This window comes from Mesorhizobium argentiipisi (SeqCode), assembly GCF_037179585.1.
GTDB lineage: Bacteria > Pseudomonadota > Alphaproteobacteria > Rhizobiales > Rhizobiaceae > Mesorhizobium > Mesorhizobium argentiipisi.
Genome location: NZ_JAPYKO010000037.1, coordinates 1 through 53,914, shown reverse-complemented (window position 1 = coordinate 53,914; position 53,914 = coordinate 1). Strand labels below are relative to the sequence as shown.

The window sequence follows — 53,914 nt, the reverse complement described above, 5'->3', positions numbered from 1 at the left end:
GGTGCGTCCAGCATCCGGCCTGAGGCCACACCGCCACCCTCAATTCCACCCCAAAGCCAAAACGGAGCGAGACCTCGCGACCAAATCGCTCCGCGAGCCTGTCCTCGCTAACTGCGCAACAGGCCCCTTGTGGGAGAAGGTGTCGCCGAAGGCGACGGATGAGGGGTGCTCCAGGGAAAGCCAACGTCTCGCTCCGCTGGAACACCCCTCATCCGTCTCGGCGCTCCGCGCCGATCCACCTTCCCCCACAAGGGGGGAAGGGAGACCTTGCGCCACTTCACATCCCGCTCACGAAACATTCAAAGCCGCTTAAATGTTCTTACACCGCTTTGGCGGATGCTTCGCCTCCGGATGGTAAACCAGCTTGCTGCCTGAGACGACGAAGGCCCTGAATGCCCAGTTTTGCCCGAAAGTTCCGCCCGGCCGCGCTTGCCGGGACGTTGAAGCAATTTCCCGCCCGCCGTGATGGCTCGATGATGCCGATGATGGTGCTCTTGACGATCCCGCTGGTGGCGGGGGTCGGCTTTTCGGTCGACTACACCTCGGCGGTGACGACGCGCAGCGACATGCAGAACGCGCTCGACGCCGCGATCATCGCGGTCACCACGCTGCCCACCACGACAAGCTTCTCCGATCGACAGACCGCGCTGCAGCAGGCCTATGCGGCCAACAGCGGTGAGGGCACCGCGACGCTGACCGGCGTCAATGTCGATGCAACCGGCACGGCCACCTTCACCGCAACGGCAAGCTACCCGATGCCCACCACTTTCATGCAGGTCGCCCGCATCGATGCGGTGCAGGTCGGCGTCGGCGCCTCGGTGCGCAAGACGCCGGCGCTGGTGCAGACCACCTTCAAGGTGACGAAGGTGTCAGGCTACTGGGCAAAGACGATGACGCTGTGGGGCACCAGGCTCGGCCAAACCACCCCTCAGAAGCTGATGACGATCAGCTACACCTATAATGGCTATGGCGATCCGAAGGGCTACGGCACCACGACCGTGAACACGGTCAACGGCTCGACCTCGACCACGGTGCAGAAGCAGGCCTGCACCACCGGCACGCTGAAGAACCTGCAGAAATCCGTGCCGGCCGGGACGACGATCCAGACTGACAATTACGGCACGAGCTATTATTGCGTCGATACGTTCTATCCGGCCAACGGTTCGGGCGCGGTGATCGACGTCAGCCAGATGGATCAGCTCTATCTCGAAATGGACGTGCCGTCCGGCAACCCGAAGGTGCTGAAGTCCAACGATCCGACCACCTCGAACCGGCTCTATATCGGGACCAGCTTGGCCGACATGCCGGAAGTGGCGACCGGGCAAAAGGTCGACATCTTCACCGCCGTGCCCTGCGGCCAGACCGGCTACCAGGCTTGGGAAGACGGCGGCAATGCCGTCCCGGCGCCGGTATCCAACGCCGACTTCTTCTACACTGTGCAAGGCAAATGCGACTATAACCAGCGCCCGTCCGCGACGGTGCTGACGCAGTAGAGTTGCCGCCTCTCCTTTCCCCTTGTGGGGAATTGGCCGGCAAGCAGAGAAGGGCGCTGTCCCGCCGGCGTTTCAATGCTTGGGTTCCTCGCCCTCGCCAGAGGCGGGGGAGAGGTGTCCGCGAAGCGGACGGAGAGGGGGCCTTCGTAAGGCGCTCCCCTCTCCGTCTCGGCTTCGTCGACCCACCTCTCCCCACTTTTGTGGGGCGAGGAACCTTGATCCTGCAGCGCCGCGATCCTTCACACCAACGTTCCCCACTGAAGCCGCACCCACATCACAAACCGGTGAAGCTGTAACGAACCTCTCCACCCCGGCGAAATGGGAGCATGACCCGCCGCAACGGAGACTGCTTCCCATGACCGGATCGAAGACAAGAACCGCCCTGCTCGCCGGCGCGATGCTTGCTGCCACGCTCGGCGCCGCTTCCGCGCAGCCGCTCACCGTGGTCGAGCTGTTCACCAGCCAGGGCTGCTCGTCCTGCCCGCCGGCCAATGCCAATCTGATCAAGGTCAAGGACCAGCCGGGCGTGCTGGCGCTGTCGTTCAACGTCACCTATTGGGACTATCTCGGCTGGAAGGACACGTTCGGCCGCAAGGAATTCACCGATCGCCAAGTGACCTACGAGCCATCGCTCGGCCATGACGGACCGTTCACGCCGCAAGTGGTGGTGAATGGCAGAAGCGACGGCGTGGGCGCCGCGCCGGGCGAGATCCAGAGCCTGATCGCCCAGAGTGAGATCGCCCAGAGTGAGATCAACAAGGGCCGCGCGCAGGGGCCTGAGCTTTCGCTCGGGCAGGGCAAGGTCAGCATCGGCGCCGGCAAGGCGCCGGGTGGCGGCGCCGACATCTGGCTGGTGCGCTACAATAGAGGCGTCGTCGAGGTGCCGGTGGCGCGCGGCGAGAACACCGGCCGCACGCTGCCGCACGCCAATGTCGTGCATGCGCTGACAAAGCTCGGCAGCTGGAACGGCGAGGCGACCACGCTGCCGCTGCCGGCGGCCTCGGGAGGCTTGAGCACCGCGGTGCTGGTGCAGGCGCCGGGCGGCGGACCGATCCTCGCCGCCGCCGCCAACTGATTTTTCCTTCTCTCCGCGCGGGGCCGCATGCAAGCGGCAACGCTTCACCAAGGCCCGCTTCCGCGCGCCACAACCCAAGGAGTACGACCCATGACCAAGTTCCTCACGCTGCCGGCGCTCGTCTTCGCGCTTTCCGCATCCGTCTTCGTCGCCGGCGCCCGCGCCGACGACGCGACCAATGCGATGAAGCCCGCCAACGCGATGGCGACCGACGCCATGAAGCCGGCGACGGACGCGATGAAGCCTGCCGATGCCATGAAGCCTGATGCGATGAGCACCGAGGCGATGAAGCCGGCGATGGATGCGATGAAGCCTGCGGATGCGATGAAGCCGGCGACGGATGCTATGAAGCCAGCGGACACCACCGCTCAGTAAGGGTGAGCTTGCGATCCGCTTGCGTCGCCGGCCTGCGAAGCAATCGCATAGGGCAGCGCAGCCCCCGCTCCGTCTCGGCGCTGCGCGCCGATACACCTCTCCCCCGCTTTGCGGGGGCGAGGAAACGCCAGTCGCCAAGGGCGCGGCCTTCGCAAGCCTGGGTTCCTCGCCCCCGCCAGAGGCGGGGGAGAGGTGGCTCGGCGAAGCCGAGACGGAGAGGGGGAGCGCCTCGGACATTGGCCGCACGGCAAAGTGAGAACCGCTTCGCGGCTGCGTTCGTATATAATGGAACAACAACAAGGAGACCCAACATGACCGGCATTGAAAAGAAAGCCGCGCAGCGGCCATTCCTTGCCAAAGGTGCGCTGGCGGCGCTGGTGCTCAGCGCGGCCGCGGCCCTCTTCTGGCAGAGCCCGGCGCGCTCGGCCGAGGACGCGGTGGTGATCCCGCCGCCGGCTTTGGACGAAAAGGCGACGAGCGGCACCGAAAAGGCGATCTTCGCCGGCGGCTGCTTCTGGGGCGTGCAGGGCGTGTTCCAGCACGTCAAGGGCGTGAGCAAGGCCGTCTCCGGCTATACCGGCGGCAGCGCCGAGAACGCCGTCTACGAAGTGGTCGGCAGCGGCCGCACGGGTCACGCCGAATCCGTCGAGATCACCTATGACCCGTCGAAGGTCACCTACGGCCAGCTCTTGCAGGTCTATTTCTCGGTCGCCCACAATCCGACGCAGTTGAACTACCAGGGGCCGGACCAGGGCACCCAGTACCGTTCGACGATCTTCGCCGAGAATGACGAGCAGAAAAAGGTCGCCGAGAGCTACATCGCCCAGCTCGACAAGGCCAAGGTGTTCGGCAAGCCAATCGTCACCACGCTCGAAACCGGTAAGACCTTCTACCCGGCCGAGGATTACCATCAGGACTTCCTGACGCTGAACCCGACCTATCCCTATATCGTCTACAACGACCTGCCCAAGATCGAGAATCTGAAGGCGCTGTTCCCCAAGCTCTACAGCGAGAAGCCGGTGCTGGTGCTGGCCTCCAGCAAGAGCTGAGGAGGTAGAGCCGGCCAGTTCCTGGCGCAGGGATTTGGACCGTTGGGTAAGTGTCTGCGTTGGCGGTGACCTGCCTTGGGGATTTGGTGGACGCCGCCCGAATCTCGTCATTCCAGGGCGGAGCAGCCGCGAAGCGGCGTCGCGGAGACCCTGGAATCCATTCCGTAACGATAAACAAGAGCGCAGTGGAGCAGAATTCTGCACCGCAGCAGCGCTCATACGTCACGGAATGGACTCGGGTTCTGCGCGCGTCGCTTCGCTCCTTGCTCCGCCCGTGGATGACGAGGTTCAGGCGGCTTCCGCCAATCTCCGGCGTCTGTGCTGATCGCCGGGTATGTCTGCCCGAAAACCGGGAGAAAGACGCGCCCACTGTCCAGAACTGTCAGCAGCGGCGTCGATTTCCAGTTGCGCCGCACGACATCCGACCTATATCAGGTCACCTTTTCCAGCCGGCCGTATTTCAGCATGTCATCCATCATCTCGATCTCCGGTGTCACGAAAACCTATGCCACCGGCTTCAAGGCGCTGAAGGAAATCAATCTCGACATCGAGCGCGGCGAGATCTTCGCGCTGCTGGGGCCTAACGGCGCCGGCAAGACGACGCTGATCTCGATCGTCTGCGGCATCGTCAACCGCTCGTCGGGCACCGTCACCGTGGACGGCCACGACATCGGCCGGGACTACCGCGCCGCACGCAGCCTGATCGGGCTGGTGCCGCAGGAACTCACCATCGATGCCTTCGAGACGGTCTGGGCGACCGTGAATTATAGCCGCGGCCTGTTCGGCAAGGCGCCTAACGCGGCCTTCGTCGAGAAAGTGCTGCGCGACCTCTCGCTGTGGGACAAGAAGGATTCCAAGGCGATCACGCTGTCGGGCGGCATGAAGCGCCGGCTGATGATCGCCAAGGCGCTGTCGCACGAACCGCGCGTGCTGTTCCTCGACGAGCCGACGGCCGGCGTCGACGTCGAGCTGCGCCAGGACATGTGGGCGATGGTCAGGCGCCTGCGCGAGGACGGCGTCACCATCATTCTCACCACGCACTACATCGAGGAAGCCGAGGCGATGGCCGACCGCGTCGGCGTCATCAACAAGGGCGAGATCATCCTGGTCGAGGGCAAGGCCGAGCTGATGCGCAAGCTCGGCCGCAAGCAGATGAAGCTGGAGCTGCGCGCGCCCCTTGCCGCCGTTCCGGACGGCCTGTCGCACTATTCATTGGAGCTGTCGGACGACGGCAGCCAGCTCACCTACACCTATGACAACCAGAGCGACCGTCCGGGCGTCGCCTCGCTGATCCGCGACCTCGATGCGGCCGGCGTCCAGTTCCGCGACCTCGACACCAAGAACAGCTCGCTCGAAGAGATCTTCGTCAATCTTCTGAGGCAAGAGCCATGAACCTGCGCGCGGTATGGGCGATCTACCGGGTGGAGATGGCGCGCGCCTTCCGCACGGTGCTGCAGAGCATCGTCTCGCCGGTCATCTCGACATCGCTCTATTTCGTCGTCTTCGGCTCGGCCATCGGCTCGCGCATCAACGAGATCGACGGCATCGCCTACGGCGCCTTCATTGTGCCCGGCCTGATGATGCTGTCGCTCTTGACGCAGTCGATCTCCAACGCCTCCTTCGCCATCTATTTCCCGAAATTCGTCGGCTCGATCTACGAGCTCCTGTCGGCGCCGGTGTCCTACCTGGAGATCATCATCGCCTATGTCGGGGGTGCGGCGACCAAATCGGTCATGCTCGGCCTGATCATCCTGGCCACCGCGGCGCTGTTCGTGCCGCTCAGGATCGAGCATCCGTTCTGGATGATCGCCTTCCTGGTGCTGACGGCGGTGACCTTCAGCCTGTTCGGCTTCATCATCGGCATCTGGGCAAAGACCTTCGAGCAGTTGCAGCTGGTGCCGCTCCTGATCGTCACGCCGCTCACGTTCCTTGGCGGCAGCTTCTATTCGATTCACATGCTGCCGGGCATCTGGAAGACGATTACGCTGTTCAATCCGGTCGTCTACCTGATCAGCGGATTCCGCTGGAGTTTCTATGGCAAGGCTGATGTCTCGGTCGGCGTCAGCCTCGGCATGACGGTGATGTTCCTGGCCATCTGCATCGCGATCGTCGCCTGGATATTCAGGACCGGATATCGGTTGAGGAACTGACGGAGTTCCTCGCCCCACGAAGTGGAGCGAGGTGGCCCGGCGAAGCCGGGACGGAGAGGGGAAGCCTGCTCTAAATCGCCTTCAGCAACCGCAGCAGGCCCAGCATTTCCACGAAAGTCCCTTTGCGGAACGCGATATAGGTCGGCTCCTCGACGCCGTGGAAGCGGCGCTTGAAGGCTGCCTGGCCCTGCAGGTTGAAGCGCGAGCGGTTGACCCAGGGCGAGTTGTAGGCGCGCTGGAACGCGCCGCGCCAGAAGCTCGATTCGGCAAAGCCGCTGGGTTCGATATCGAGCAGCGGCGAGAGCCCGAGCGTAACCTGCGAGATGCCTTCCTCGCGAAAACGGTCGACGGCGAATTTGGTCAGGCCGATCTCGGCATGCGGCGTGGCGTCGGTCTGCTTGCGCTTGAAGGATGTGGTGTAGCCGATGACCTTGCCGTCGCGGAACAGCGGGTCGAAATCGAGGATGGCGAGAAGCCGGCCTTCAGGGCTGTGCAGGAGGAAGCGGCGCATGTCGACGCCGAGCTCTTCGGAAAAGCGGCGGTTGAGGAAACCCATCTCCCAGCGCTTGATGATGCGCTCCTTGCGCCAGTCGGCGGAAAGCTGGACGATCTCCTCGTGCAGCCTGTCGCCCCTGTCCTCGGCGATGGTAAAGCCCTTCTTCGTCAGCCAGCGTTCGGAATAGCGTACGGTCTCGTTGCGCTTGCCGGAAAAATCATGCGCCGGCAAAAGCAGCCTGGTATCGATGCCGAGGCGATTCACCATGTAGCCGAGGCCGGCGAGCACCCTGGCCGTGTCGGCGCCGATCTGGACGAACCAGGGGCAGCCGGCGGCTTCGACGAAGCGCTTGATATAGGCCGCGCGATCCGCCGGATCGACCACCGGATCGCCCAGCGCGAAATGCCGGCCCATCTTGGTGCCGAAGGCGATGTAGCCGTCACCGTCGCTGAAATAGGACAGTTTCTGCTGCACGGCCGTCGAATAGGCGAGCGAGAAATCGCCGTGGCGGCGCACCAGCGCCAAGCGTTCGGCATCCGTCAAGTCGCGCCGCGGAACCTTGGGCGCCACGGCGTCGAGAAGCCTGTCGAAATAGATGCGCAGGGGCGCCATGAGCTCCGCGTGCCAAGAAGTGACGACCTGCCGCCCTCAGGTCGCGAATCGCTGGCGACCGCTGCCGGCCACGTCGCGTCAGCGCGATATAGGATGCAATTGGCCGCGAATGAAGGGCAAACGTCCGAAAGCGTCCGTATCGTCCACCGGCTGCCGCAACGGACATGCGAAAGATCGGTTGATATTTCCATGTCGTGTTATATATCAAGTTATCGATATGCGACGGGCTTATTATGGAAGACGTTCTCCGATCCCTCGGCTTTCTCTGCCTCGGCAGCCGGATGAAGCGCATAGGCGAGCAGTTGCAGGCCGACACGCAGCGCGTCCTCGACCGCCTGGACATGCGCATCCAGTCGAGCCAGTACCCGCTGCTCGCCGCGCTCGACAGGCTGGGTCCGCTGCCGGTCGGCGAGCTGGCGCAATCCTTGGGCATCGCGCAACCAGGCGTGACGCGCAGCGTGGCGCTGCTAGCCGAACTGGGGCTGGTCGAGGTCAACCCTTCGCAAGACGACCAGCGGCGCAGGATCGTTTCGCTGAGCCGCAACGGCCGGCGGCTGGTCGACCAGGCGAAGCGGGAGATCTGGCCGAGCATCGAGAATGCCGTGGCGGATTTGTGCGCCGATCTTTCCGGGCCGCTGCTCGGCCAACTCGCGGCAATCGAGGATCGCCTGGCCGCAACGCCACTCTATCGCCGCGCCGAAAACGCCAAGGTGGCCGCATCGTGAAACATGTTCTCGACCGCCCCATCTGGAGCGCGCTTGCAACGCGGCACCGGGCCTTCGCTGAAGGCGGCGACCTTGCCCGGCGATATCGCCCGTCGATCGTGCCCTTCGCTGCCACTGTCGCCGACGATGCGGACAGCCTGTGGGCGCTGGCCGGGCTTCTCCCGCCGGGCGAAACAGCCATCCTGGTCCAGGCGGATGAGATCGCGCTGCCGCCGGAAATCTCCGCGATCTCGGCAGCGCCGCTGGTGCAGATGATCGCCGAAGCGCTGATGCCATCGGCGTCCGATGAGCGCATCCGGCAGCTGGCAAAAGACGATGCCGAGGAAATGCTGGCGCTCGCCTCGCTCACCAGGCCCGGCCCCTTCACGCTGGAGGCGCTGAGCCTCGGCGATTTCTGGGGCATCAGGATCGATGGCAGGCTGGCGGCGATGGCCGGCGAGCGCATGAAGCAGCCCGGTTACAGCGAGCTCAGCGGCGTGTGCACGCATCCGGACTTTCGCGGCGGCGGCCTTGCCCGCCTGCTGTCGGTGTTCGTGGCCGGCCGGATCGCGGCACGCGGCGAGGTTCCATACCTGCACGCCTATGACAGCAACGCCGCGGCGATCAGCCTTTACGAGTCCATCGGCTTCCGCTTGAGAAGCAGGATGAACATGGTCATGGTTCAACGCGCGGAGTGACCGCCCGACAGTCGTGCTTCGCCCTGGAATGACGACGTTGGGGAGGCTTGCGCCCAATCCCAACTCGAGTTGTCGGTCTGCGCCACCCTCAGCGCATCAAACTGCGATCTTGCCGCCGCCCTGCTTCGTAATCGCAACGACGGACGGACGCACCGGCATGTCCGGCTTGAAGTCCGGCCAGCGGGTCGACGGATCCTCATAGTAGGAGGGACGGCCGAACCCTTCCCAGTCCTCGCCGCCGTCGCCCGGATGCTGCACGGCGACGAAAGCGGTCTGGTCGTCCGGCGCGAACAGCGGGCCGCACATTTCGGCGCCGATCGGCACGCGGAAGAACAGTTTCGACGTTGCCCGCGCGGCACCCTCGGTGTCGACGGCCCAGAGGCCGTCTGTGCGGCCGGTGGCCTTTGGGCCCTGGCCGTCGGTGGCGACCCACAGACGCCCTGCCGAATCGACGGCGCAATTGTCAGGCATGCCGAACCAGCCATGGGCGGTGGTCGCGGTCGAGAAGGTGGCGCCGACATCGGCCACGGAAGGATCGCCGCATTTCAACAGCACTTCCCACTTGCCTTTGGTGGCGGCGAAATCGCCGCCGTCTTCGACGATCTCGATGATATGGCCGAAAGCGTTCTCGGCGCGCGGATTTGCGGCGTCGACCTGCTCGGCCTTGCGCTTGGAATTGTTGGTCAGCATGACATAGACCTTGCCGATGCCGGCATTGGGCTGGATGTCCTCCGGCCGGTCCATCTTGGTGGCGCCGAGCAGGTCGGCGGCGCGACGCGTTTCGATGAGAACATCGGCCTGGGAAGCAAAGCCGTTCTCCGCCGTCAGCGGCGCTTTTCCAAACACGATGGGCATCCATTCCACCGAACCGTTCTCGGCGAATTTGGCGACATAGAGCGTGCCGTCGTCGAGCAGGTTCATGTTGGCGGCGCGGTCATTGGGGTTGAACGTGCCGGCGGTGACGAATTTGTAGACATAGTCGAAGCGTTCGTCGTCGCCGAGATAGAAGACGACGCGGCCGTCCTTGGCGACGATTGATTCGGCGCCCTCATGCTTGAAGCGGCCCATGGCGGTGCGCTTTCTAGGCACCGAGTTCGGATCGTTGACGTCGACCTCGACGATCCAGCCGAAGCGATTGGGCTCGTTCGGCTCCTTGGCAAGGTTGAAGCGGTCGTAGTGCGCGCCCCACTCATAAGCGCCTTCCGGAATGCCGAGGCGCTTGTAATTGGCGGCTTCCTTGTGGCCCTCCGGCAATTCGCCCGAGAAATAGCCGTGGATGTTCTCCTCGGCCATCACATAGGTGCCCCAGGGCGTGACACCGCCGGCGCAATTGTTGAGCGTGCCGAAGACCTTGGTGCCGGACGGGTCGGCATTGGTCTTGACGCGGTCGTGGCCGGCGACCGGGCCGGACAGCGCCATCTCGGTGGTCGACATGATGCGGCGGTTGAGCTTGCCGTCGCGCACGACCTGCCATTTGCCGTCCTGCTTGCGGATCTCGACGATGGTGCCGCCATGCGCGGCCATCTCGACATCGACCTGCTCCTTTGAGAGCGGCGCGACCTCGGCCTTCTTCTTTCCGTCCTTCTCGACGATCGAAACGATGCCGGGGAACATCAGGTGCGGGTTGGTGTATTCGTGGTTGACGACCAGAAGGCCATGCTCGGCCGAGCCGTCGATCGGGATATAGCCGACATAGTCGTTGTTGTAGCCGAACTGTTTCGCCTGGGCTTCGGCCGACTGCTTCAGCGGATCGAACTCGGGCGAATCGGCGAACAGCGGATCGCCCCAGCGCAACAGCACGTCGGCGTCGTAGCCGGGCGCGACATGGTGCTTGTCGTCGATCCCAGCCTCGAGCTCGTCGAACTTGAAGGCCGAACCTTCCGCGGCGCGTGCCTCGTCGGCCGCGATCAGCGCCAGCGGGCTTACGGTGGCGGCGATGGCCGAGACGGCCAGCGAACCCATGAGAAAGCCGCGACGCGAGAAACGCGCGGCGATGATCTCGCCCATGCTGCGGTTGTCGGTCAGGTTGACCGGCGGGCCGTCATTGTCCTCGAGCTGGCTGGTGCGGAAGCGGGTCTCAGGGGTCACGGTCATAGGCTGTTCCTCTGGCTTCTTGAGGTGGCTGGGATTTTGACCTTTCGACACCTAAAGCGCGCCGATCACATTTTCGTGACACAATCGTGATTGAACCGCAAAGGCTGTTTGCCGGCTGAGCAGCGCCGGCCGGCTTGGATCCTCGAAATAGGCGAACGATCGACCGCGATCGGCTTGACGGCCTCGCCCGCTTCGGGAAACAAGGGCTGCGGCCGGCGTGGTGACGGCGCTTGAAAGGGGACGGCGGGTGAGTTTCTGGGGACTGGCGCAGCTCGGCATTTCGACCGTGATGTTCGTGCTGGCGGCGATGGCGGCCAAGCAATGGGGGCTGGCGCCGAGCTTGGCCAAGCTGCTTTTGACGCTGGCGCTCTACTCGGCCGGCAATCTGATCATGCTCAGGCTGGTGCGCGAATTCGGCATGTCGGTGTCGTTCAGCCTGTCGGCGGTGATCCAGCTGGTCGCGGTCAATGTCGTGGCGCTCGTCTTTTTCGGCGAACGGCTCAATGCCTTGCAGGCGACCGGCATGGTGCTGGCGATAGCCGCCGTCGCGCTGATCACGCTCGGGCCCTATATTCAGCGGCTGTAGCTGGACCCGAGGGCCCGAATGAAATCGACCGCCAACGCGCTCCTCAACAGGTTGGAATTCCCGGTGCTGCTGGCCGGGCTGGTGATCGCCGGCGGGCTGTGGGGCCTGGTGGAACTCATGGAGCTGGCGCGCGCCACGACCCCGCACGCCTTCGACACGGAAATCCTGCTCGCCTTCCGTCATGCCGGGCAGCCGGATAGCCCGATCGGCCCGCCTTGGCTGGAGGGCGCGGTGCGCGACGTCACCGCGCTGGGCAGCACAGCCGTGTTGGTTCTGATCACGACGGCGACCATCCTCTATCTGCTCTTGATCCGCAGACCTTCGACAGCGCTCTTCATGTTCGCGGCGGTGGCGGGCGGCCAAGTGCTTTCGAGCTTGCTCAAGTTCGAGGTCGACCGGCCGCGACCCGATCTCGTCTCGCATCTCGTCAACGAGACATCGCTGTCCTTTCCGAGCGGCCACGCGATGCTGTCGGCGATAACCTATCTGACGCTCGGCTCGCTGGCGGCCCGCTTCCTGCCGGACCGCAGGACGAAGGTCTTTGTGCTTTGCCTCGCCGTGCTCACCACCGTGCTGGTCGGCGCCAGTCGCGTCTATCTCGGCGTGCACTGGCCGTCCGACGTGCTTGCCGGCTGGTGCGCGGGTTTTGCCTGGGCCATGCTGTGCTGGCTTGCGGCGCGGCTGCTGCAGCGACGCAAGGTCGTTAAGGACAGCGAATAACCAATGTCTCACCCACATTAAATGATGCTTGATACAGGCACAGGGCATCGCCAATATCGGCTCGGCGCTGTCCGGCGGGATCTGCGTGACTGGACTGATCGCGCGCACGGCGACCAACATCCGCGCTGGCGCGCATGGACCGTTGTCGGGAATATTCCATTCCGCCTTCCTGCTGCTGTTCATGCTGGTGGCTGCGCCGCTTGCCAGCTACGTCCCGCTGGCGGCACTTGCCGGGGTGCTGGCCACGGTGGCCTGGAACATGGTGGAGAAGCCCGCCTTCCTGGCGCTGATCCGATCGTCCTGGGGCGACGCCCTGGTGCTTCTGGTCACCTTCGGACTTGTCATCTTCCGCGACCTCGCCACCGGCATCGTGGTCGGCTTCGCGCTGGGCGCTCTGCTGTTCATCGGGCGGATGGCGCGTTCGGTCGAGGTGGAGGCGCATGTCCCGCCGGTGACGGAGGACCGCGCCGACGACGCAAATGGCGGACGCGTTGCCTATGACCTCGCCGCCGCCAGATCCGGATACCGTCATCTTCCGTATATCCGGGGCCTTCTTCTTCGGCGCTGCGGCAACGATCGCGACCGTGCTGGACCGTATCGCCGACCAGCACAGGAACTTCATCGTCGATTGCTCGGCTGTGCCCTTCCTCGATTCGACCGCGGCAAACGTCATCGAAAGCACGGCGAACAACGCAAGGCGCGCCGGAGGACGCTTCATCATCGCGGGCGCATCGTCGCAAGTCAGGCGCACCCTGATAAGCCATGGCGTCAAGCGGCCGCTGGTGACCTATGCAGCCTCGATCCGTGACGCGCGGGCGCAGCTGGACGGAAAAGCGGAGACGGCGTAGGCGCCCTGCTCAAACGGTCGCTTCGATCGGCTCGGCAAGCTTGGGGCTGGCTCGTGCGGCGATCAGGCAGCCGGCGACGATGAGACATGCGCCCGCCAGCGTGGTCCAGGCCACCTTCTCGCCGAAGAAGAACCAGCCAAGCGCGATCGCCCAGATGAAGGCCGAGTATTCTGTCGGGATGAGATATTGCGCTTCGGCGCGGGCGTAGGACCAACTCATCAGGAATTGGCCGGCGAGCGACAGCATCGTCACGCCTGCCAAGGGAAGCCAAAGTTCTCTCGGCAGCGCAACGGCAAGCCAGGGCGCCGCGCAACCAAGGATGATCCCGACGAAGACATTCTGGAACAGCATGATCTCGACCGGCTTGGCCAGAAGCGCCTGTCGCCGGGCGAGGATCAGATTGTAGCCGTAGAAGACCGTCGATACGAGCACGGCGACCGTGCCCAAAAGCGCATCCTGCGAATGGCCTGCCTGCCCGAACTGGCCGGCCAGTATGATCAAGACGCCCGCGATGCCAGCCAGCGACGCCCACACCGCCTGCCGCCTTATGCGCTCGCCCAGCAACAATGCGGCGAGGAAAAGCGCAAACAACGGCGCGACGAAGCTCAGGCCTATGGCCTCGGCGAGCGGCAGCCTGGCGAGACCCCAGAAGAACGAGACTAGGACGATGCCGACAATGACGGCGCGCAGCGCATGCAGACCGAGCACCGGGAGGCTCGGTTTCGAGCGCGGCCCCGTCGACCAGGCCGCGCCCGCGACCACGGTCGCGACCATGCTGCGCCATAGCACCGTATTGTAGACGCCGACCGCGATGACCAGCGACTTCATCGCCGCATCCATGCCCGACAGCAGCAAGATCGCCAGCGCGCAGACGAGCACCGGGATCTTCGGGGAAACGGCGCCGTTCAGGCTGGATGTCTTCACGGCTTCGCTCACATGACGGATTGCCGCCGAATAGTCCGGAGCGGGCGGCGAAACCAGATGGCAGCCGCCACCGACATGGCGGTCCAATGCCGAGCGGCGAGGCGAAAACTCGCCTCGCCGCTACAGTGCCGAGATGTGAAACGCTGTCCCGCCGGCGTTGCAATGCTTCTCCGCCGCGACATGCTTAATCGAGTGACAGCGCCGTGACCTCGCCCTCGCCCATCAACGGCACATAGATGGTCGCCTTGCCGTCCGTGCCGATATCGGCGCTGCCCGGCTTGAAGGTCGCTACCACCGTCGGCGCGCCGCCGGGCTTGTAGCTGTAGAGCGTGCCGGTCATGTAGGCGGTGGCGTAGATGGTGTCGCCAATGGCGATGACGCCGTCGAGATCGGCGAATTTTTGGGCGCCGGGCAGCGGCGTGACCTTCTTCGTGGCAAGGTCGACCGACAGCAGGCCGCCGGGCTCGGCGGTGCTGAAATCGGCCTTGTTGATGCCTTTGCCCCAGGAGGCGACGATCAGCCTGCCGCCATCGGCGAACACGCCGTTGGGCGAGGCGAGCAGCGCATCTTTGACGAACAGTTCCGGCGCGTTCCCGTCGATGCGGTAGATCGTGTCGGCCAGCATGTCGCTGACATAGACCTTGCCGGCGCTGTCCTGCGTCATGTCGTTGAGGAACACGGCGCCGGGCACATCGATGGTCTTGACCAGTCTGCCGCTGGCGAGATCGACGACGCGGACCTTGGTGATATCGGCGGCATAGAGCCTGCCGCCGGTGATCGCCATGCCCTTGGGCGCGTCCAAGCCCTCCACCCAGTGACGCGCGAGGACCTTACCGTCCATCGACAGCAGCGACAAATAGCCATTGCCGTCCACTGCGCCGGGGTTGCCGACGATGTTGGAAACGACGATGCGGTTGTGGGCGGCATCGACAAGCGCCGATTCCGGCTGCTCGAAGCCGGTGGCGCGCCAGAGCTCGCCGGCCTGCGCAGCGGATATGACGGAGATGGCGGTGAAGGCGGCCGAAGCGATGAGATTTTTCATGGATGCTCTCCTGTGATGACGGCCGAGAGCTAGGCTTTCCGATACTTTCCGGGAAGCCGGAACAGGACTAGTATCGCAATTCAATACGAATTCGCACGAATGAGGCGCAGTCCATGAACGGTCCGATCTTCGAGGCGCTGAAACGGACGCTGAAGGCCAAGGGCCTGACCTACCGGACGCTCGCCGAGCGCATGGGCGTTTCCGAGCCGACGGTGAAGCGTATCTTCCATGAGAAGAACTGCAAGCTCGACCGGCTGGTGGAGATCTGCGCCGCGGCCGATGTCGAGCTGGAGAACGTGCTCGGCGCGATGAACCGCGGGCCGGGTCCGGCCAACCGCGTCCCGCCGGAGATCGAGCGCCGGCTGGCGGCGCGGCCGGCCCTGCTCTTCGTCTTCGTCATGCTGTCGGAGAAGTTCACGCCCGAAGGCATCATGCGCTCGCAAGGCCTGAGCGAAGCCTCGATGTTCCTCTATCTGCGCGACCTCGAGGAGCTCGGGCTGGTGGCGCTGGGACGCGGGCTGTCGGCAAGGCTGCTGGTCGACGCGCCGATCCAGTGGGATTTCGAGGGGCCGCTGAAGCCGCATTTCGAGATGACCAACAAGAACTTCATCGGCTGGGCGATCGGCCATATGGAGCAGGCCGCAACCTTCATCAGCTTTTCCCGGCGGATGCGGCCCGAAACGGCGGAAATGCTGCGCCGCGAGGCCGACGAGCTCGCCGAACGTGCCAGGCTGCTTGCCCATCACGACCAGCACACCACGCCCGAGGACCAGCTCACCGGCTACAAATGGACCTTCGCCTTCGGCGCGACGCCGTTTCCGGCGATCATGCCGATCGGCCCGCATCCGAGGGATGCGGGCGCCAGGGCGGCGAAGGACAAACGGGCGTTGCCGGCGTAGCGGAGCGTCACGCCGCCTTCGCTTCTTCCTGGGGTCCGGCGAGATCGTCGCGCGCCTTGCGGGCAAGTCTCTTGGCCGAGCGTTTCGGGCTGTCGCCGAACAGGTCGGCGGCATCGGCAAGACAGGCTTTGATCAGGCTCTTTTCGGAGCGCTTCAACAGCTTGCGCAGAAGCCCGGTCTCGTCGGCGGGGCCGAGCGGCTCGCCTTCGGCATCGAGCAGCGCGCGCATGACGAAGACGTCGTGCAGCTCGCCGAGCTCTTCGCCGAGCTTGTCGACCGCCTTGCGGCGGCCCTTGATCGGCGTCGGCCATAGGCGGCCGAGCAGCGACAGATGCATGCTGTGCGTCTTGGCCGCCTTGCGCAGATCGTGGAAATCGTCGGCCTCGCCGCGCGAGCCGGCCTTGTCCAGCGCCTTCCTGGCGCGCCGCAAGGCGGCGCGGGCGCCCTCGGCCAGGATGTCGGCGGCCTGCTCGGGCTGATCGGGCAAGGCCAGCCTGTCGATGCGTTCGAGGCCTTCCCGGCAGGCAGCTATGGCCGCATTGATGGCGGCGTCGAGGCCGGGACCGGCATGGAGCTCGTGCTGGCGCAGCACCAGCCGTTCGCGCACGGGGTGGAGACCGCCCCTTGTGGATTGTTCCGGAAAGGCGTCGGCCAGACGGTCGATGGTTTCGATGAGAGCGGTCGCCTCGCGTGGACCGGCAAGCAGTGCCGACACCTGCTTATAGCATTCGTTCTCGGTCTGGCAGAACGGTTCGTCCCCGGAACGAACCAAGCGCAGCAAGGCGCGCACGTTCTTCAGCCGCTTGCGGCATTTGTGCAGCCCCTGCTCCGGCTTCTCGCGCGCCATTTCAAGATGGCCGAGCGCCTTGCCGATCTCGTCGGCCAATATGCGCCTGACCTCACCGCTCAGAGGCAAGCGCGGATCGATGCGGAAACTCATGCGGCGATCTCCGGAATCCCCCCGAGGGCCAGCGACGCGTTGTAGAACCTCGACTCGCCGGTGACCTCGCGACCGAGCCAGTCGGGCAGCATTTCGTCAGATACGTCCTCCGGCGTCTCCAGCTCCGCGATCACCAAACCCGCGAGCTTTCCGCCGAAAACATCGACTTCATAGAGATAGCCGCGGTGTCTAACATGGTGGCGTGTCTTCTCGATGACACGTCCGACGGCAAAGGCCATCAATTCCTCGGCCTCGGCAAGCGGGATGGAATATTCGAATTCGTCGCGCTCGCGCGCCCTGTCGCCGAACTTCAGCGTCAGCTTGGCGGAGCGCCCGTCGCTGATGCGCACACGCACCGTGCGACCGGGCTGTGCCGCCACATAGAACTGGCGAATGCGGATATCCGCCTCGACCTCATCGCGCCAGGCGGGATTGGAGACCAGGAACTTACGCTCGACTTCCTTGCCCATGGCCGCGCACTAAAGCCTGTGAGGGTCGCGAAGGCAAGCCGACTCAGCTGTCGATTTGACTTTAATCAATCGATTGATTAAATACGAACGTATGAACAAGCAGCCACACGCCAAGAAGCATCAGCGCGAAGCCACCACCGCCGACCAAACGCGCGCGGCGCTGGTGCATGCGGCGCTCAAGCTGTTCGGACGGCAGGGTTTCGATGGCACCTCGACGCGCGAGATCGCGGCCGAGGCCAAGGCCAATATCGGCTCGATCGCCTACCATTTCGGCGGCAAGGAAGGCCTGCGCGCCGCCGCCGCCGACTTCATCGTCGAAACCATCCAGGGCATAGCCGGCCAGGCGCTGGGCGCGACCCAGGCGGCCGCTCCGGCAAACCCGGACGCTGCGAGAGCACAGCTTTTCGCGGCACTTGAGCGGATGGTAGGCTTCGTCGTGGCCAGTCCGCAGGCCGGCGAGATCGTACAATTTGTACTTCGCGAACTCTCGCATCCGACTGCCGCGCTCGACCGTATATATGCCGGCGTGTTCGAGCCGACGCACCGGCGGCTGTGCCAGATCTGGGAGCAGGCGACCGGCGAACCGGCCGAGAGCGAAGCGACCAAGCTCACCGTTTTCACGTTGATCGGCCAGGCCATCTATTTCCGCATCGGCCGCGAGGCGGTGATGCGCCGGATGGGCTGGCGCGGAATCGGCAATGAAGAGGCCGCCAAGGTGGTGGCGGTCACGACCGACAATCTCAGGGCAATGCTGGCGGCGCGCGCTGCGCGCGCCGGCAAGAAGGGCAAATCATGAGCTTTCTCTGTTCGCTGCCGCTCGCCGCCCAGCTGTTCGGCGCCTGCGCGCCGGCAGCCCCGCTCGCGGTCGGCTATGTCGAAGGCGAATATGTGCTGATGGCGCCGATCGAAGTGGCGCAGGTGGCGACAGTGACGGTCAGGCGCGGCGACCGCGTCGAGATCGGCGCGGCTGTGGCGACGCTGGAAGATGCCGACGCCAAGATCGAGGTGGCGCAGGCGAAAGCTGCGCTTGCGCAGGCCCAGGCGCAGCTTGCCGACCTGCAGGTCGGCAAGCGTCCCGAAGAAATCGCCGTCCTCAAGGCCGAGGTCGACATGGCCAAGGCCCAGGCCGCCGACGCCAAGCGCAAATACGACCGCGCCAGCGACCTCTACAAGCGCGGCACCGGCACCCAGGCCGATTACGACACCGCCTCGGCCTCGCTCGAGACCGCCAACGCCCAGGTCGGCCAGGCGGAGGCCAATCTCGCCGTCGGCAATCTGCCGGCGCGGGCCGAGACCATCAAGGCCGCCGACAACCAGGTCAAGCAGGCGCAGTCGACCTTGCGGCAGGCCGAGTGGCGGCTGTCGAAGCGGGTTCTGACCGCGCCCTCGCCCGGCCGCGTCAACGACGTCATCCGCAATCCCGGCGACACGGCCGGGCCGACCGCGCCGGTGATCTCGATGCTGCCCGACGGCGCCGTGAAGCTTAGCGTCTATGTGCCCGAAAACGCTTTTTCGTCGGTCAAGCTCGGCACCGAGCTCAATGTCCATTGCGACGGCTGCGTAGCAGGGCTGAAGGCGCGCGTCAGCTACGTCTCGCCCGATCCCGAATTCACGCCGCCGGTGATCTATTCGCTCGAGAACCGGCAGAAGCTGGTCTATCTCGTCGAGGCCCGGCCGGAGGGCAATGCTGGACCCTTGCAGCCCGGCCAGATCGTCGATGTCGACTTGGCCGACATCGGGGCGGATCTCGGGCAATGAACGTCGTCGACGTTCGCGGCCTGGTCAAGCGCTTCGGCGACAAGACCGTCGTCGACCATGTGACGATGACGGTCGCCGAAGGCGAGATCGTCGGCTTCCTCGGGCCGAACGGCTCGGGCAAGACGACGACCATCCGCATCATGTGCGGACTTTTGACGCCGGACGAGGGAGACGGCACGGTGCTCGGCTTCGACATCCGCACCGACGCGCTCAGGATCAAGCGCGAAGTCGGCTACATGACGCAGAAATTCTCGTTCTACGAGGACCTGACGATCGGCGAGAACCTCGAATTCGTGGCGCGGCTCTACCGGCTGAAGCCGGTCGAGGAGTATGTCTCGCGCACGCTTCAGGATCTCGGCCTGACGAGCCGCCGCAACCAGCTCGCCGGCACGCTTTCCGGCGGCTGGAAGCAGCGGCTGGCGCTGGCTGCCTGCATCATGCACGAGCCGAAGCTGCTTCTGCTCGACGAGCCGACAGCGGGTGTCGATCCCAAGGCGCGGCGCGAGTTCTGGGACGAGATCCATCGCCTCGCCGGCGGCGGGCTGACCGTGCTCGTCTCCACCCATTACATGGACGAGGCCGAGCGCTGCCACCGCATCAGCTACATCTCTTACGGCAAGATGCTCACCACCGGCACGGTGGACGAGGTGGTGAAGAATGCCGGGCTGACCACTTTCGTGCTGCAGGGGCCGCGGCTCGATCAGGTGGCCCAAGCGCTGCAAGGCCGGCCCGGCGTCGACCAGGTGGCGCCGTTCGGCGCGACGCTGCACGTCGTCGGCTCCGACAAGGCGGCGCTCGAAAAGGCGCTCGCCGATGTCGAGAAGGAGCATAAGGGCGTCACTGTGAAGCCCGGCGAGACCAGCCTCGAGGACGTGTTCATCCAGTTCATGTCCGGATCGAAGGACAATATGGCATGAACGATGGCATGAACGCGGTCTTCTCCTTCGCCAGGCTGGGCGCGCTGCTGACCAAGGAATTCATCCAGATGCGGCGCGATCGCATCACCTTCGCCATGATGCTGGGCGTGCCGCTGATCCAGCTGGTGCTGTTCGGCTATGCGATCAACAACGACCCGAAGAGCCTGCCGGCCGCGCTCGTGGCGACCAGCAGCGATTCTTACACGCGGGCGATGGTCTCGGCGCTGCAGACAACGGGCTACTACCGCTTCGACCATGTCGCGCAAAGTGCCGAGGAAGCCGAATTCCTGATGGCGCGCGGCGACATCTCCTTCGTCGTCACCATCCCCGCCGATTTCGCGCGCCGCGTCGAGCGCGGCGACAACCCGCAGATACTGATCGAGGCCGACGCCACCGACCCGGCGGTGGCCAGCGGCGCCATCTCGACGCTCAGTACCGTCGCCGGCCAGGCGCTGCTCAGGGCGCAGGGCACGCAGGAAACGGCCAAGGAGGCGGCGCGCGGCCAGCTCGATGTCGTCGTGCACCGGCGCTACAACCCTGAAGGCATCTCGCAATACAACATCGTGCCCGGCCTGCTCGGCGTCATCCTGCAGATGACGATGGTGATGATGACCTCGATCGCGCTGACGCGCGAGACCGAACGCGGCACGATGGAAAACCTCCTGGCCATGCCGTCGAGCCCGCTGGAGATCATGCTGGGCAAGGTGCTGCCCTATCTGGTGGTGGGCGCGGTGCAGGTGGTGGTGGTGCTAGCCGCGGCGAAGCTGCTGTTTGCCATTCCCTTCATGGGCTCGCTGTCGCTGCTGCTCTCGACCGTGCTGGTGTTCGTGCTGTCGCTGGTGCTGCTCGGCTACACGATCTCGACGATCGCGCGCACGCAGATGCAGGCGCTGCAGCTCACCTTCTTCTTCTTCCTGCCTTCGATCATGCTGTCGGGCTTCATGTTCCCCTATCGCGGCATGCCGGGCTGGGCACAGACTTTCGGCGAGATTTTCCCGCTGACGCATTTTCTGCGCATCACCCGCGCGGTCATGCTGAAAGGGGCGGAGCTTCCGGCGGTGGCGACGGAAGTCGGCTGGCTGGTGGTGTTCGTGGCATTGTTTGCCGGCGTAGCGCTGGTGCGGTTCAGGCGCACGCTGGATTGATCAAAGCGCGGCGGAAAAGGTTTGACGCTGGAGGGACAGCACCTCCCTCTGGCCTGCCGGCCATCTCCCCCGCAAGGGGAGAGATTGGCAGCTCCGCCGACGGCACTTTTCTGCGACGTCGGCGATTGGCGAAAGCGAAGGCGACAGCTGATCTCCCCCCCCTTGCGGGGGAGATGGCCGGCAGGCCAGAAGGGGGTGTAGAGGATCGCGGCGATTACGACTTGCGGGCCACCGCACTCTTCCGCGAAAAATCTACGCCGCCATGATCTCCGAATAGGTGCGGAAATCGACATTGCCGCCGGACAGGATGACGGCCACGCATTTGCCGGCAAGGTCGATCTCGCCGGTAGATAGCGCGGCAAACGCGACGCAGCCGCCGGGCTCGACCACAAGCTTGAGATAAGCCATGGCGTCGCGCATCGCCTGGGCGGCCGCCTTGTCGGAGACGGCGATGGCGCCGGCGAGATTCCGGCGGTTGATCTCGAAGGTGATGGCGCCGGGCTCGGCGGTAAGCAGCGCATCGCAGATCGAGCTATGGCCGGGTTCGTTCGAGACCCGCTCGCCCTTGGCCAGCGAGCGGCGCGTGTCGTCGAAATGCTCGGGCTCGACCGCCCAGACTTGCGTGCGCGGCGAGGCGTCCTTGACGGCGACGGAGATGCCGCTCGACAGGCCGCCGCCGCCGCAAGGGACGACGACGGCGTCGAGGGTCACGCCGAGCGCTTTCGTCTGCTTCATCAGTTCCAGGCCGATCGTGCCCTGGCCGGCAATGATCGCCGGATCGTCGAAGGGCGGCACCAGCATCATGCCCTTCTCGATATAGGGGCGCACGACAGCCATGCGGTCGTCCTTGAAACGGTCGAACGGCACCACTTCGGCGCCCATCTTGCGGACATTGCCGACTTTCAGCGCCGGCGCGTCGGCCGGCATGGCGATGACCGCCTTAACGCCGAACATGGCGGCCGAAGCCGCCACGCCTTGCGCATGGTTGCCGGAAGAGAAGGCCACGACGCCACGGCCGCGCTCTTCCTCGCTGAGCGACGACAGCTTGTTGTAGGCGCCGCGGATCTTGAAGGAGCCCGTGCGCTGCAGCGTCTCGGGCTTGAACAGGATGCGGCCGCCATAGCGCTTGTTGAGCTCCGGTGATTCGATGAGCGGCGTTTCGACGATCAGGCCGGAAAGCCGCTCGGCGGCGGCGCGGATGTCGGAGATGCCGGGCAGGGTGGTCATGGGCGAGGGCCTTGCGAAGAACGGGATCGCCCATGGTGCACGCAAAAGGCCGCGGCGCGCCAACGAAAAAATGTCATGGTTACAAGGTTGGCGATGGTGGCGCCGTCCGCCTTCATCTTCGCCTATGGAGGGCGAAAGCGAAGACCTGGCCTTCCCTGGTGCTTGACCGGCTACTCGTCGCCCTCGACGACCCGCAGCCTGAGCTGACCCGTCTTTGAATCGGCCACCCGCGCGCCGGCTTCCGCCTTGGCTGAACCGCCGCGCGGCGCCTCGGCCTCGCCCTCGGCGAATTCCAGCGCCTCGATCTTCTGGCCGCGCTTGGTCACCTTCGACGTCGAGACCAGGATGTCGTCTATGTCCCGCGCCGCCTGGCCGAAATGCGTCTGCAGCCGGCGCACCCGCTCGTCGACCCGCGCCACATCCTCCATCAGCCGGATGACCTCGCCCTGGATCAGATGCGCCTGCTCGCGCATACGAGCATCCTTGAGGATCGCCTGGATCACCTGTATCGACAGCATCAGGAGCGAGGGCGAGACGATGATGACGCGGGCGCGATGCGCCTTCTGCACCACCGCCTCGAAATTCTCGTGGATCTCGGCGAACACCGATTCCGACGGCACGAACATGAAGGCGGTGTCCTGGGTCTCGCCCTGGATCAGATATTTTTCGGCGATATCGCGGATATGCACCTCGATGTCGCGCCGGAAAGCCTGCGCCGCCGCCTTCTGCATGTCGGCGCCTTCGGCCGCGCGGATGGCGTTCCACGCTTCCAACGGGAATTTTGCGTCGATGGCGAGCATCGGCGCGCCGTTCGGTATCCGCACCAGGCAATCGGGCCGGCTGCCATTGGAGAGGCTCGCCTGGAACTCATAGGCCCCGTGCGGCAGCCCGTCGGCGACGATCGCCTCCATGCGCGACTGGCCGAAGGCACCGCGCGTCTGCTTGTTGGAGAGGATCGCCTGCAGCTGCACGACCTGGCCGGCCAAGGACTGGATATTGCCCTGCGCGGTATCGATCACCGCCAGCCGCTCCTGCAGCTTGGCCAGGCTTTCATGCGTCGACTTGGTCTGCTCGGCCATGCTCTGGCCGAGACGCCCGGTCATGGCGTCGAGCCGTTGGCCCAGCGACTGGGTGAGCTCGGCCTGCCGCGCCCCGAACACCTCGGCGATGGCGCCCATGCGCCCCTGCATCTCGGCTTGCGCCTGCATAATATCGGCCATCCTCGCCTCGGCATCGCGGGCATGGTCGGCGGCTTCGGCGGCCGCCACCGCGCGCGCGCCGGCCGCATGCCACAAGGCGATGACGAGCGCCACGAACAGCACAAGCAGAAGGATTGCGCCGAAAGCCAGCGTCTGGCCAAGCGTGATGGTCGTGGCGCCAAGCCGCGCGATGGGCTCGGAAAGGATGGAGGTCATGTCGTTCATTTGGGCAGCATAACCGATTCGGCCGCGTGGCACAGATCAAAACGTGAACAGGCCAAAGGTGCCCCGGTTGACGCTTGTCAAGCGAGGTCTTAGGTGAGACGCCATGTCGATCAAGCCGCTCATCATCCTTCCCGATCCCGTCCTGCGCCAGGTTTCCAAGCCGGTGGAGCGCGTCGATGTCGATTTGCGCAAGCTTGCCGACGACATGCTGGAAACCATGTATGACGCGCCCGGCATCGGCCTTGCAGCGATCCAGGTCGGCGTGCCGAGGCGGCTGTTGGTCATCGATCTCGCCAAGGAGGGCGAGCCGCCGGAGCCGCATGTCTTCATCAATCCGGAAATCCTCGAAAGCGCCGACCAGCGCTCGGTCTATGAGGAAGGCTGCCTTTCGATCCCCGATTATTATGCCGAGGTCGAGCGCCCGGCTTCGGTGCGTGTGAAATATCTCGACCGCGACGGCAAATTGCAGGAGATGCAGGCGGAAGGCCTGATGGCCACCTGCCTGCAGCACGAGATCGACCATCTCAACGGCGTGCTGTTCATCGACCACATCTCGAAGCTGAAGCGCGACATGGTGATGAGGAAGTTCAAGAAGCTCGCCAAGGACAAGGCGCCGGGCAAGATGGTGGGGTAGAGGGGCATGCCCCTTCGCGTCATCTTCATGGGCACGCCGGATTTTTCCGTGCCGACCTTGCGCGCTATCGCCGAGGCCGGCCACGAGATCGTGGCCGTCTACACCCAGCCGCCGCGTGCCGGCGGACGGCGCGGGCTGGAGCTGACGCCCTCGCCGGTGCAGCACGAGACCGAACGGTTGGGGCTCGAGGTGCGCACGCCGACATCGCTGAAAAGCGAGGCCGAGCAACAGGCCTTCGCCGCCTTGCAGGCCGATGTCGCGGTCGTCGTGGCTTACGGCCTGCTGCTGCCGAAGCCCGTTTTGGACGCGCCGAGGCTGGGCTGCCTCAACGGCCATGCCTCGCTTTTGCCACGCTGGCGTGGTGCAGCTCCCATCCAGCGCGCCATCATGGCCGGCGATGCCGAAACCGGCATGATGATCATGAAGATGGAAGAGGGTTTGGACACCGGACCGGTGGCGATGGTTGAAAAATGCGCCATCGGACCCGATATGACGGCCGGCGAATTGCATGACCGCCTGATGGCGCAGGGCGCATCGCTGATGGTTGAGGCGCTCGCGCAGTTGGGGATAAATTGTCTGACATTTACCCCGCAGGCGGCGGAAGGGGTGACCTACGCCCGAAAGATCGATAAATCGGAGACACGCGTAGACTGGACGCGGCCTTCTGGCGAAGTCCACAATCACATTCGCGGCCTCTCGCCCTTCCCGGGCGCGTGGTGCGAGGTCGAAATTGGCGGTCGCATGGAGCGGCTGAAACTGCTTCGCTCGACGCTCTCGGATGGCGTCGGCGAGTCGGGAGGAATTCTCGATGACCGGCTGACGGTCGCCTGCGGATCGGGCGCGGTCAGGCTGGTCGAAGTTCAACGGGCGGGCGGAAGGCCTGCCGCCGTGCAGGAGTTTTTGCGCGGAGCCAAGATCGCAAAAGGAATGAAACTCACATGAGTATGATGTCGATACGCGCGGCGACGCCGCGGGATCGCGAGGCAATCCGTCTCGTCGAAGAGCATGCCTTTGGCCAGCAGGCGGAAGCCGGCCTGGTCGACGCGCTGGTCACCGGCGGCGACGCCGTCGTCGAGCTGGTTGCAGAGGAAGACAGCCAGGTCGTCGGCCACATCCTGTTTTCCAGGCTTTACGTAGACAATGGCGGCAAGCGTTTCGCGGCCGTCGCGCTGGCGCCGCTGGCGGTCGAACCCTCCTTCCACGGCACCGGCATCGGCGGCGCGCTGATCCGCGAGGCGCATGTGCGGCTCAAGGAAGCCGGCGAGACGCTTGCCGTGGTCCTGGGTGATCCGACCTATTACGGTCGTTTTGGCTACACCCACGATCGCGCCGGAAAGTTCGAAAGCGAGTATCAGGGCGAAGCGCTGCAGGCCCTGGCTTGGGGCGATGCGCCCGAGACCGGCAGGCTGTTCTACGCTTCGGCCTTCACCGCGCTCGCTGCTTAGAGCATGATCCCGAACCGAAGGTCCGCGTCCGCGAAAAGTGGGAACCGGTTTTCGGATAAGATCATGCTCAGACGAGAAGCCAGTGTCTCGTTTCGATCGCAGACAATTGTCTGAACATGCCGCGTTTTCGGCTCGATATTGAATATGACGGCAGCCAATTCGCCGGCTGGCAGCATCAGGCCGACCAGCCCTCGGTGCAGCAGGCGATCGAGCAGGCGATCGAGAAATTCTGCGGTGAAGATGTAAGAATACGGGCCGCCGGCCGCACCGATGCCGGCGTGCACGCCACCGCCCAGGTGGCTCATGTCGATCTGGCCAAGGCGTGGTCGGGCGACAAGGTGCGCGATGCAGTGAATGCCCATCTGCAGGCGGCCGGCGCGCGCGTCGCCATCCTCAAGGCGGCGGTCGTCGCCGACGGTTTCGACGCACGCTTTTCCGCCACCGGCCGCCACTATCTTTATCGCATCCTCAATCGCCGCGGGCCGGCGGCGCTGGAAAAGGGCAAGGTCTGGTGGGTGCCGAAGCGGCTCGACGCCGGGGCCATGCACGAAGCGGCCAAGGTGCTGCTCGGAAAGCATGACTTCACCACCTTCCGCTCCACCCAGTGCCAGGCCGAAAGCCCGGTCCGCACGCTTGACCGCCTCGATGTCGTCCGCAATGGCGACTTCATCGAGGTGCGCAGCTCGGCGCGCTCGTTCCTGCACAACCAGGTTCGCTCGATGGTCGGCTCGCTGAAGCGCGTCGGCGACGGCTCCTGGAGCGCCGCCGATCTCAAAGCGGCGCTCGAAGCGCGCGACCGCGCCGCCTGCGGCCAGGTAGCCCCGCCGGACGGGTTGTTTCTTGTCGGGGTGGACTATCCGGAGGACGCCTGACGGCGGCGTCGATCAGCCGGCGTCGACCCCGGCGAGTTCGTCCGACCAATTGGCTCCGCCATAGAACAGTCGCAGAATCACGACCCGCTCAGGTTCCACCACGAAGGCGACGGTGATCCGGCGTTCAAACCCGACGACACGAAGCCCCGGCCGCACATCGTCACGAAGCGTGCCGCGTTCGGAGCCATGTTCGAGACGCTCGCAGAACGCTCGTATGCGACTGTCATAGCGGTCCGCCGTGATGGGGCTGCTGGCTTCTGCAACGATAGTATAAATACGATCGAGATCGTCGCCGGCATCAAGCGAGTAGACGACGGCGCGGCGCTTCACGGTTTCTTCTGCGAGTGGGTCTCGTGGCGTTTGCGCGCCCGCTGGGCCATTTCCGCAGGCGAAATGACTTTGCCAGGGTTTGTCTTCAACGCATCATAGGTCGGTGCGACTTCCTCGCGGAGCCAGCGCTCCACAGCGGCGTCGCGCTCCTGAAGAGCGCGAAGCCCCGCGCGGATGACTTCGCTGCTGGTCGCATAGGCGCCCGAGCGGACGAGTTGATCGATGAAGGCGGCTTGCTCCGCCGGCAGGCTGAAGGTGCGTTTTTCGGTGGCGGACATAGATTCCCTCCACGAAGAGAATGGTATGAAATTATCATACCATTCTGCCTCGTAAATTGAAAGACCTTGTCAGTCGGGCAGGATCAACCCGTCGTGCCGTCCGGTATGTCGATGCCGAGCAGCGCCTGCAGGCCGAACAGGACGAGCAGCGAGGCAACGAACATGCCGATGAACACGGCCGTGCCTACGCCGGCGCCTTTGCCGATCGATGCATTGGTCATGCGCCAGGTCAGCACCATCGACAGGGCGAACAGAACCAGCGACAACAGGCTGGTGATCTCGCTGCTGGAGGGGAGGAAGAGCCTGAGCAGCGCCGAGGGCAGCATCAGCCAGGCTATGATCGCCGACGCCCAGTTGGACGCAACGACATAGTGGACGAAGCGGCCGCCTATGCCGGCGCGTGGCGCGACCAGCGCCAGCGCCACCAGTGGCAGCACCCAGGAGCCGAGATCGACGGTCGCCAGCCGGATCAGCATGCCGAGGCGTCCGGCGAAAGCCTCCGGATCGCCGATCTCGTTGGCGATCCCCACCCAGCCCACGATCAGCGCCGGGGCCGCCACGACGATGGCGAAGAAGGAATTCCAAAAACCGTCCGCCGAAAGGTCGAGAAGGCGCAACCCGTCGGCCTTGCCGAACATCAGCCGCCAGGCGCCGGCCAGCGAAGAATAGGTTTCGTCCGCCGAAAGCATGGTCACGAAAGGCCTTGTCCGAACCAGTCTTCGATAAAGCGTTCGTAGATTTGCGTCAGCGTCTCCAGATCGGCAAGGGCGACGCGCTCGTCCACCATATGCATGGTCTTGCCGACCAAGCCGAACTCGACCACCGGGCAGTAATCCTTGATGAAGCGCGCGTCCGAGGTGCCGCCGGAGGTGGAGAGCGCCGGCGTCTTGCCGACCACGGCCCTGACCGAGCTGCTCAGCGTATCGATCAGCCTGTCGTCGCGGGTCAGGAAGACATGGCTTGGCCGGTCGCGCCAGACGAGCTCGTAGTCGACCGGCGTCTTCTTGCCCGGCCGATATTTCCTGCGTCCGGCGGCCTGGTCGAGCCGGTTGTGGATCTCGGCCTGGATCGTCTCTGCGTCCCAGCTGTCGTTGAAGCGGATGTTGAAGGTCGCGGTCGCTTTGGCCGGGATGACGTTGGTCGCCGGATTGCCGACGTCGATCGACGTCACTTCGAGGTTGGTCGGTTGGAAATCCTTCGTTCCCTTGTCGAACACGGGATGGAGCAGCGCGTCGACCAGGCTCATCAGGCCGCGCACCGGATTGTCGGCAAGCTGCGGATAGGCGGCATGGCCCTGGCGTCCGTTGACGATGACGCTGCCGGAGAGAGAGCCGCGCCGGCCGATCTTGATCATGTCGCCGAGCGCATCCGGATTGGTCGGCTCGCCGACGATCGAAGCGTCCCACTTCTCGCCCTTGGCCGCCGCCCAGTCGAGCAGCTTGGTGGTGCCGTTGATGGCCGGTCCTTCCTCATCGCCGGTGACGAGCAGCGACACCGAGCCTTTCGGGCCGCCATTCTTCGCGACGTGGCGCGCAACCGCGGCGACGAAGCAGGCGATTCCGCCCTTCATGTCGACGGCGCCGCGGCCATACATTTCGCCATTGGCGATCTCGGCGGCGAAGGGCGGATGCGTCCAAGCCGCCTCGTCGCCCACCGGCACCACATCCGTATGGCCGGCAAACATCAGATGCGGGCCGTTGCCCGAGCGCCGCGCATAGAGGTTTTCGATGTCCGGCGTGCCGTCTTCCGAGAAGATTGGACGTTCGACCGAGAAGCCGAGTGGCTTGAGCATGTCTTGCAGCGCGGCAACCGCGCCGCCCTCGGCGGGCGTCACGGACGGGCAGCGGATCAGGGCGGCAAGATTCGCGGCGGGATCGGTCGGCAATGTCATGGGCAAAGCGATAGTCGAAAGCGTTTGTCGTGTCACGATGGCAGATGATCGCCGGTCATGCCGCCGACAATATGGTTTCATGGCGTGTAAATGCATGTCGCCCGGAAGTGTGCAGCGGTTCTGGGAGAACGATATGCATAATAGTAAGGTGCGGGCCACGCGAGGACGAGTGCATGGCCAGTGAAACGAGGACCATCGCGATAGCCGGTGCCGGCAGCATCGGCTGCTATATCGGCGGCTGCCTGGCGCTCGCCGGGCGCAAGGTCGTCTTCCTCGGCCGCGGCCGCGTCGTCGAGGCCATGCGCGAAAGCGGGCTGCGCGTCAGCGATCTCGACGGCCGCGACCGCCGCCTCGCAGCGCACGCAACTGCGGCCACCGACGATCCGGCGATCGCACTGCCGGACGCGGATGTCATCCTGGTGACGGTGAAGAGCGGCGCGACCGGGGAAATGGCCAGGCTGGCCGCAGACCATGGGCGCCCGGATGCCGTGGTGGTCAGCCTGCAGAACGGCGTCAACAATGCCGACAGGCTGCGCGCCGCACTCCCTGGACGGCGGGTGCTGACCGGCATGGTGATGTTCAACGTCGTCCAGTCGCCCGACAGCGAACTGCCGTTCCATGTGCATCGCGCCAGCCAGGGCGAGGTGATGATCGATACCGGCGTCGATGGTCTCGTCGATCTGCTCGATGTCGATGGGCTTGCCCTCGACGCGCGCGCCGACATGAAGGAGGTGCAGTGGGGCAAATTGCTGAGGAACCTCAACAATGCGCTGGTTGCGCTCTCCGACCTGCCGCTAGCGAGGCAACTGGCCGACCGCAACTGGCGCGCAATCCTCGCCGCCGAGATCGACGAGGCGCTCGCCGTGATGAGGGCCGCGGGCATCACGCCGGCGCGCATCACCGGCCTGCCGCCGGCGCTGCTGCCGAAAGTGCTGCGGCTCCCCGACTGGCTGTTCGGGCTTCTGGCCCGCCGCATGCTGGCGATCGACCCTCAGGCGCGCTCGTCGATGTGGGACGACCTGAAACGCGGCCGTCCGACCGAGATCGACGAATTGCAAGGCGCGGTCATCCGTCTGGCCAAGCACGCGGGCACCCCGACGCCGGTCAATGAACGCGTCATGGCGCTGGTGCGTCAGGCGGAAGCGGAAAAGCGCGGTCCGCCCGGCCTCAGGCCGGAAGCGGTCAGCGGCGGTCCTCGATCAGCGTGATCTTCTGCCAGATCTTGCGCGACAGGTTGGAGCTCAGGTTCTCGATGTCGTTGACGGCATTGACGACGACATCGTCATTGACCGACTGCGCGAACAGCGCCGCGATCTTGCCGGTGATCGACAGCATTTCCGAGCAATAGTCGAGATAGCGCGCCAGCTCGGCGGCGTTGGTGATGCGGGCGGGCGAGTGCGAGGTCGGCTTGAAATCGGCCGACAAGGTCGCCGGATCTTTCGTCAGCTGGTGCATGTCGATGACATGGATCAGCGAGCGCAGCCCGTGCAACTGCCGGAACACTTTCTTGCGCTTGATCCGCTCCTCGGTGCGGATCAGCGCCAGCAAGCCGAGCACCGCCAGGATGACCGTGTTGATCGTCGCCTCGATACCCTGCATCGACTGCACGGCATCGTCGGCGCCCGAAATGCGGTCGAGCGGCAGGATGGTGCCGACGAACAGGAACATCGCCACGCCGGCGATGAAGGCCGCGACGATGACGCCGCGCAGCCACCAGATCGGCGCCTCCAGGTCCCTGGCGGCCTTGGCGAGGTCCCGCGACAGCGACACCAGTTCGCTGGCAACGGCGCGCAGGCTCCTTTCCGGGAAGCGCTCGGCGACACGCTCCTCCAGCCTTTGGGCCGTATCGATGATACGCGCCGGGTGAGCGTGCGGTAGCGCATGGCGGTCAGCTATCCCCCGGCGCGTTGGTGCGCCTGCCGTAGCGATTCGGTCCGGGATCGCTGCGGAAACAGGAGAGGATGATAAGCAGGATGGGCCCGATTATGAGCGAGATCAGCGCAAAATAGGTCGGCTTGCCGAAATCATGGAAGCGCTTTGCCGTTACCGCGAAGGTGGCCCAGGCCGAGATCAGCAGCACCCCCCAGCAGATCATGGCCCAGTTCTGGCTGGCCGCCGTGTTCAGTTCAACCCGCGCGAACTGGTAGAACGGGAAAAACTGGACAAGCACCAGCAGGATCCCGGCCAGCGCATAGGCGACCGGGCTCAGCCGCCCCGAAAGGCTGAAGAACAGCCAGAGGAATTGCGATCTTTCAGACAATAGCGTCCGCTCCGTCGTGGAGGATCAATCGCGCAGCAATTCGTTGATCGAGGTCTTGGCCCGGGTCTTGGCGTCGACGCGCTTGACGATCACGGCGCAGTAGAGGCTCGGACCCGGCTCGCCATTGGGCAGCGGCTTGCCCGGCAGCGATCCGGCGACGACCACGGAGTTCGCCGGCACCTCGCCGTAAAAAACCTCGCCCGTGGCGCGGTCGACGATCTTGGTCGACTGGCCGATGAACACGCCCATGCCGAGCACGGAGCCTTCGCGCACGATGCAGCCCTCGACCACTTCGGAGCGTGCGCCGATGAAGCAATTGTCCTCGATGATGGTCGGGCCGGCCTGCATCGGCTCCAGCACGCCGCCGATGCCGACGCCGCCGGAAAGATGCACGTTCTTGCCGATCTGGGCGCAGGAGCCGACCGAGGCCCAGGTGTCGACCATGGTGCCGGTATCGACATAGGCGCCGACATTGACGAAGGACGGCATCAGCACGGCGCCCGGCGCGACATAAGCCGAGCGGCGCACGATCGAGGACGGCACGGCGCGGAAGCCGGCCTTCTCGAAGTCGACGGCGCTCCAGCCGTCGAATTTGGACGGCACCTTGTCCCACCACACGGCCTGGCCGGGACCGCCCTCGATGATCTCCATCGGGTTCAGCCGGAAGGAGAGCAGCACCGCTTTCTTCAGCCACTGATTGACATGCCACTTGCCGTCGTCCCGCCGTTCGGCGACGCGGGCGACGCCGCGATCGAGCAGGTCGAGCGCCGACTGGATGGCGTCGCGCGTCTCGCCGCGCGTCGCGGTCGAAATCGTGTCGCGCTCCTCGAAGGCCTTTTCGATGGTCGTTTCGAGGCTCGCCAGATCGGGCTTCGACATGATTTCGCTCCATTACCAAGCTGTTAAGGCGCTCAGCCTTAACCTGTTTAAAAGTCGCGCGGACCCTATGTTAAGGCTCAATGGGGGTCAATCGCGCCAGCGTCACGGGACGGCGCAAGTGAAGGAATTGGACGGGTGGATTCGATGACTCCCATGGAAAAGGCGGGGTGGACGCCGCTGCCGCATTCGGACGAGGACCTGGAACGCTCGAAAAGCGTGCCGGATACCCCGCAGACACGTGCCGAAACCTACCGGCTGGCCTGGAACGATCCTGACTTCATGACGCGGCGCGAATTGCGGGCCGTGCGGCTGCAGCTCGAGCTCTTGAAGCCGGAGATGATCCTGGCCGAACGCGGCATTCGCTCGACCGTCATCCTGTTCGGCGGCGCTCGCCTGCCCGAACCGGGCGGCGAGGCCTGGGCGGCAAAGAACGAGACGCAGAAGAAGAACCTCGAGGCGAACAGCAAATATTACGAGGAAGCGCGCAAATTCGCCCGTCTGTGCTCGCGGCAATCGGCAACCTCTTATTATCGGGAGTATGTCGTCGTCACCGGCGGCGGACCGGGCGTCATGGAGGCCGGCAACCGCGGCGCCGACGATGTCGGCGCGCCGTCGATCGGCTTGAACATCGTGCTCCCGCACGAGCAGGCACCCAACGCCTATGTCACGCCGGAGCTCTGCTTCAACTTCCACTACTTCGCCATCCGCAAGATGCATTTCGTCATGCGCGCCAAGGCGGTCGCGGTGTTCCCGGGCGGCTTCGGCACGATGGATGAGTTCTTCGAGACGCTGACGCTCATCCAGACGGGACGCATGGAGCGCGTGCCGGTCATTCTGTTCGGCAAGACGTTCTGGCAAAGGGCGATCGATCTCGACTTCCTCGCCGAACAGGGCACGATCTCGCCCGGAGATCAGGACATCATCGATTTCGTCGACACCGCCGACGAGGCCTGGGAGATCATCCGCCGGTTCTACAAGCTTTAAAGGCAACTGCCACGGCTTCGGCAAAGGCCACGCGTCCACGGCAGTGGCAACGGCAAGGCCGACCGGGAGGGCCGACTGGAGTTGGTCAGGCCGCCACGTCGACGATCGCGGTCAGGAAGCCGGCGAGGTCGTCAGTGACGAAATCGACGTCGTCCTCGTTTGCCGGGTCGCGTTCCCAGATCTCCGAGAAGGTCGGCTCGAAATTGCGCGGCACCACCAGCACGGTCGTCATGCCGAGCGTTTTCGGCACGGCCAGATTGCGCGCCAGGTCCTCGAACATCACCGCATTGTGGCCGGTCACCGAGTGCAATTCGGCAAAGCGCTCATAGGTCTGGCGCTCCGGCTTGGGGCTCAGCCCCGCCGCCACGATGTCGAAGATGGCGTCGAAATGCTCCAATATGCCGAGCTGGCGCGCGGTGCGCTCGGCATGCCTGCGGTCGCCATTGGTGAAGATGAATTTGCGCCCGGGAAGCTGGCGGATCGCCGCGCCCAGCACCGGGTCCGGCACGAGCCGCGAATAATCGATGTCGTGCACCTTCTCGAGAAAATCGTCGGGATCGATGCCGTGCCGCTTCATCAACCCGTTCAGCGTCGTGCCGTATTCCAGATAGAGCTCCTTCTGCAGCTTGCGCGCGTCATCGCGCGAAAGCGTCAGCAGCTCCCCGACATAGGCGGTCATCTTCACGTCGATCTGCGCAAAAAGGTTCGAGTGATGCGGATAGAGCGTGTTGTCGAGGTCGAACACCCAGTCCGTGACATGGGCGAAGCGGGCGGGATCGGGTGTCGTTGTCATGGATTTCTTATGGCATGCCGGCGCTGGATTTATCCACAACTTATGCGCGTCACGAAATGCGAAAATGGCGCCTCGCTTCAAATTTTAAAAGTCCTGGAAAGGTCGCCTTTAGCGCTTGCTGGCACACAAGCTGACCGTTGGGAGCAAGTGATGAGTCGCATATTTTTGAGGGCCGCTGCCGTGGCATTCGCTTCGGTCGCTGCCTCGCTGTTGTTGACGCTGATTGTGATGCCGGCAATGGGTTTTCCGATGAGCCGCACGGTCTGGCTGGCGTCGACGGTTTGCCCGCTCGTCCTCGCCTGGGCTGCCAGCGCCAGCAGCTTCTGGCAGAGCGATCGGTTGCAGAATGCTCATCGCGAGCTTGCTCGGGCTCACGCGCAGCTCGCGGCGGCCCACAGGCGCCTGTCGGAAAAGGCAAGCCGCGACGACATGACCGGCATGCTCAACCGCGAAACTTTCTTCGCTGCGCTCGACGGGTCGCGGCGCAAGAGCGATCGCGGCGCGCTCCTCATCATCGACGCCGATCACTTCAAGAGAATCAATGACAGCTATGGTCATCTGACGGGAGACGAAGCGCTGCTGCTGATCGCCGGCGCCATCGAGCGCGGCATCCGCCGCGGCGACGTGCTGGGCCGCATCGGTGGCGAGGAGTTCGCCGCCTTCCTAGTCGGCGCCAGCGAAGCGGAAGCCAAGCATATCGCCGAACGCATCCGCCGCGAGGTCGAGCTGATCCGTTTCCGCCCCGTCGACGAGCGGACCGTGCCGCTCACCGTCTCGATCGGCGGCATAAGCTGCGGCGAGAGCGCGACCGTTTCCGATTTGATGCGCGCCGCCGATCGCAGGCTTTACGAGGCGAAGAACCGCGGCCGCAATCTTTCGATCCTCGATCGCGAGCTTCCGGAAGCGGCTTGAGCTTCGCCGCGGGGGTTAGAAAAGCCCTAACCATGTCCATGTTCAACCGCGCTAAACTTCCTCGTGTAACGCGGTTTTCATCTAGCTTTGGCACGAAACTGGCCTCGGTGGCGGCATGTGTGCCGTTCAGGAACGGCATGCGTGAATCGAGGCCTCTATCGAGAGACATGTCATGAGCAGGTTCATAAGAAAAATGTCGCGCCGCGCGATCGTGCAGGCGCTGATCACGCTGCCCGCCCTGTCGCTGTTCCGCAGCCAGCAACCCGCGGTCGATGCCGATGAGATCGTCGAGATCAATGGCTGGATCCTGCGGCGGAGCGACCTCGCATGATCTTCGACAGCTACGAAGCCTATAAGCAGGCCAGCTTCAAACCCAAGGCCTGCATCGTCGGCTCCGGTCCCGCCGGCACGACGATCGCCAGGAAGCTCGGCGCCGCCGGCATTCCGGTCGTCGTGCTGGAGGCGGGCTCGCGCGAATTCAGCGAGGAGTCGCAGGATTTCTACCGTGGCAAGACGGTCGGCGATTTCTACTTCGACCTCGACATCACCAGGCTGCGCTTCATGGGCGGCTCGTCCAACCACTGGGCCGGCTGGTGCCGCGTGCTCGACCGCCAGGACTTCGAACCCAAGGCATGGGCGCCGGACACCGGCTGGCCGATCAGCCGCGCCGACATCGACCCCTATCTTGGCGAAGTCCATGACATCCTCGAGCTTCCGGCGTTTCGTCCGGACGTGCCGGTTTCGGACGACATCCGCTGGGTGCAGTTGATCAAGAGCCCCGCGGTTCGTTTCGCCGAGAAATATGCGGACGAGCTCGACAAGAGCAGGAACATCGCCGTCGTGCTCAACACCTATGCGACCGAGCTTACCGGCGACGGCAAACGCGTTACGGGCGCGAAACTATGGTCGAATGGGCAGGACGCCGGCACCTTTGCGGCGGACTATTTCGTCGCCTGCACCGGCGGGCTGGAGAACTCGCGGCTGCTGTTGTGGTCGAATGAGCGCTCGAATGGCGGCGTGGTGCCGAACGCGACGGCGCTCGGCTGCTACTGGATGGAGCATCCGACCTTCGAGGGCGGCAACGCCATTCTTGCCAATTATTCGGAGTTCGAGGTCGACGCCTCGAACGAAGCCTTCTTCTCGCCGACGCTTGCCGCGATGGAACGGCTGCAGATCATGAATTTCGGCATCCGCCTGATCGAGAGCCCCTATCCCAATGTCAAGAAGCTGATTGCCGACCTTGCCTGCACCGCGCCGAACATGGCGGAATGGATGTCCGCACAGATGGACCAGAGGCTGCGCTGCGCCGCCCAGCTCTATGTCGCCTGGGAGCAGGCGCCGCTCGCCTCGAACCAGATCGAGCTGTCGAAGACCGATGTCGATCACGCCGGCGTGCCGCGCATCGAACTGCGCTGGAAGAAGTCGCCGCTCGAGCGCCGCACCCTGCTCGAGGGCCTCAGGCTTTTCGGCACGACCATGGCGCAGAAGAATCTCGGCCGCGTCCGCATCGACGACTGGATCAGCAATGGTGGCGATTACCCGACCAACGAGGAGACGGCCGGCCACCACCACATGGGCGGCACCCGCATGGGCACCGATGTCTTGAAGAGCGTCGTCGATGCCAATTGCAAGGTGCATGGCATGGACAATTTCTATGTCGGCGGCTCCTCGGTGTTCTGCACGTCGGGTCAGTGCAACCCCACCACCACCATCACCGCGCTTGCCTGCCGCCTGGGCGAGCATCTCGGCAAGGTGATTGCCGTCTGATTTCGACCGTGCTGCGCTTCATCCGCGCCGCTCTCGACCTGCAGAACGAGCAACTGGCCAGGATCAAGGCCGAGCCCGATAAAGTCGATTGATCCGAAAAGGCGCAAAGCGGCCCGGCCGACTGTCGGCAGCTGCACCGCGCTGAATGTCGGTTGGGCGAAAACCGACCTCAGACCATGGCCGGGTCGAGCGCCGGCTGGCCCTTGAACCGCGCCACGATGCCGGCGAGGTCGCCATGGGCGAAAGCATCGCGCAGCACATCGAAGGACGGCAGCACGAAATAGGCGCGCTGGAACTTGTCGATCTCATAGCCGGTGCGCATCACCGTCTCGAGGTCGAACGGCACATGGTGGGCGTCCTTGCTCTCGACTGCGAATTGCAGCTCGGTGAAGGACGACATCAGCCCGGCGCCGAAGGCCTTCAGCGGCTGGCCGGCTTCCTGGATGAGGCCGTATTCGGCGCTGTACCAGTAAAGCCTTGTGATCATCTCGTCGCCGCCGAGCGCGATCAAGTCCTCGGCCTTCTGGCCATACATCTGCATGAAATCGGCGAACACCGGCTGGGTCAGGATCGGCACATGGCCGAAGAAATCGTGGAACATGTCCGGCTCGACGATGTAGTCGAGCTCTTTTTTCGTCCGCAGCCAGTTGGTGACCGGGAAGCGCCGGTTGGCGAGATGCTCGAAGAACGGGCCGGCCGGAATGAGGCCAGGCACCGCGACGATCTCCCAGCCCGTCAGCCTGGCGAGCTTTTCGCTGACGGCATCGAAATCCGGAATCCTGTCGAGCAGGCCGAGCGCGGCGACGCCGTCCAGATAGGAACGGTGCGCAAGCTTGTGGGTCAGCTTCGTCTGACGGTCGCAGAGCGTGCGCCACACCGCCTGTTCCTCGGCGGAATAGCCGTAGCCTTGCGCCACGGTGAAATCGCTGCGGCACACCGAATAGTCGCCGCGAAGGCCCTGCGCCGCGCATTCGGCGGCGTAATCGGCAACGCTGATCGTCATCATATCCTCCTCAAGATCGTGATCTACGGATCGTGAGGAGTAGTTTAGCGGCGATCCACGAGGCAAATCAGCCTTGTTCTATAGCCCGCCGGCAGTTTCTGAGGTAAAAGCACTCGGATCGACGCGAGATCCAGGATACATGCCTCAATTCGACGATTTCGAGATCAAGATGCTCGACATCCTGCAGCGCGATGGCCGCAAGCCCGTCTCGGAGCTGGCGCAGGAGATCGGTCTGTCCACCACCCCTTGCGCGCGCCGCTTCGAAGCCTTGCAGGAAACCGGCATCATCAAAGGCTTTGCCGCCGTGCTCAGCCGCCGCGCCGTCGGGTTGACGGTCGAGGTCTTCATCCAGGTGCGGCTGGTCAGCCACAGCGACGGCTCGCCCGAAAGCTTCATCGCCGCCGTACAGCGCATGGACGAGGTCTCGTCCTGCTGGACGATGACAGGCGACTACGATTTTCTGCTGCATGTCTTGGTGCCGTCGGTGGACGACTTGAACGCCTTCGTCATGCACCGGCTGATGCGGCTGCCCGGGGTGCGCGACGTCCACACGCAACTGGTGCTGCAGAACATCAAGGGGCCTGGCCACGTGCCGCTCAGCCATCTGCGGCGCTAAAGCAATTCCAGGAAAAGCTTGAAGCGTTTAGGCTTGGCAACTTCGCCGTAGCCTCCGTCCGGAATTGCTTCAAAACAAAACTCCCGAAAAGCTGCGTGGAAACTGCTGAACCGCGCCAAGGCGGCTACGACATAGGCGGCTAGCACAGGCGGACCAACACAAGAGGTCCGCCTTGAACATCGTGCTGATCAATCCGCCGCACACGGCCATCGGCAGCCGCGTGCCCGACGACCATCTGCCGCCGCTCGGGCTGCTGGCGATCGGCGGCCCGCTGATCGATTCCGGCCATCAGGTGCGCCTGGTTGATGCCGAGTTCGGCCCGATGCCGCTTGCCACACTGGTCGAGGAGGCTTTGCGCGACAATCCCGATTTCATTCTGATCGGCCATTCCGGCTCGACCTCCGCGCATCCTACGGCCTTGAAGATCGCCGAAATGATGAAGGTCTGCGCTCCGCACGTCATCGTCATCTATGGCGGCGTTTTCCCGACCTATCACTGGCGCGACATCCTCGCCGCGACCGTCGTCTTCGACTTCATCGTGCGCGGCGAGGGCGAGGCGACCGCGACGGCGCTGGTCGAGGCGATCGAGATGCGCCAGCCGGTGGCGAGCGTCGCCGGCATTGCCTATCGTGACGACCTCGGCCGTCCTGTCGCGACGCAGCCGGCCATGACCATTGCCGATCTCGATGCTTACCGCGTCGGCTGGGAACTGATCGATCATCGCCGCTACTCCTATTGGGGCGGCAAGCGGGCGGTCGTCATGCAGTTCTCGCGCGGCTGCCCGCATCTGTGCAACTACTGCGGCCAGCGCGGTTTCTGGACCCGCTGGCGCCATCGCGATCCGGTCAAATTCGCCAAGGAGATCGCCTGGCTGCATCGCGAGCACGGCGTCGAACTGATCAATCTGGCCGACGAGAACCCGACCTCCTCGAAGAAGGCCTGGCGCGCCTTTCTCGACGCCATGATCGCCGAGAACGTGCCGGTGCTGATCGTCGGCTCGACGCGCGCCGACGACATCGTGCGCGATGCCGACATCCTGCACCTTTACCGCAAGGCCGGGGTCATCCGCTGGCTGCTCGGCATGGAGAACACCGACGAGGCGACGTTGTCGCTGATCCGCAAGGGCGGCAGTACCAAGTCGGATCGCGAAGCGATCCGGCTGCTCCGGCAACACGGAATCCTGTCGATGGCGACCTGGGTTGCCGGCTTCGAGGACGAGACCTTGCGCGATCTCTGGCGCGGCTTCCGCCAACTCATCGCTTATGACCCCGACCAGATCCAGGCGCTCTATGTAACACCGCACCGCTGGACGCCGTTCTTCCGCATCGCCAGCGGCCGCAAGGTGATCCAGCAGGACGTGCGCCTCTGGGATTACAAGCACCAGGTTCTGCACATGAGGAGGCTGAAGCCATGGGTGCTGTTCTTCACCGTCAAGCTGATCGAAGTCGCGGTGCAATCGCGGCCGAAGGCGCTGGCGCGCATCCTGTTCCATTCCGATCCCGAGCAGCGGCATTCGATGCGCTGGTACACCAGAATGGGCCGCCGCGTCTGGTTCCGCGAAGTCTGGGGGTTTCTCGCCCGCGACCGCCGCGTCACGGATGGACCGACGCTCGCCGAGTTCTGGGGCGCGCCGCAGGACGCCGAGGAAGAATCGATGATTGTCCCGCGGCCGCCCAGAAAGTCGGGCACGCGGATCGTCGAGACCGCGGACAAAAGAAGATTAGCCGGCTGATCATGGCAGGTCACCGTTTACGGAAACGGTGACCTTGCCTTCTTAGGGAACGATCAGCGTGCCGGCGCCATGCTCGGTGAAGAGCTCGAGCAGCACGGAATGCGGCGTCTTGCCGTTGAGGATAACGACGCCTTCGACCCCGCGCTCGATCGCCTCGATGCAGGTCTCGACCTTCGGGATCATGCCCCCCGACACCGTGCCGTCCTTGATCAAGGCCTTGGCCTCGGCGACCGTCAGCTCGTCGATCAGCTTCTTGTTCTTGTCGAGCACGCCGGGCACGTCGGTGAGGAAGAGCAGGCGCGAAGCGCGGCATGCGCCAGCGATCGCACCGGCAAACGTGTCGGCATTGATGTTGTAGGTGTGGCCGTCGCGGCCGGGAGCGACCGGCGCCAGTACCGGGATCATCTCCGAGCGCGCGAGAAGATCAAGCAGCGTGCGGTCGACCTCGACCGGCTCGCCGACAAAGCCGAGATCGAGCACCCGCTCGATGTTGGAATCCGGGTCGATCATGGTCTTGCGCGCCTTTTCGGCGAACACCATGTTGCCGTCCTTGCCGCAGAGCCCGATCGCCCACTCGCCCTCGGCATTGATCAACGCCACGATCTCCTTGTTGATCGAGCCCGCCAGCACCATCTCGACGATCTCGACCGTCTTCTGATCGGTGACGCGCAGCCCGCCCTCGAACTTGGATTCGATGCCCATCTTGTTGAGCATCGCGCCGATCTGCGGCCCGCCGCCATGCACGACGATCGGGTTGACCCCGGACTGTTTCAACAGCGCGATGTCGCGGGCGAACGCCTTGCCGAGCTCGGTGTCGCCCATGGCATGGCCGCCATATTTCACCACCACCGTCTTGTTCTCGTAGCGCTGCATATAAGGCAGCGCGCGCGAGAGCAGCGCGGCCTGCATTTCGGCGGTGGCGGCGATGTCCGTCATCGATGTGATCCCGGCTTCTAGAAAGGAACGGCGGGGTCTTAGCGGGAATTGCCGCAGGCCGCAAACGGCTTTGCGGTCACAATGACGAAAACGTGTGTCGCTAAGCAGGCACCTTGAGCGGCGCGCGGCGCTTCAGCCATCCTGAAAGCTTCTCCATCTGCGCGGCGAAGGACAGCAGCGTCTCCTCGTCGCCCGGCCGGCCGGCCGCCTGGATGCCGAGCGGCAAGCCGTCCGCCGTGACATGCACTGGCAGCGCGATCGACGGCTGGCCGCTGACATTCTGGATCGCCGGCCAGTGGGTGAACCACAGGCTCTTGTCCATCAGCTGGCCGAAGAACGACTTGACCTTGAGAAGGCTTGTCAGATGCAATTTGTCGAGCAGGTTCTCGAGGAATTCGTCCGCGCCCTTGGGGTCCATCGAACCGCAGGCTAAAGGCGGATGCGCGATGATCGGCATCAGCACGGCGTCGAACTGGGCCGTCTCTTCGATCAGCCGCCGCGCCGTGGCGTTGAGCCGCTGCACGGCCTCATAGACCTCGCCGGCGGACAGCATTTCGCCGAGACGGGCGAGCACGCGGGTCGCCCGCTCGACCTCGCCGGTCACCGGGCGGCCGACGCGCTGCGCCTCGGCCCGCATCGTCCCGGCAACGGCCGCGGCGACGCTCTTGCAGAAATCAGCGATGAAGTCGCGGCCGATGAAAGGCAGCTCGATCTCCTCCACCGTGTGGCCGCCTTCGCGCGCCAGCGCCACCGCGGCGTCGAGCGCCGCAAGCGTCTCGGCCGAGATCGGCAGGCCGAGCGGCGACTTGCGGTAGACGGCGAGGCTGAGCCTGCCCGGGTCGCGCGCGGCGGCCGCGGCAAACGAGCCTTTCGGCGCGCGGGCAGCATAGGGCGAGAGCGGATCGGCGCCATGGGTAAGGTCGAGCAGCAGCGCGGTATCGCGCACCGAGCGGCTGACGGCGTGGTGGACGACCATGCCGTACCAGCTTTCGCTGACGAGCGGCGTCAGCGGCACGCGGCCGCGCGAGGTCTTCAGGCCGACCAGCCCGCTGCAGGCCGAAGGCACGCGGATCGAGCCACCGCCGTCGGAAGCGTGCGCCGCCGGCACCACGCCCGCCGCCACCAGCGCCGCGGAGCCGCCGGACGAGCCGCCCGTGGTGTGACCCGTGCTCCACGGGTTGCGGGTGATGCCGAAGCAGGCCGACTCCGTCATCAGCCTCAGCCCATGCTCGGGCGAGGTGCTGGTGGCGATCGGGATCAGCCCGGCGGCGAGATAGCGCTCGACCATCACCGAGTTGAAATCGGCGGTGAAAGGCGAGATGCGGCTGCCGCCATGGATCGGCACGCCTTTGATGCCGATGCCGAGATCCTTGAGCGCGAACGGCACGCCGGCCAGCGGCAGCGTGCGGTCGATCGTCCTGGCCCGCGCCCGCGCGTTATCGTAAAGCGGCGTGGCGATGGCATTGATGTCCGGCCTTGTCGCTTCTGCGCGCGCGATCGCCGCGTCGACCAACTCCGGCGGCGAGATTTCATTCCTGTGCACAAGGTCGGCGAGACCGGTCGCATCCTGCTCCCAAAGCACGCGCTCGATCGACATCGCCGCCCCTCTTTTGGCGAAGACTATCTCATGAGCCCGCAAATCGGTATCGGGATTCGAAGCCAATGGCACGACAACCTTGGGGGCGAAGCTCTCGGCGCCCGTTGCAAATAAATCGCAACCTTCTAATTTGCCGCCATGGGGCCGCCCGACATCAGCAAGCTGATCGTCCGGACTTCGATGAAAGACCGGGCTGCGTTCGATCTGCTCTACAAGCAGACCAGCGGGAAACTTTTCGGCGTTTGCCTTCGTGTCTTGCGGGACCGAGGAGATGCGGAAGAGGCGCTGCAGGAAGTCTTCGTCAAGATATGGACGAAAGCGGATCGTTTCGCGGTTTCCGATCTGAGCCCGATTTCCTGGCTGGTGGCCATTGCGCGCAACCATGCGATCGATCGCGTCAGGGCGCGGCGCAGTCCTTCCGCCAACATCGACGCAGCCCTCGCCGTCGCCGATCCGACGCCGGGACCTGAGGCTATGGCTGTGGCGGGCGGCGAGACCGAACGCATCCACCATTGCCTCGACGAATTGGAGAAAGACCGGGCGGCGGCCGTCCGGGGTGCGTATCTGAGCGGCGAAAGCTACGCCGAGCTGGCGGAGCGCTTCAAGGTCCCGCTGAACACGATGCGGACCTGGCTGCGGCGAAGCCTGCTCAAGCTGAGAGAATGCCTGGAAAGATGACGCTGGCGGAAAACAACGGACCGGACGGTGGAGGCGACGACCTGCTCGCCGCCGAATACGTTCTCGGCGTTCTGGCGGCCGACGAACGCCAGATCGCATCCCGTCGCATCGATACGGAAACAGCATTCGCCCGCCTGGTCGATGCCTGGGAAGTCCACTTCGCGCCGATGGCTGCCGCTTATGCCGCGGTCGAGCCGCCGGCGTCGGTCAAGGCGGCGATCGACCGGCGCCTGTTTGCGTCGCCCGCCTCCACGGCGCCCGGCGGCGGCCTGTGGGCGAGCTTGGCCTTCTGGCGCGGCCTCGCCGCCGCGGCCATTGCCGCCCTGGCTGTCTATGTCGCGCTGCCTTACGTCAATACGCCGGTCCAGGCGCCCGAGACCAGGCTGGTCGCCTCTCTGGCCGCCGACAACAGCAACGTCAAATACCTTGCCGTCTATGACGCCGCCCGTCATGAGGTCGGGCTGTCGCTGGTCTCCGGCGACCGCGGCGCCGGCAAGGATTTCGAGCTGTGGATGATCGAGGGCAAGAACGCGCCGGTCTCGATGGGCATCATCCCCGCCGGCCCGACCGCGCGCATGCCGGTCACGCCCGCCGTCCAGCAGAAGCTCGCGCAAGGCGCCGTGCTCGCCGTCAGCCTCGAGCCGGCCGGCGGTTCGCCGACCGGCCAGCCGACCGGTCCGGTCGTTGCTGCGGGTGACCTGAAGGGCATCTGATCCTGATCGGTACATCACCGAAGACTAATTGAAGTCTATATTCTGCCTTCATCAGAGAGGCAAATTGTCTGTCATTGCCAGGCGGCGCTGACACAATAAAGCGCCAGAAAAAAATCACGCAACGTTCGTGAAACTAAGTTTTTTCGGGCCCGTATCTCCTCGCGTTCCCAAGGACGGGAAAAAACAACCAGAGGAGACTGATACCATGCGTAAACTCGCCACCCTTTTGCTTGCCTCCACGCTCGCCCTTTCGGCGCTCGGCGCCGTTGCCTACGCCGCCAATCCCATGGTCGGCGGCGCGCCGATGTATGCCAAGAAGAACATCATCGAGAATGCCGTCAATTCGAAGGACCACACCACGCTCGTCGCCGCGGTCAAGGCCGCCGGCCTGGTGGACACGCTGCAGGGCGCCGGTCCCTTCACCGTCTTCGCGCCGACCAACGAAGCCTTTGCGGCGCTGCCCGCCGGCACGGTCGACACGCTGCTCAAGCCCGAGAACAAGGACAAGCTGACCAAAGTGCTCACCTGCCATGTCATCGCCGCCAAAGCGTTGGCAGCCGACGTCGCCAAGATGGCCAAGGCCGATGGCGGCGCGCACCAGGTCAAGACCGTCGGCGGCTGCCAGCTGACGCTGAAGGCGGAGAAGGGCAAGGTCACCGTCACCGACGAGAACGGCAATGTAGCCCATGTCACCATCGCCGATGTCCGCCAGTCGAACGGCGTCATCCACGTCATCGATAAGATTCTCTTGCCGAAGATGTAACAAAGCGGACCTGGCCGGCGAAGACATGGCTGAGCGCCGGCCGCGACATCCAAGATCGCGCTGCCGGCAAGAGTGTGCTCCGCGCCGTCCCGCAGAGGGGGCGCGGAGCAGCATCCGGAGCCAGGAAGGTTTCTGTCCGGAATTGCTCGAACCAGGAGATGGAGCATCACCGGCTTTTGATTTCCGGGCGGCGCTCTATCTTGGCAAAATGCGTCAGGAGGAACGGCCATGAACCGTCGCGATTTTCTCTGGAGCGGGGCCGCTGCTACCGCTCTCATCGTCGGATCCGCAGCGATGCTGCGCGCCGGCGGGCCAAAGCCGGCACTGGCAGCCGAGACTTTCGAAGTCACCAAGACCGATGCCGAATGGCATGCCATCCTGTCCGATGCCGCCTTCGACGTGCTGCGCAAGCAGGGCACCGAATATCCCGGCACCAGCCCGCTGCTCAACGAGCATCGCAAGGGCATCTTCGCCTGCGCCGGCTGCGACCTGCCGGTCTATTCGTCGGAGACGAAATTCGATTCCGGCACCGGCTGGCCGAGCTTCTGGCAGGAGATCCCGAACTCCATCGGCAAGACCGAAGACCGCTCGCTCGGCATGACCCGCACCGAGGTGCATTGCCGGCGCTGCGGCGGCCATCTCGGCCATGTCTTCGACGACGGTCCGCCGCCCACCGGCCTGCGCCATTGCATCAACGGCGTGGCGCTGAGCTTCAAACCGGCGGCGGCTTGAGCAATTCCAGGAAAAGTGCTTCGGCGCCTTCGCCGTAGCCTTCCGTCCGGAATTGCGTCAAAAACAAAAGAGTCACTTTCAATCTCTCCAAAAAGAATGACCCCGGAAATCGTCGCCGATTTCCGGGGTCACGCGTTGAGGATGCCAGGCGGGGGTTCCGGCTCCTCAATGACCTCCGCCGCCGCCGCGCTGCTGCGCCGGCTTGTTGATGAACAGCACGAAAAATCCGAGCGAGGCGAAGAGCACGGTCAGCATCATGAACACGTCCATGAAGGACAAAAGCGCCGCCTGCTGGTGCACCATGCCCGACAGCTTCGAGACCGCAGCGCTTGTGGCGTCGAGGCCGGCGGTCTGCTCGAAATTCCGCGTCATGTTCTGCAGCTTCGTCTGCGCCGCCTCGCTGCCCCACTGCACATGCTCGGAGAGCCGCGCATAGTGGAAGGCGTTGCGGTCGATCAGCACCGTGTTGATCACTGCAAGGCCGACGGCGCCGCCGAGATTGCGGGTCAGGTTGAACAGGCCCGACGCATTCTTCAGCCGTTCCGGCGGCAAGGTGCCGAGCGCGATGTTGTTGATCGGCACCATGCACAACATCATCGAGCAGCCGCGCAGGATCTGCGGGATCAGCAGCTCATAGAAATCCCAGTCGGCGGTGAGATGCGTCATCCACCAGGTGCCGGTGGCGAAACCCACGAAGCCGATCATCATCATCAGTCTGAGGTCGATCTTGTTCGACAGGATGCCGGCAACGGGCGCGGTGAAGAACATCGCCAGGCCGCTGACGAACAGCGCCTCGCCGATCATCATCGAATCGTAGCCGCGGATACGCCCGAGGAACACCGGATAGAGATAGGTGAGCCCGTAAAGGCCGATGCCGACGACGAAGGAGAACAGCGAGCCGAAGGCGAAGTTGACGTTGCTGAAGGCCCTCAGATCGACGATCGGCTCCTCGGCGGTGAAGACGCGCCAGAAGAAGATGACGCCGCCGATGGTCATGATCACGGCGCAGGCAAAAACCGCCGGCTCCTGCAGCCAGTCGTGGTTCGGGCCTTCCTCCAGCACATATTCCATGCAGCCGAGGAAAGCGGCCATGCCGATCAGGCCCCACCAGTCGAACTTCGAGAACAGTTTCAGGTTGGGCTTGTCGAAATCGATCAGCGACCAGGCGGCCGTCGCCACCAAAATGCCGGGCACGACATTGATCAGGAACAACCAGTGCCAGGACATGGCGTGGCTGATATAGCCGCCCACCGTCGGGCCGATCGTCGGCGCCAGCGTCGCCACCAGGCCGATCATCGGCGAGACGACGGCGCGCTTGGAGGGCGGGAAGATGGTGAAGGCGGCCGCGAACACGCTGGGGATCATGCCGCCGCCGATGAAACCCTGGATGGCGCGGTAGATGATCATCTGATCGATATTGGTGGCGGTGGCGGCGAGCGCGCTGGCCGCAGTGAAGCCGGCCGCCGCGGTGGTGAACAGCACGCGCGTCGACAGCATGCGGCTGAGAAAGCCCGACAGCGGGATCATCACCACCTCGGCGATCAGATAGGCGGTCTGCACCCACGGGATCTCGTCGGAGCTGGCGCTCAGGCCCGCCTGGATTTCCGACAGCGAGGCCGAGACGATCTGGATGTCGAGGATCGCCATGAACATGCCGAACACCATCGCCAGGAAGGCGACGACGCGGCGCGCAGGCATATGGTCCGCGGGCAGGGCCGGCGCGACAGCGACGGGACGTGCGGGCATTGCTCCTGCGGTGATGGTTGCGGTTGCCATATCATGGCCTCCCTAGGCAAGTCTCGAGGACGGGCGCGTGGCGGTCCCGGATTGCGTCGAAACGGATAAAGCAGGCTGGGCGGCTCGGCGCTCGCAAATGGCCACCGAACCGCCCGCAATCAGTTGGTCGTCGAGGCCGGCGCGGTGCGGCTGTCGACCGCCACGATGACGCTCAGACCGGCGCGCAGCTTGCCGGTCTTCAAGACGTCGGCCGGCACATCGATGCGCACGGGCACGCGCTGCACCACCTTGGTGAAGTTGCCGGTGGCGTTTTCCGGCGGCAGCAGCGAGAACACCGCGCCCGAAGCCGGCGCAAGCGAGGAGACCGTGCCTTCGAAGGTCTGGCCGTCGATCGCATCGACGGTGATGCGGACCTTCTCGCCGGGCACCATGCGGCCGAGCTGCGTCTCCTTGAAGTTGCCGACGATGTAGAGCTTGTCCATCGGCACGACGACGGCGAGCTTCTGGCCGGGGCTGACGAGGTCGCCCTGCTCGACCGAGCGGTTGCCGACGACGCCGTCATAAGGCGCCTTCAGCACGGTGAAGGAGAGGTCGCGCAGGGCCTTGTCGCGGGTGAGCTGCAGCGAAGCGAGCGTCGAGGCCGATTCCGCGCGCTGGGCTTCCAGCACGCCGATATTGGCCTGCGCCGCGGCGATCTGCGCGTCGGCGCCGACAAGGGCAGCCTTGGCCTGGTCGAGCGCGGTCTGGGCGTCATCGAGCTGCGCCTGCGTGCCGACATGAGTCTTGAGCAGCTGCGCCGCGCGATCCTGGGCGCGCGCCGCATTGTCGGCGGCGGCCTGGTCTGCGATCTTCTGCGCCTGGGCCTGCGACAGCGAGGCCTGGGCCGCCTTCGTCTGGGCGTCGATTCGGTCGAGCGTCTTGCTCAAGGTGGCGATCTGCGCCTCGGCCTGGGCGACGGCGATCTTGTAGTCGCCATTGTCGATGACGAAGAGCGGATCGCCGGCCTTGACCTGCTGGTTCTCGCTCACCAGCACCTTGTCGATATAACCGGATATTTTCGGCGACACGAACGACATATCGGCCTGGACATAGGCATCGTCGGTGGAGATCATGAACCGGCCGTCGGCCCAATAGTTATACCCATACCAGGAGCCGGCGCCGAGCAGGGCAAGCCCGATGATCGGCAAAAGGAAAGAGCGGACAGAGCGCTTCTTCTTGGCGGGTGCTTCAGCCGCCGGCGTCGCAACGGGAGCGGCGGGCTGGATAGGAACTTCCGGCGCTTCGGTCGACGGTTGGACCTTGGCGTTGGGAAAAGAGCGGACTTCGGCGGTGGCGGGCGCGTTCGAGGACATAGCGATCTCTCTGGATGTCAGTCATACTGAACCGTTCGGTTCGAATTGGAGATTGACATAGCGCGGAAAGAGGACCATATCAAGAGGAAATCGAACCGAGCGGTTCGAAATATTTTTCTAAGGAATGACTTCCATGGTCGAAACGACAGCCGATAGCGATCTGCTCGACTTACGCAAGGGTCGTCCTGCGGCCGGGCAGGACCCGGTCAAGCGCGCCCAGATCATCGAAGGCGCCCGCCGCGTCTTTATAGACAAGGGCTTCGAGGCCGCCTCGATGAACGACATCACGCGCGAGGCCGGTGTCTCCAAGGGCACGATCTACGTCTATTTCGAAAACAAGGAAGAGTTGTTCGAAGCTCTCATTGAGGAAGAGCGCGGCACCATCTTCAAGAACATGTACGAGGTGCTCGACCATTTCGACGACCTGCGCAACACGCTGGTGAAGTTCGGCATGGGGCTCTCCGCCAAGATCACCTCGGCCAAGGTCATCCAGGCCCAGCGCACGGTGGTCGGGGCGTCCGACAGGATACCGGAGCTCGGCGCGCGTTTTTACGAGCGCGGCCCGAAGCGCGGCCACGACAAGGTCATGGCCTTCCTCAACGAAGCCGTCGAGCGCGGCCTGCTCAAGATCGACGATGTCGACCTCGCCGCCTATCAGTTCACCGAGCTCTGTCTCGCCGGCCTGTTCCGCCAGTGCATCTTTTCCTATCGCACCAAGGCGCCAAGCACGGCGGAGATCGAACATATCGTGACCTCCGGCGTCGATGTCTTCCTCAAGGCCTACGCCACGGAAAAATTTCTCGCCGAGGAAAAGGCGCTGCAATCGGCCTGACCGCACCGGGCACCTGAACCCCGAAGCGCGCGAAGCAAGGCTGAAGGCGGTGGCGGGTCCTAGAAGGCGCGGGCATGACGGCTGAACGCGCCGTCGTCGAAACCGTCCGCCGACCTCCTCTCAAGACCCCTCTCAAAATATCGATCGGCATCGTCCGGCAGGCACTTTCGGAAGGACCTGTTAACCATCGCTTCCTATGTCTCGGGAGACGTTCAATCGGCGAGTCTCGAGTATGACATCCATGCGTTTTCCCCGTGCCAATCTTTCCGGCGCTTCCGCCTATCAAGGCGACGACGATGACCGCGCGGAGGACGCCGGGCGCCGGGGTAGGGTTGCGCAGCCGCAGCCGCAGGCGGGGCAGGTCGTGACATTGCGGTCCTCGATCCAGGGCGAATCGAATGCCGCTCGTGGCGCGTCGCTCAATACGGCGGATGACGGCGAATTCGGCCGCCCGGCATGGCAGAACTATTTCTTCCTCGCGCCCAATGTGCGGTTCACCCGCACGCCGGACACCGACCTCGCCAGGCGTGCCGCCCCGCAGGAAGATGCCGCGCAAGGCAAGGCATCCGCGGCCGAGCCCGTCCGGCCCGCACCGCCGGCTCCGCCGCCAGCCGCTCCGGTCCGGAAAAGCTCCGCCGCTCCCGCCACGGCGCCGATGCAAACGAGGCCGGTCCGCGCACCATCCACTGTTGCCCCCGCCGCAGTCCCGGCCCCTCCGACCCAGGCTGCCGCTGCTCCGACGCCAAAGCCGCGCCCGAGCGGACTGCGCTGGTCCTATCTTTCCGACCATGCCTTTTTCGAATTCGGCATGCCCTTTCTTGCCGAGCGCCTGGCGCGGGCGCGCCTGAACGAGGCGGGGCAGGCGCCGGCCGTTCCGGCGCAGCCATTGGTGCAGCCGATGCTGGCGCAGCGTCCGGCCGCGCAACCGGTCCAGCCCCGTGCCGCGTTCATGAGCGAGGCGACGTCGTTTTACCGGGTCATCGAATGGCGCTCCAACGCGGCGAACGCCGGCTCTGCTCCGACGCCGGCCCTCGTGGGCGTCGAACCGACGCCTGTCGAGTCCGCCCCGGTTTCGCCCCCCGTGAGCGCAAGATCGGCCAGGCAGGCGCCGTGGCTGCCCATGGCCGGCGAGGTCGTGCCCCTATCCGCGATGGCCGGCTATGAGCTTCCCTCCGAAGATCTTTTGCAGATGCCGCCGGAAGGCCAAGGCTTCTACATGTCGCAGGAGCGCGTGGAGCAGAATGCCGACCTGCTCGAAAGCGTGCTGGAGGATTTCGGCGTCAAGGGCGAGATCATCCATGTTCGCCCCGGGCCGGTCGTCACGCTCTACGAGTTCGAGCCGGCGCCGGGCGTGAAATCCAGCCGCGTCATCGGTCTGGCCGACGACATCGCCCGCTCGATGTCGGCCATCTCGGCGCGCGTCGCGGTGGTGCCGGGCCGCAATGTCATCGGCATCGAGCTGCCCAACGAGACGCGCGAGACTGTCTATTTCCGCGAGTTGATCGGATCGGCCGGCTTCCGAAACACCTCCTGCAAGCTGGCGCTCGGCCTCGGCAAGACGATCGGCGGCGAACCGGTCATCGCCGAGCTTGCCAAGATGCCGCATCTCTTGGTGGCGGGCACCACCGGCTCGGGCAAGTCGGTCGCCATCAACACCATGATCCTGTCGCTGCTCTACCGGATGAAGCCGCAGGAATGCCGCCTCATCATGGTCGACCCCAAAATGCTGGAACTCTCCGTCTATGACGGCATCCCGCATCTTCTGACGCCGGTCGTCACCGATCCGAAGAAGGCCGTCACGGCGCTCAAATGGGCGGTGCGCGAGATGGAGGACCGCTACCGCAAGATGGCGCGCCTCGGCGTGCGCAACATCGACGGCTACAACCAGCGCGCGGCCGGCGCCCGCGACAAGGGCGAGGTCGTGACCATGCAGGTGCAGACAGGCTTCGAGAGGGGCACCGGCGAGCCGCTGTTCGAGGAACGCGCGATCGACCTCGCGCCCATGCCCTATATCGTCATCATCGTCGATGAAATGGCCGACCTGATGATGGTGGCCGGCAAGGAGATAGAAGGCGCCATCCAGCGGCTGGCGCAGATGGCCCGCGCCGCCGGCATCCATCTGATCATGGCGACGCAACGCCCCTCCGTCGATGTCATCACCGGCACCATCAAGGCCAATTTCCCGACCCGCATCTCCTTCCAGGTGACGTCCAAGATCGACAGCCGCACCATCCTTGGCGAGCAGGGTGCGGAACAACTTCTCGGCCAGGGCGACATGCTGCACATGGCCGGCGGCGGGCGCATTTCGCGCGTGCACGGCCCCTTCGTTTCCGACCTCGAGGTCGAGCAGGTCGTGGCGCATCTGAAAGGGCAGGGGCGTCCCGAATATCTCGACACCGTCACCGCCGACGAGGAGGAGGCTGAGGAAGCGGCCGAGACGGGCCCGGTCTTCGACAAAAGCGCGATCGGAGAGGAGGATGGCGATGCGCTCTACGAGGAAGCCGTCAAGGTGGTCAAGCGCGACAAGAAATGCTCGACCTCCTATATCCAGCGCCGCCTCGGCGTCGGCTACAACCGCGCCGCCTCGCTGGTCGAGCGCATGGAGAAGGAGGGCCTGGTCGGCGTTCCCAACCATGTCGGCAAGCGCGAGATCCTCACCGGCCGGCGCGATCGCGAGCCCGAACGCGACGAGATGGATTGATCCTGAGGGATCGGTCTCTGGCGGGCGGCGTCAGCCGCCGTTCGCCACCAGGGCAATGGCCGCGCGCAGCTCATCCAGTCCGGCGGCCTTTTCGGACGAGGTGGCCAGCACCACCGGAAACGCCGCCGGCCGCTTCTTGATCTTGGCCAGCGTCTCCTCGATCAGCCTCGGCACGCCGGCAGCTTTGATCTTATCGGTCTTGGTCAGCACCACCTGGTAGGACACCGCCGCCTTGTCGAGCAGGGTCAGCACTTCCTCGTCCTTGGCCTTGATGCCGTGGCGCGCATCGATCAGCACATAGACGCGTTTCAGAGTCACGCGGCCTTGCAGATACTCGTAGATCAGCTTGGTCCACTCATCGACCTTGTCCTTCGGCGCGCTGGCATAGCCGTAGCCCGGCATGTCGACCAGCGCCATCGGCGGCAGGTCGGCGCCTTCGCCGGAAAAGCCGTCGGGCACAAAATAGTTGAGCTCCTGCGTGCGCCCCGGCGTGTTCGAGGTGCGCGCCAGGCCCTTGTGCCCGACCAGCGCGTTGATCAGCGACGATTTGCCGACATTGGAGCGGCCGGCGAAGGCGATCTCCGGCGGTCCTTCCGGCGGCAGGAACTTCATCGACGGCACGCCGCGGATGAAGACCCAGCCGCGGGTGAACAGCTCCGGGCTGATCGCCGTTTCGTTCGTGCTCTTGTCGTTTGTCATTTTTTCGGGCGCGTTCAAACCGCTGCCTCCAGCCTGGAAATGTCGGCGCCGCGAATGGCATCGAGATTGCGGCTGATCTTGTCGACCGGCCAATCCCACCAGGCAGCCTTCAATAGCCGCCGCACCGTGAATTCGTCGAAGCGCATCTTCACTATCCTTGCCGGATTGCCGGCCACGATCGCATAAGGCGGCACGTCGTGCGTGACAACCGATTTCGCGGCGACGATAGCGCCGTTGCCGATCCTGACGCCCGGCATGATCACCGCATCCATGCCGATCCACACGTCATTTTCGACGATGGTGTCGCCGCGGATCTCCTTCGTCCATGTCTCAGGGTCGAAGCCTTCCTCCCAGCCATGGCCGAAGATGTTGAACGGATAGGTCGAGAAGCCGGACATGGCGTGGTTGGCGCCGTTCATGATAAAGCGCGCGCCTTCCGCGATGGCGCAGAATTTGCCGATCACCAGCCGGTCGCCGATGAAGTCGTAGTGATGCAACACGCATTTCTCAGCGAATTTATCGGGACCGTCGGGATCATCGTAATAGGTGAAGTCGCCGATCTCGATGTTAGGCGATGTCACCAGTCCCTTCAGGAAGCCGACGCGCGGATAAATCGCGATCGGATGCTTGATGTTGGGGTTAGGTCCGGTCATCGCGGTCCTTTGCAGGCGGGGTTAGGCGCGGCCGGCGAAGCCCCCGCGCGTGATCAAACTAACGCGATCCTTTGACGGCACCAACCGTTCAATGGCTGCCGCGGCAGATGGCGATCGGGAAAAGGGGCGCTGTCGGAGATTGGCCGATACCCCTGACGTCGTCATACTCGGGCTTGACCCAAGTATCCATGCCGTGACCTCCGCTGTAGAGTGTAACGGCGCAGAATTCCGTAACCGCCGCAGCGCCTTAGCGTAACGGCATGGCAACTGTGTTCACACGAATGCGGTTTTGTCGCGAATGATGGCGTTGAGGACGACCAGGAGCTTCCTTGCGACGGCGATGATAGCCAGTTTCTTGGAGCCCGACCGGGCAGCAAGTGCGGTGTAGAAGGTCTTGAAGCGCTCACAGGTTCGAATGGCAGTGAGGGCTGCCATATAGAGGGCGCGGCGCACGCGTGATCGCCCGCCCTGGATCTGGC

The 53,914-nt window shown here is 64.5% G+C and carries 55 protein-coding genes and 2 pseudogenes; 33 read left to right on the top strand and 24 right to left on the bottom strand.

Going from position 1 to position 53,914, the window contains the following annotated elements:
* Positions 1–392 precede the first annotated feature (392 nt).
* The 6 genes from O7A05_RS30825 to O7A05_RS30800 all read left to right on the top strand — a co-directional run bounded on the left by O7A05_RS30825 (position 393) and on the right by O7A05_RS30800 (position 6,142).
* The gene (locus O7A05_RS30825; RefSeq protein ID WP_337097020.1) at positions 393–1,493 is read left to right on the top strand and encodes a TadE/TadG family type IV pilus assembly protein; all 1,101 of its coding nucleotides are present in this window, start codon (positions 393–395) and stop codon (positions 1,491–1,493) included.
* Positions 1,494–1,848: 355 nt separating this feature from the next.
* The gene (locus O7A05_RS30820; RefSeq protein WP_337097019.1) at positions 1,849–2,568 is read left to right on the top strand and encodes a DUF1223 domain-containing protein; all 720 of its coding nucleotides are present in this window, start codon (positions 1,849–1,851) and stop codon (positions 2,566–2,568) included.
* A 90-nt stretch (positions 2,569–2,658) separates the two neighbouring features.
* Positions 2,659–2,943, top strand: coding sequence for a hypothetical protein (locus tag O7A05_RS30815; RefSeq protein WP_337097017.1), 285 nt, complete (start codon positions 2,659–2,661; stop codon positions 2,941–2,943).
* A 311-nt stretch (positions 2,944–3,254) separates the two neighbouring features.
* The gene (msrA, locus tag O7A05_RS30810) at positions 3,255–3,992 is read left to right on the top strand and encodes a peptide-methionine (S)-S-oxide reductase MsrA (RefSeq protein ID WP_337097016.1); all 738 of its coding nucleotides are present in this window, start codon (positions 3,255–3,257) and stop codon (positions 3,990–3,992) included.
* Between the two features lie 465 nt (positions 3,993–4,457).
* Entirely contained in the window at positions 4,458–5,384 is a 927-nt protein-coding gene (locus O7A05_RS30805) for an ABC transporter ATP-binding protein (RefSeq protein WP_337097015.1), read from the top strand.
* Entirely contained in the window at positions 5,381–6,142 is a 762-nt protein-coding gene (locus tag O7A05_RS30800; protein WP_337097013.1) for an ABC transporter permease, read from the top strand. The genes O7A05_RS30805 and O7A05_RS30800 overlap by 4 nt, the downstream gene beginning before the upstream one ends.
* A 70-nt stretch (positions 6,143–6,212) precedes the next feature.
* Here O7A05_RS30800 and O7A05_RS30795 read toward each other — a convergent pair whose 3' ends face one another.
* The gene (locus tag O7A05_RS30795; RefSeq protein WP_337097012.1) at positions 6,213–7,250 is read right to left on the bottom strand and encodes a phosphatidylglycerol lysyltransferase domain-containing protein; all 1,038 of its coding nucleotides are present in this window, start codon (positions 7,248–7,250) and stop codon (positions 6,213–6,215) included.
* 233 nt (positions 7,251–7,483) lie between these two features.
* Here O7A05_RS30795 and O7A05_RS30790 point away from each other — a divergent pair, with 233 nt between their 5' ends.
* Positions 7,484–7,975 carry a MarR family winged helix-turn-helix transcriptional regulator gene (locus O7A05_RS30790; RefSeq protein ID WP_337097011.1) on the top strand — a complete coding sequence of 164 codons (492 nt, stop codon included), beginning with the start codon at positions 7,484–7,486 and terminating at the stop codon, positions 7,973–7,975.
* Positions 7,972–8,652 (top strand): GNAT family N-acetyltransferase, encoded by a 681-nt coding sequence (locus O7A05_RS30785; protein ID WP_337097010.1) that lies wholly within the window; start codon positions 7,972–7,974, stop codon positions 8,650–8,652. The genes O7A05_RS30790 and O7A05_RS30785 overlap by 4 nt, the downstream gene beginning before the upstream one ends.
* A 96-nt stretch (positions 8,653–8,748) precedes the next feature.
* Here the strand turns inward: O7A05_RS30785 and O7A05_RS30780 are convergent, their stop codons facing one another.
* On the bottom strand, positions 8,749–10,746 hold the full coding sequence (locus O7A05_RS30780; RefSeq protein ID WP_337097009.1) for a PhoX family protein: 1,998 nt from the start codon (positions 10,744–10,746) through the stop codon (positions 8,749–8,751).
* Positions 10,747–10,993: 247 nt separating this feature from the next.
* On the opposite strand from O7A05_RS30780, the gene O7A05_RS30775 reads away from it, so the two are divergent.
* The 3 genes and pseudogenes from O7A05_RS30775 to O7A05_RS30765 all read left to right on the top strand — a co-directional run.
* Positions 10,994–11,332, top strand: a complete 339-nt coding sequence (locus O7A05_RS30775; RefSeq protein ID WP_337097008.1) for a hypothetical protein — start codon at positions 10,994–10,996, stop codon at positions 11,330–11,332.
* Positions 11,333–11,350: 18 nt separating this feature from the next.
* Positions 11,351–12,052 (top strand): phosphatase PAP2 family protein, encoded by a 702-nt coding sequence (locus O7A05_RS30770; RefSeq protein WP_337097007.1) that lies wholly within the window; start codon positions 11,351–11,353, stop codon positions 12,050–12,052.
* Between the two features lie 25 nt (positions 12,053–12,077).
* Positions 12,078–12,900: pseudogene (locus O7A05_RS30765) on the top strand (SulP family inorganic anion transporter); the annotation flags it as partial.
* Positions 12,901–12,909: 9 nt separating this feature from the next.
* On the opposite strand, the gene O7A05_RS30760 reads toward O7A05_RS30765, so the two are convergent.
* Together O7A05_RS30760 and O7A05_RS30755 are read right to left on the bottom strand one after the other, a co-directional pair.
* Positions 12,910–13,836 (bottom strand): DMT family transporter, encoded by a 927-nt coding sequence (locus tag O7A05_RS30760; RefSeq protein ID WP_337097030.1) that lies wholly within the window; start codon positions 13,834–13,836, stop codon positions 12,910–12,912.
* 172 nt (positions 13,837–14,008) lie between these two features.
* Positions 14,009–14,866 (bottom strand): SMP-30/gluconolactonase/LRE family protein, encoded by an 858-nt coding sequence (locus O7A05_RS30755; protein WP_337097005.1) that lies wholly within the window; start codon positions 14,864–14,866, stop codon positions 14,009–14,011.
* Positions 14,867–14,979: 113 nt separating this feature from the next.
* Here O7A05_RS30755 and O7A05_RS30750 point away from each other — a divergent pair, with 113 nt between their 5' ends.
* Positions 14,980–15,765, top strand: coding sequence for a helix-turn-helix domain-containing protein (locus O7A05_RS30750; protein WP_337097004.1), 786 nt, complete (start codon positions 14,980–14,982; stop codon positions 15,763–15,765).
* A gap of 7 nt (positions 15,766–15,772) precedes the next feature.
* Here O7A05_RS30750 and O7A05_RS30745 read toward each other — a convergent pair whose 3' ends face one another.
* A complete protein-coding gene (locus tag O7A05_RS30745; protein WP_337097003.1) occupies positions 15,773–16,705 on the bottom strand; it encodes a CHAD domain-containing protein in 933 nt (310 codons plus the stop codon).
* Complete coding sequence (locus tag O7A05_RS30740) at positions 16,702–17,175, bottom strand: CYTH domain-containing protein (protein WP_337097002.1); 474 nt, start codon at positions 17,173–17,175, stop codon at positions 16,702–16,704. The genes O7A05_RS30745 and O7A05_RS30740 overlap by 4 nt, the downstream gene beginning before the upstream one ends.
* Before the next feature lie 91 nt (positions 17,176–17,266).
* Between O7A05_RS30740 and O7A05_RS30735 the strand changes: the two genes are divergently transcribed.
* From O7A05_RS30735 to O7A05_RS30720, 4 genes are read left to right on the top strand one after another with little or no spacing between them, the layout of a single operon-like run.
* Complete coding sequence (locus O7A05_RS30735) at positions 17,267–17,971, top strand: CerR family C-terminal domain-containing protein (RefSeq protein WP_337097001.1); 705 nt, start codon at positions 17,267–17,269, stop codon at positions 17,969–17,971.
* Positions 17,968–18,933 carry an HlyD family secretion protein gene (locus O7A05_RS30730; protein WP_337097000.1) on the top strand — a complete coding sequence of 322 codons (966 nt, stop codon included), beginning with the start codon at positions 17,968–17,970 and terminating at the stop codon, positions 18,931–18,933. Before O7A05_RS30735 ends, O7A05_RS30730 begins: the two co-directional genes overlap by 4 nt.
* Positions 18,930–19,850 carry an ABC transporter ATP-binding protein gene (locus O7A05_RS30725; protein WP_337096999.1) on the top strand — a complete coding sequence of 307 codons (921 nt, stop codon included), beginning with the start codon at positions 18,930–18,932 and terminating at the stop codon, positions 19,848–19,850. The genes O7A05_RS30730 and O7A05_RS30725 overlap by 4 nt, the downstream gene beginning before the upstream one ends.
* A gap of 8 nt (positions 19,851–19,858) precedes the next feature.
* Positions 19,859–20,995 carry an ABC transporter permease gene (locus O7A05_RS30720; RefSeq protein ID WP_337097029.1) on the top strand — a complete coding sequence of 379 codons (1,137 nt, stop codon included), beginning with the start codon at positions 19,859–19,861 and terminating at the stop codon, positions 20,993–20,995.
* 252 nt (positions 20,996–21,247) lie between these two features.
* Here O7A05_RS30720 and O7A05_RS30715 read toward each other — a convergent pair whose 3' ends face one another.
* Both O7A05_RS30715 and O7A05_RS30710 read right to left on the bottom strand, forming a co-directional pair.
* Complete coding sequence (locus tag O7A05_RS30715) at positions 21,248–22,222, bottom strand: threonine/serine dehydratase (RefSeq protein WP_337096998.1); 975 nt, start codon at positions 22,220–22,222, stop codon at positions 21,248–21,250.
* A 170-nt stretch (positions 22,223–22,392) separates the two neighbouring features.
* The gene (locus O7A05_RS30710) at positions 22,393–23,646 is read right to left on the bottom strand and encodes a DNA recombination protein RmuC (protein WP_337096997.1); all 1,254 of its coding nucleotides are present in this window, start codon (positions 23,644–23,646) and stop codon (positions 22,393–22,395) included.
* Between the two features lie 103 nt (positions 23,647–23,749).
* Between O7A05_RS30710 and def the strand changes: the two genes are divergently transcribed.
* From def to truA, 4 genes are all read left to right on the top strand, one after another.
* Complete coding sequence (gene def, locus O7A05_RS30705; RefSeq protein WP_337096996.1) at positions 23,750–24,280, top strand: peptide deformylase; 531 nt, start codon at positions 23,750–23,752, stop codon at positions 24,278–24,280.
* A gap of 6 nt (positions 24,281–24,286) precedes the next feature.
* Entirely contained in the window at positions 24,287–25,222 is a 936-nt protein-coding gene (gene fmt / locus O7A05_RS30700) for a methionyl-tRNA formyltransferase (protein WP_337096995.1), read from the top strand.
* Positions 25,219–25,725: a GNAT family N-acetyltransferase gene (locus tag O7A05_RS30695; protein ID WP_337096993.1), complete on the top strand. Its 507-nt coding sequence runs from the start codon at positions 25,219–25,221 to the stop codon at positions 25,723–25,725. The genes fmt and O7A05_RS30695 overlap by 4 nt, the downstream gene beginning before the upstream one ends.
* A 116-nt stretch (positions 25,726–25,841) precedes the next feature.
* Positions 25,842–26,597: a tRNA pseudouridine(38-40) synthase TruA gene (gene truA / locus O7A05_RS30690; protein ID WP_337096992.1), complete on the top strand. Its 756-nt coding sequence runs from the start codon at positions 25,842–25,844 to the stop codon at positions 26,595–26,597.
* 12 nt (positions 26,598–26,609) lie between these two features.
* Here truA and O7A05_RS30685 read toward each other — a convergent pair whose 3' ends face one another.
* The 4 genes from O7A05_RS30685 to dapE form a co-directional block, all read right to left on the bottom strand.
* Positions 26,610–26,927 (bottom strand): type II toxin-antitoxin system RelE/ParE family toxin, encoded by a 318-nt coding sequence (locus tag O7A05_RS30685; protein ID WP_337096991.1) that lies wholly within the window; start codon positions 26,925–26,927, stop codon positions 26,610–26,612.
* Positions 26,924–27,205 carry a type II toxin-antitoxin system ParD family antitoxin gene (locus O7A05_RS30680; RefSeq protein ID WP_337096990.1) on the bottom strand — a complete coding sequence of 94 codons (282 nt, stop codon included), beginning with the start codon at positions 27,203–27,205 and terminating at the stop codon, positions 26,924–26,926. Before O7A05_RS30680 ends, O7A05_RS30685 begins: the two co-directional genes overlap by 4 nt.
* Positions 27,206–27,288: 83 nt before the next feature.
* Complete coding sequence (locus tag O7A05_RS30675; RefSeq protein ID WP_337097027.1) at positions 27,289–27,894, bottom strand: transporter; 606 nt, start codon at positions 27,892–27,894, stop codon at positions 27,289–27,291.
* A gap of 2 nt (positions 27,895–27,896) precedes the next feature.
* Positions 27,897–29,096, bottom strand: a complete 1,200-nt coding sequence (gene dapE / locus O7A05_RS30670) for a succinyl-diaminopimelate desuccinylase (RefSeq protein WP_337096988.1) — start codon at positions 29,094–29,096, stop codon at positions 27,897–27,899.
* Between the two features lie 173 nt (positions 29,097–29,269).
* Here dapE and O7A05_RS30665 point away from each other — a divergent pair, with 173 nt between their 5' ends.
* The gene (locus tag O7A05_RS30665; RefSeq protein ID WP_337096986.1) at positions 29,270–30,304 is read left to right on the top strand and encodes a 2-dehydropantoate 2-reductase; all 1,035 of its coding nucleotides are present in this window, start codon (positions 29,270–29,272) and stop codon (positions 30,302–30,304) included.
* Here O7A05_RS30665 and O7A05_RS30660 read toward each other — a convergent pair.
* The 3 genes and pseudogenes from O7A05_RS30660 to dapD form a co-directional block, all read right to left on the bottom strand.
* Positions 30,279–30,979: pseudogene (locus O7A05_RS30660) on the bottom strand (hypothetical protein). The gene O7A05_RS30665 and the pseudogene O7A05_RS30660 overlap by 26 nt on opposite strands.
* A gap of 5 nt (positions 30,980–30,984) precedes the next feature.
* Positions 30,985–31,356: a DUF805 domain-containing protein gene (locus O7A05_RS30655; RefSeq protein ID WP_224587403.1), complete on the bottom strand. Its 372-nt coding sequence runs from the start codon at positions 31,354–31,356 to the stop codon at positions 30,985–30,987.
* Between the two features lie 24 nt (positions 31,357–31,380).
* Complete coding sequence (dapD, locus tag O7A05_RS30650; protein WP_337096984.1) at positions 31,381–32,235, bottom strand: 2,3,4,5-tetrahydropyridine-2,6-dicarboxylate N-succinyltransferase; 855 nt, start codon at positions 32,233–32,235, stop codon at positions 31,381–31,383.
* Positions 32,236–32,379: 144 nt separating this feature from the next.
* Between dapD and O7A05_RS30645 the strand changes: the two genes are divergently transcribed.
* Positions 32,380–33,219: an LOG family protein gene (locus O7A05_RS30645; protein WP_140755418.1), complete on the top strand. Its 840-nt coding sequence runs from the start codon at positions 32,380–32,382 to the stop codon at positions 33,217–33,219.
* A gap of 85 nt (positions 33,220–33,304) precedes the next feature.
* Here the strand turns inward: O7A05_RS30645 and O7A05_RS30640 are convergent, their stop codons facing one another.
* Positions 33,305–34,012, bottom strand: coding sequence for a pyrimidine 5'-nucleotidase (locus tag O7A05_RS30640; RefSeq protein WP_224587418.1), 708 nt, complete (start codon positions 34,010–34,012; stop codon positions 33,305–33,307).
* Between the two features lie 150 nt (positions 34,013–34,162).
* On the opposite strand from O7A05_RS30640, the gene O7A05_RS30635 reads away from it, so the two are divergent.
* The 3 genes from O7A05_RS30635 (at position 34,163) to O7A05_RS30625 (ending at position 36,691) form a co-directional block, all read left to right on the top strand.
* A complete protein-coding gene (locus O7A05_RS30635; RefSeq protein ID WP_337096980.1) occupies positions 34,163–34,924 on the top strand; it encodes a GGDEF domain-containing protein in 762 nt (253 codons plus the stop codon).
* A gap of 172 nt (positions 34,925–35,096) precedes the next feature.
* Complete coding sequence (locus tag O7A05_RS30630; RefSeq protein WP_337096978.1) at positions 35,097–35,255, top strand: hypothetical protein; 159 nt, start codon at positions 35,097–35,099, stop codon at positions 35,253–35,255.
* Positions 35,252–36,691, top strand: a complete 1,440-nt coding sequence (locus O7A05_RS30625) for a GMC family oxidoreductase (RefSeq protein WP_337096977.1) — start codon at positions 35,252–35,254, stop codon at positions 36,689–36,691. The genes O7A05_RS30630 and O7A05_RS30625 overlap by 4 nt, the downstream gene beginning before the upstream one ends.
* A 169-nt stretch (positions 36,692–36,860) precedes the next feature.
* Here the strand turns inward: O7A05_RS30625 and phhA are convergent, their stop codons facing one another.
* A complete protein-coding gene (phhA, locus tag O7A05_RS30620) occupies positions 36,861–37,697 on the bottom strand; it encodes a phenylalanine 4-monooxygenase (protein WP_337096976.1) in 837 nt (278 codons plus the stop codon).
* 136 nt (positions 37,698–37,833) lie between these two features.
* Between phhA and O7A05_RS30615 the strand changes: the two genes are divergently transcribed.
* Complete coding sequence (locus tag O7A05_RS30615) at positions 37,834–38,310, top strand: Lrp/AsnC family transcriptional regulator (RefSeq protein WP_337096975.1); 477 nt, start codon at positions 37,834–37,836, stop codon at positions 38,308–38,310.
* A gap of 172 nt (positions 38,311–38,482) precedes the next feature.
* Complete coding sequence (gene bchE / locus O7A05_RS30610) at positions 38,483–40,042, top strand: magnesium-protoporphyrin IX monomethyl ester anaerobic oxidative cyclase (RefSeq protein WP_337096974.1); 1,560 nt, start codon at positions 38,483–38,485, stop codon at positions 40,040–40,042.
* Positions 40,043–40,084: 42 nt separating this feature from the next.
* Here bchE and argB read toward each other — a convergent pair whose 3' ends face one another.
* Positions 40,085–40,978: an acetylglutamate kinase gene (argB, locus tag O7A05_RS30605; RefSeq protein WP_126090911.1), complete on the bottom strand. Its 894-nt coding sequence runs from the start codon at positions 40,976–40,978 to the stop codon at positions 40,085–40,087.
* Between the two features lie 100 nt (positions 40,979–41,078).
* Positions 41,079–42,575 carry an amidase gene (locus O7A05_RS30600; protein ID WP_337096972.1) on the bottom strand — a complete coding sequence of 499 codons (1,497 nt, stop codon included), beginning with the start codon at positions 42,573–42,575 and terminating at the stop codon, positions 41,079–41,081.
* A 138-nt stretch (positions 42,576–42,713) separates the two neighbouring features.
* Here O7A05_RS30600 and O7A05_RS30595 point away from each other — a divergent pair, with 138 nt between their 5' ends.
* From O7A05_RS30595 to msrB, 4 genes are all read left to right on the top strand, one after another.
* Complete coding sequence (locus O7A05_RS30595) at positions 42,714–43,253, top strand: sigma-70 family RNA polymerase sigma factor (RefSeq protein WP_337096971.1); 540 nt, start codon at positions 42,714–42,716, stop codon at positions 43,251–43,253.
* The gene (locus O7A05_RS30590; RefSeq protein ID WP_337097024.1) at positions 43,250–43,966 is read left to right on the top strand and encodes an anti-sigma factor; all 717 of its coding nucleotides are present in this window, start codon (positions 43,250–43,252) and stop codon (positions 43,964–43,966) included. Before O7A05_RS30595 ends, O7A05_RS30590 begins: the two co-directional genes overlap by 4 nt.
* A gap of 205 nt (positions 43,967–44,171) precedes the next feature.
* Positions 44,172–44,729 (top strand): fasciclin domain-containing protein, encoded by a 558-nt coding sequence (locus tag O7A05_RS30585; protein WP_337096970.1) that lies wholly within the window; start codon positions 44,172–44,174, stop codon positions 44,727–44,729.
* A 228-nt stretch (positions 44,730–44,957) separates the two neighbouring features.
* The gene (msrB, locus tag O7A05_RS30580) at positions 44,958–45,461 is read left to right on the top strand and encodes a peptide-methionine (R)-S-oxide reductase MsrB (RefSeq protein WP_337096969.1); all 504 of its coding nucleotides are present in this window, start codon (positions 44,958–44,960) and stop codon (positions 45,459–45,461) included.
* A gap of 165 nt (positions 45,462–45,626) precedes the next feature.
* On the opposite strand, the gene O7A05_RS30575 is transcribed toward msrB, so the two are convergent.
* Entirely contained in the window at positions 45,627–47,237 is a 1,611-nt protein-coding gene (locus tag O7A05_RS30575) for a DHA2 family efflux MFS transporter permease subunit (protein WP_415927080.1), read from the bottom strand.
* 119 nt (positions 47,238–47,356) lie between these two features.
* On the bottom strand, positions 47,357–48,550 hold the full coding sequence (locus O7A05_RS30570; RefSeq protein ID WP_337096968.1) for an HlyD family secretion protein: 1,194 nt from the start codon (positions 48,548–48,550) through the stop codon (positions 47,357–47,359).
* A gap of 133 nt (positions 48,551–48,683) precedes the next feature.
* Here O7A05_RS30570 and O7A05_RS30565 point away from each other — a divergent pair, with 133 nt between their 5' ends.
* Both O7A05_RS30565 and O7A05_RS30560 read left to right on the top strand, forming a co-directional pair.
* Entirely contained in the window at positions 48,684–49,382 is a 699-nt protein-coding gene (locus tag O7A05_RS30565) for a TetR/AcrR family transcriptional regulator (protein ID WP_337096967.1), read from the top strand.
* Positions 49,383–49,614: 232 nt separating this feature from the next.
* Positions 49,615–52,083 carry a DNA translocase FtsK gene (locus tag O7A05_RS30560; protein ID WP_415927079.1) on the top strand — a complete coding sequence of 823 codons (2,469 nt, stop codon included), beginning with the start codon at positions 49,615–49,617 and terminating at the stop codon, positions 52,081–52,083.
* A 30-nt stretch (positions 52,084–52,113) separates the two neighbouring features.
* Here the strand turns inward: O7A05_RS30560 and yihA are convergent, their stop codons facing one another.
* From yihA to O7A05_RS30545, 3 genes are all read right to left on the bottom strand, one after another.
* On the bottom strand, positions 52,114–52,782 hold the full coding sequence (gene yihA / locus O7A05_RS30555; RefSeq protein ID WP_337096965.1) for a ribosome biogenesis GTP-binding protein YihA/YsxC: 669 nt from the start codon (positions 52,780–52,782) through the stop codon (positions 52,114–52,116).
* Between the two features lie 14 nt (positions 52,783–52,796).
* Positions 52,797–53,435 (bottom strand): CatB-related O-acetyltransferase, encoded by a 639-nt coding sequence (locus tag O7A05_RS30550; RefSeq protein WP_337096964.1) that lies wholly within the window; start codon positions 53,433–53,435, stop codon positions 52,797–52,799.
* 273 nt (positions 53,436–53,708) lie between these two features.
* Positions 53,709–53,914, bottom strand: a 206-nt coding sequence (locus tag O7A05_RS30545) for a transposase (RefSeq protein ID WP_337096963.1), incomplete at its 5' end; no start/stop codon positions are given.

What these genes read in the sequence shown, in the direction of transcription:
- O7A05_RS30825 (WP_337097020.1), top strand. Translation starts at nt 393, where the DNA reads ATGCCCAGTTTTGCCCGAAAGTTCCGCCCGGCCGCGCTTGCCGGGACG.
- O7A05_RS30820 (WP_337097019.1), top strand. Translation starts at nt 1,849, where the DNA reads ATGACCGGATCGAAGACAAGAACCGCCCTGCTCGCCGGCGCGATGCTT.
- O7A05_RS30815 (WP_337097017.1), top strand. Translation starts at nt 2,659, where the DNA reads ATGACCAAGTTCCTCACGCTGCCGGCGCTCGTCTTCGCGCTTTCCGCA.
- msrA (WP_337097016.1), top strand. Translation starts at nt 3,255, where the DNA reads ATGACCGGCATTGAAAAGAAAGCCGCGCAGCGGCCATTCCTTGCCAAA.
- O7A05_RS30805 (WP_337097015.1), top strand. Translation starts at nt 4,458, where the DNA reads ATGTCATCCATCATCTCGATCTCCGGTGTCACGAAAACCTATGCCACC.
- O7A05_RS30800 (WP_337097013.1), top strand. Translation starts at nt 5,381, where the DNA reads ATGAACCTGCGCGCGGTATGGGCGATCTACCGGGTGGAGATGGCGCGC.
- O7A05_RS30795 (WP_337097012.1), bottom strand. Translation starts at nt 7,250, where the DNA reads ATGGCGCCCCTGCGCATCTATTTCGACAGGCTTCTCGACGCCGTGGCG.
- O7A05_RS30790 (WP_337097011.1), top strand. Translation starts at nt 7,484, where the DNA reads ATGGAAGACGTTCTCCGATCCCTCGGCTTTCTCTGCCTCGGCAGCCGG.
- O7A05_RS30780 (WP_337097009.1), bottom strand. Translation starts at nt 10,746, where the DNA reads ATGACCGTGACCCCTGAGACCCGCTTCCGCACCAGCCAGCTCGAGGAC.
- O7A05_RS30770 (WP_337097007.1), top strand. Translation starts at nt 11,351, where the DNA reads ATGAAATCGACCGCCAACGCGCTCCTCAACAGGTTGGAATTCCCGGTG.
- O7A05_RS30755 (WP_337097005.1), bottom strand. Translation starts at nt 14,866, where the DNA reads ATGAAAAATCTCATCGCTTCGGCCGCCTTCACCGCCATCTCCGTCATA.
- O7A05_RS30750 (WP_337097004.1), top strand. Translation starts at nt 14,980, where the DNA reads ATGAACGGTCCGATCTTCGAGGCGCTGAAACGGACGCTGAAGGCCAAG.
- O7A05_RS30745 (WP_337097003.1), bottom strand. Translation starts at nt 16,705, where the DNA reads ATGAGTTTCCGCATCGATCCGCGCTTGCCTCTGAGCGGTGAGGTCAGG.
- O7A05_RS30740 (WP_337097002.1), bottom strand. Translation starts at nt 17,175, where the DNA reads ATGGGCAAGGAAGTCGAGCGTAAGTTCCTGGTCTCCAATCCCGCCTGG.
- O7A05_RS30735 (WP_337097001.1), top strand. Translation starts at nt 17,267, where the DNA reads ATGAACAAGCAGCCACACGCCAAGAAGCATCAGCGCGAAGCCACCACC.
- O7A05_RS30730 (WP_337097000.1), top strand. Translation starts at nt 17,968, where the DNA reads ATGAGCTTTCTCTGTTCGCTGCCGCTCGCCGCCCAGCTGTTCGGCGCC.
- O7A05_RS30725 (WP_337096999.1), top strand. Translation starts at nt 18,930, where the DNA reads ATGAACGTCGTCGACGTTCGCGGCCTGGTCAAGCGCTTCGGCGACAAG.
- O7A05_RS30720 (WP_337097029.1), top strand. Translation starts at nt 19,859, where the DNA reads ATGAACGCGGTCTTCTCCTTCGCCAGGCTGGGCGCGCTGCTGACCAAG.
- O7A05_RS30715 (WP_337096998.1), bottom strand. Translation starts at nt 22,222, where the DNA reads ATGACCACCCTGCCCGGCATCTCCGACATCCGCGCCGCCGCCGAGCGG.
- O7A05_RS30710 (WP_337096997.1), bottom strand. Translation starts at nt 23,646, where the DNA reads ATGAACGACATGACCTCCATCCTTTCCGAGCCCATCGCGCGGCTTGGC.
- def (WP_337096996.1), top strand. Translation starts at nt 23,750, where the DNA reads ATGTCGATCAAGCCGCTCATCATCCTTCCCGATCCCGTCCTGCGCCAG.
- fmt (WP_337096995.1), top strand. Translation starts at nt 24,287, where the DNA reads ATGCCCCTTCGCGTCATCTTCATGGGCACGCCGGATTTTTCCGTGCCG.
- O7A05_RS30695 (WP_337096993.1), top strand. Translation starts at nt 25,219, where the DNA reads ATGAGTATGATGTCGATACGCGCGGCGACGCCGCGGGATCGCGAGGCA.
- truA (WP_337096992.1), top strand. Translation starts at nt 25,842, where the DNA reads ATGCCGCGTTTTCGGCTCGATATTGAATATGACGGCAGCCAATTCGCC.
- O7A05_RS30680 (WP_337096990.1), bottom strand. Translation starts at nt 27,205, where the DNA reads ATGTCCGCCACCGAAAAACGCACCTTCAGCCTGCCGGCGGAGCAAGCC.
- O7A05_RS30675 (WP_337097027.1), bottom strand. Translation starts at nt 27,894, where the DNA reads ATGCTTTCGGCGGACGAAACCTATTCTTCGCTGGCCGGCGCCTGGCGG.
- dapE (WP_337096988.1), bottom strand. Translation starts at nt 29,096, where the DNA reads ATGACATTGCCGACCGATCCCGCCGCGAATCTTGCCGCCCTGATCCGC.
- O7A05_RS30665 (WP_337096986.1), top strand. Translation starts at nt 29,270, where the DNA reads ATGGCCAGTGAAACGAGGACCATCGCGATAGCCGGTGCCGGCAGCATC.
- dapD (WP_337096984.1), bottom strand. Translation starts at nt 32,235, where the DNA reads ATGTCGAAGCCCGATCTGGCGAGCCTCGAAACGACCATCGAAAAGGCC.
- O7A05_RS30645 (WP_140755418.1), top strand. Translation starts at nt 32,380, where the DNA reads ATGACTCCCATGGAAAAGGCGGGGTGGACGCCGCTGCCGCATTCGGAC.
- O7A05_RS30640 (WP_224587418.1), bottom strand. Translation starts at nt 34,012, where the DNA reads ATGACAACGACACCCGATCCCGCCCGCTTCGCCCATGTCACGGACTGG.
- O7A05_RS30635 (WP_337096980.1), top strand. Translation starts at nt 34,163, where the DNA reads ATGAGTCGCATATTTTTGAGGGCCGCTGCCGTGGCATTCGCTTCGGTC.
- O7A05_RS30630 (WP_337096978.1), top strand. Translation starts at nt 35,097, where the DNA reads ATGAGCAGGTTCATAAGAAAAATGTCGCGCCGCGCGATCGTGCAGGCG.
- O7A05_RS30625 (WP_337096977.1), top strand. Translation starts at nt 35,252, where the DNA reads ATGATCTTCGACAGCTACGAAGCCTATAAGCAGGCCAGCTTCAAACCC.
- phhA (WP_337096976.1), bottom strand. Translation starts at nt 37,697, where the DNA reads ATGATGACGATCAGCGTTGCCGATTACGCCGCCGAATGCGCGGCGCAG.
- O7A05_RS30615 (WP_337096975.1), top strand. Translation starts at nt 37,834, where the DNA reads ATGCCTCAATTCGACGATTTCGAGATCAAGATGCTCGACATCCTGCAG.
- argB (WP_126090911.1), bottom strand. Translation starts at nt 40,978, where the DNA reads ATGACGGACATCGCCGCCACCGCCGAAATGCAGGCCGCGCTGCTCTCG.
- O7A05_RS30600 (WP_337096972.1), bottom strand. Translation starts at nt 42,575, where the DNA reads ATGTCGATCGAGCGCGTGCTTTGGGAGCAGGATGCGACCGGTCTCGCC.
- O7A05_RS30595 (WP_337096971.1), top strand. Translation starts at nt 42,714, where the DNA reads ATGGGGCCGCCCGACATCAGCAAGCTGATCGTCCGGACTTCGATGAAA.
- O7A05_RS30590 (WP_337097024.1), top strand. Translation starts at nt 43,250, where the DNA reads ATGACGCTGGCGGAAAACAACGGACCGGACGGTGGAGGCGACGACCTG.
- O7A05_RS30585 (WP_337096970.1), top strand. Translation starts at nt 44,172, where the DNA reads ATGCGTAAACTCGCCACCCTTTTGCTTGCCTCCACGCTCGCCCTTTCG.
- msrB (WP_337096969.1), top strand. Translation starts at nt 44,958, where the DNA reads ATGAACCGTCGCGATTTTCTCTGGAGCGGGGCCGCTGCTACCGCTCTC.
- O7A05_RS30575 (WP_415927080.1), bottom strand. Translation starts at nt 47,237, where the DNA reads ATGGCAACCGCAACCATCACCGCAGGAGCAATGCCCGCACGTCCCGTC.
- O7A05_RS30570 (WP_337096968.1), bottom strand. Translation starts at nt 48,550, where the DNA reads ATGTCCTCGAACGCGCCCGCCACCGCCGAAGTCCGCTCTTTTCCCAAC.
- O7A05_RS30565 (WP_337096967.1), top strand. Translation starts at nt 48,684, where the DNA reads ATGGTCGAAACGACAGCCGATAGCGATCTGCTCGACTTACGCAAGGGT.
- O7A05_RS30560 (WP_415927079.1), top strand. Translation starts at nt 49,615, where the DNA reads ATGACATCCATGCGTTTTCCCCGTGCCAATCTTTCCGGCGCTTCCGCC.
- yihA (WP_337096965.1), bottom strand. Translation starts at nt 52,782, where the DNA reads ATGACAAACGACAAGAGCACGAACGAAACGGCGATCAGCCCGGAGCTG.
- O7A05_RS30550 (WP_337096964.1), bottom strand. Translation starts at nt 53,435, where the DNA reads ATGACCGGACCTAACCCCAACATCAAGCATCCGATCGCGATTTATCCG.